General features: G+C 70.4%; 36 protein-coding genes. 19 read left to right on the forward strand and 17 right to left on the reverse strand.

All coding sequences use genetic code 11. The features are described from left to right. The 5 genes from VJ693_RS16730 to VJ693_RS16750 form a co-directional block, all read right to left on the reverse strand. A partial coding sequence (locus VJ693_RS16730) for a methyl-accepting chemotaxis protein (RefSeq protein WP_324155952.1) occupies window positions 1-1,539 on the reverse strand: 1,539 nt, incomplete at its 3' end. A gap of 31 nt (window positions 1,540-1,570) precedes the next feature. After that, complete coding sequence (locus VJ693_RS16735) at window positions 1,571-2,893, reverse strand: methyl-accepting chemotaxis protein (RefSeq protein WP_414652305.1); 1,323 nt, start codon at window positions 2,891-2,893, stop codon at window positions 1,571-1,573. A gap of 23 nt (window positions 2,894-2,916) precedes the next feature. Continuing rightward, on the reverse strand, window positions 2,917-5,049 hold the full coding sequence (locus VJ693_RS16740) for a chemotaxis protein CheA (RefSeq protein WP_324155954.1): 2,133 nt from the start codon (window positions 5,047-5,049) through the stop codon (window positions 2,917-2,919). Between the two features lie 79 nt (window positions 5,050-5,128). Continuing rightward, entirely contained in the window at window positions 5,129-5,491 is a 363-nt protein-coding gene (locus tag VJ693_RS16745) for a response regulator (protein ID WP_324155956.1), read from the reverse strand. Window positions 5,492-5,557: 66 nt separating this feature from the next. Beyond that, the gene (locus VJ693_RS16750; protein WP_324155957.1) at window positions 5,558-6,022 is read right to left on the reverse strand and encodes a hypothetical protein; all 465 of its coding nucleotides are present in this window, start codon (window positions 6,020-6,022) and stop codon (window positions 5,558-5,560) included. A gap of 177 nt (window positions 6,023-6,199) precedes the next feature. Between VJ693_RS16750 and VJ693_RS16755 the strand changes: the two genes are divergently transcribed. Together VJ693_RS16755 and VJ693_RS16760 are read left to right on the forward strand one after the other, a co-directional pair. Beyond that, the gene (locus tag VJ693_RS16755; RefSeq protein WP_324155959.1) at window positions 6,200-7,360 is read left to right on the forward strand and encodes a hybrid sensor histidine kinase/response regulator; all 1,161 of its coding nucleotides are present in this window, start codon (window positions 6,200-6,202) and stop codon (window positions 7,358-7,360) included. Beyond that, window positions 7,357-7,992 (forward strand): response regulator transcription factor, encoded by a 636-nt coding sequence (locus VJ693_RS16760; RefSeq protein ID WP_324155961.1) that lies wholly within the window; start codon window positions 7,357-7,359, stop codon window positions 7,990-7,992. Before VJ693_RS16755 ends, VJ693_RS16760 begins: the two co-directional genes overlap by 4 nt. A gap of 33 nt (window positions 7,993-8,025) precedes the next feature. Here the strand turns inward: VJ693_RS16760 and VJ693_RS16765 are convergent, their stop codons facing one another. After that, entirely contained in the window at window positions 8,026-8,817 is a 792-nt protein-coding gene (locus VJ693_RS16765) for a pentapeptide repeat-containing protein (protein WP_324155963.1), read from the reverse strand. A gap of 160 nt (window positions 8,818-8,977) precedes the next feature. Here VJ693_RS16765 and VJ693_RS16770 point away from each other — a divergent pair, with 160 nt between their 5' ends. Beyond that, the gene (locus VJ693_RS16770) at window positions 8,978-11,938 is read left to right on the forward strand and encodes a hybrid sensor histidine kinase/response regulator (protein ID WP_324155964.1); all 2,961 of its coding nucleotides are present in this window, start codon (window positions 8,978-8,980) and stop codon (window positions 11,936-11,938) included. Here VJ693_RS16770 and VJ693_RS16775 read toward each other — a convergent pair. Continuing rightward, on the reverse strand, window positions 11,895-12,707 hold the full coding sequence (locus VJ693_RS16775) for a class I SAM-dependent methyltransferase (protein WP_324155966.1): 813 nt from the start codon (window positions 12,705-12,707) through the stop codon (window positions 11,895-11,897). The two genes, VJ693_RS16770 and VJ693_RS16775, sit on opposite strands and share 44 nt — an antisense overlap. Before the next feature lie 173 nt (window positions 12,708-12,880). Here VJ693_RS16775 and VJ693_RS16780 point away from each other — a divergent pair, with 173 nt between their 5' ends. Beyond that, the gene (locus tag VJ693_RS16780; RefSeq protein ID WP_324155967.1) at window positions 12,881-15,178 is read left to right on the forward strand and encodes a TonB-dependent receptor; all 2,298 of its coding nucleotides are present in this window, start codon (window positions 12,881-12,883) and stop codon (window positions 15,176-15,178) included. Here VJ693_RS16780 and VJ693_RS16785 read toward each other — a convergent pair. After that, window positions 15,175-16,212: an adenosine deaminase family protein gene (locus VJ693_RS16785; protein WP_324155969.1), complete on the reverse strand. Its 1,038-nt coding sequence runs from the start codon at window positions 16,210-16,212 to the stop codon at window positions 15,175-15,177. The genes VJ693_RS16780 and VJ693_RS16785 overlap by 4 nt on opposite strands. Before the next feature lie 68 nt (window positions 16,213-16,280). On the opposite strand from VJ693_RS16785, the gene VJ693_RS16790 reads away from it, so the two are divergent. The 11 genes from VJ693_RS16790 to VJ693_RS16840 all read left to right on the forward strand — a co-directional run bounded on the left by VJ693_RS16790 (window position 16,281) and on the right by VJ693_RS16840 (window position 27,838). Then, on the forward strand, window positions 16,281-17,249 hold the full coding sequence (locus VJ693_RS16790; protein ID WP_324155970.1) for a BMP family ABC transporter substrate-binding protein: 969 nt from the start codon (window positions 16,281-16,283) through the stop codon (window positions 17,247-17,249). Then, on the forward strand, window positions 17,249-18,796 hold the full coding sequence (locus tag VJ693_RS16795; RefSeq protein WP_324155972.1) for an ABC transporter ATP-binding protein: 1,548 nt from the start codon (window positions 17,249-17,251) through the stop codon (window positions 18,794-18,796). Before VJ693_RS16790 ends, VJ693_RS16795 begins: the two co-directional genes overlap by 1 nt. After that, the gene (locus tag VJ693_RS16800; RefSeq protein WP_324155974.1) at window positions 18,793-19,893 is read left to right on the forward strand and encodes an ABC transporter permease; all 1,101 of its coding nucleotides are present in this window, start codon (window positions 18,793-18,795) and stop codon (window positions 19,891-19,893) included. The genes VJ693_RS16795 and VJ693_RS16800 overlap by 4 nt, the downstream gene beginning before the upstream one ends. Then, the gene (locus VJ693_RS16805) at window positions 19,886-20,827 is read left to right on the forward strand and encodes an ABC transporter permease (RefSeq protein ID WP_324155976.1); all 942 of its coding nucleotides are present in this window, start codon (window positions 19,886-19,888) and stop codon (window positions 20,825-20,827) included. The genes VJ693_RS16800 and VJ693_RS16805 overlap by 8 nt, the downstream gene beginning before the upstream one ends. Before the next feature lies 1 nt (window position 20,828). Next, window positions 20,829-21,263, forward strand: a complete 435-nt coding sequence (locus VJ693_RS16810) for a cytidine deaminase (RefSeq protein ID WP_324155978.1) — start codon at window positions 20,829-20,831, stop codon at window positions 21,261-21,263. Further along, on the forward strand, window positions 21,253-22,074 hold the full coding sequence (locus VJ693_RS16815) for a purine-nucleoside phosphorylase (RefSeq protein WP_324155980.1): 822 nt from the start codon (window positions 21,253-21,255) through the stop codon (window positions 22,072-22,074). Before VJ693_RS16810 ends, VJ693_RS16815 begins: the two co-directional genes overlap by 11 nt. Before the next feature lie 144 nt (window positions 22,075-22,218). Continuing rightward, window positions 22,219-23,460, forward strand: a complete 1,242-nt coding sequence (locus VJ693_RS16820) for a GGDEF domain-containing protein (RefSeq protein ID WP_324155982.1) — start codon at window positions 22,219-22,221, stop codon at window positions 23,458-23,460. Window positions 23,461-23,492: 32 nt separating this feature from the next. Further along, window positions 23,493-24,266: a deoxyribose-phosphate aldolase gene (gene deoC, locus VJ693_RS16825; protein WP_324155984.1), complete on the forward strand. Its 774-nt coding sequence runs from the start codon at window positions 23,493-23,495 to the stop codon at window positions 24,264-24,266. Between the two features lie 2 nt (window positions 24,267-24,268). Then, window positions 24,269-25,969 carry a bifunctional metallophosphatase/5'-nucleotidase gene (locus VJ693_RS16830; RefSeq protein WP_324155986.1) on the forward strand — a complete coding sequence of 567 codons (1,701 nt, stop codon included), beginning with the start codon at window positions 24,269-24,271 and terminating at the stop codon, window positions 25,967-25,969. A gap of 10 nt (window positions 25,970-25,979) precedes the next feature. Further along, complete coding sequence (deoA, locus tag VJ693_RS16835; RefSeq protein WP_414652306.1) at window positions 25,980-27,329, forward strand: thymidine phosphorylase; 1,350 nt, start codon at window positions 25,980-25,982, stop codon at window positions 27,327-27,329. A 32-nt stretch (window positions 27,330-27,361) separates the two neighbouring features. Next, window positions 27,362-27,838 (forward strand): YciI family protein, encoded by a 477-nt coding sequence (locus VJ693_RS16840; RefSeq protein ID WP_324155990.1) that lies wholly within the window; start codon window positions 27,362-27,364, stop codon window positions 27,836-27,838. Between the two features lie 66 nt (window positions 27,839-27,904). Here the strand turns inward: VJ693_RS16840 and VJ693_RS16845 are convergent, their stop codons facing one another. From VJ693_RS16845 to flhD, 6 genes are all read right to left on the reverse strand, one after another. Beyond that, window positions 27,905-28,537, reverse strand: coding sequence for a protein phosphatase CheZ (locus VJ693_RS16845; protein ID WP_324155992.1), 633 nt, complete (start codon window positions 28,535-28,537; stop codon window positions 27,905-27,907). Window positions 28,538-28,555: 18 nt separating this feature from the next. Further along, a complete protein-coding gene (gene cheY / locus VJ693_RS16850) occupies window positions 28,556-28,951 on the reverse strand; it encodes a chemotaxis response regulator CheY (RefSeq protein ID WP_324155994.1) in 396 nt (131 codons plus the stop codon). A 57-nt stretch (window positions 28,952-29,008) separates the two neighbouring features. After that, window positions 29,009-29,932, reverse strand: a complete 924-nt coding sequence (motB, locus tag VJ693_RS16855; RefSeq protein ID WP_324155996.1) for a flagellar motor protein MotB — start codon at window positions 29,930-29,932, stop codon at window positions 29,009-29,011. 11 nt (window positions 29,933-29,943) lie between these two features. Next, a complete protein-coding gene (gene motA, locus VJ693_RS16860) occupies window positions 29,944-30,801 on the reverse strand; it encodes a flagellar motor stator protein MotA (protein ID WP_324155997.1) in 858 nt (285 codons plus the stop codon). Between the two features lie 296 nt (window positions 30,802-31,097). Beyond that, entirely contained in the window at window positions 31,098-31,676 is a 579-nt protein-coding gene (gene flhC / locus VJ693_RS16865; protein ID WP_324155999.1) for a flagellar transcriptional regulator FlhC, read from the reverse strand. Between the two features lie 40 nt (window positions 31,677-31,716). Then, window positions 31,717-32,040, reverse strand: coding sequence for a flagellar transcriptional regulator FlhD (flhD, locus tag VJ693_RS16870; protein ID WP_324156001.1), 324 nt, complete (start codon window positions 32,038-32,040; stop codon window positions 31,717-31,719). Window positions 32,041-32,327: 287 nt separating this feature from the next. Here flhD and VJ693_RS16875 point away from each other — a divergent pair, with 287 nt between their 5' ends. Next, window positions 32,328-33,083, forward strand: coding sequence for a glycosyltransferase family 2 protein (locus VJ693_RS16875; RefSeq protein WP_324156002.1), 756 nt, complete (start codon window positions 32,328-32,330; stop codon window positions 33,081-33,083). Window positions 33,084-33,197: 114 nt separating this feature from the next. Here the strand turns inward: VJ693_RS16875 and VJ693_RS16880 are convergent, their stop codons facing one another. Together VJ693_RS16880 and VJ693_RS16885 are read right to left on the reverse strand one after the other, a co-directional pair. After that, window positions 33,198-33,869 (reverse strand): class I SAM-dependent methyltransferase, encoded by a 672-nt coding sequence (locus tag VJ693_RS16880; protein WP_324156003.1) that lies wholly within the window; start codon window positions 33,867-33,869, stop codon window positions 33,198-33,200. Between the two features lie 19 nt (window positions 33,870-33,888). After that, window positions 33,889-36,324: a glycosyltransferase family 2 protein gene (locus VJ693_RS16885; RefSeq protein WP_324156004.1), complete on the reverse strand. Its 2,436-nt coding sequence runs from the start codon at window positions 36,322-36,324 to the stop codon at window positions 33,889-33,891. A gap of 151 nt (window positions 36,325-36,475) precedes the next feature. On the opposite strand from VJ693_RS16885, the gene VJ693_RS16890 reads away from it, so the two are divergent. Next, window positions 36,476-37,489, forward strand: a complete 1,014-nt coding sequence (locus VJ693_RS16890) for a helix-turn-helix transcriptional regulator (RefSeq protein WP_324156005.1) — start codon at window positions 36,476-36,478, stop codon at window positions 37,487-37,489. 112 nt (window positions 37,490-37,601) lie between these two features. Further along, entirely contained in the window at window positions 37,602-39,563 is a 1,962-nt protein-coding gene (locus tag VJ693_RS16895; RefSeq protein ID WP_324156006.1) for an amidohydrolase, read from the forward strand. On the opposite strand, the gene VJ693_RS16900 is transcribed toward VJ693_RS16895, so the two are convergent. Then, window positions 39,560-41,107 carry a methyltransferase domain-containing protein gene (locus tag VJ693_RS16900; RefSeq protein WP_324156007.1) on the reverse strand — a complete coding sequence of 516 codons (1,548 nt, stop codon included), beginning with the start codon at window positions 41,105-41,107 and terminating at the stop codon, window positions 39,560-39,562. The genes VJ693_RS16895 and VJ693_RS16900 overlap by 4 nt on opposite strands. Window positions 41,108-41,390: 283 nt before the next feature. On the opposite strand from VJ693_RS16900, the gene VJ693_RS16905 reads away from it, so the two are divergent. Beyond that, a partial coding sequence (locus VJ693_RS16905; protein ID WP_324156008.1) for a hypothetical protein occupies window positions 41,391-41,682 on the forward strand: 292 nt, incomplete at its 3' end.

Consider the following 41,682-nt stretch of genomic DNA (forward strand, 5'->3'; position numbering starts at 1 on the left):
CACGCTGACGGCCTGCGTCAGCTTGCCGGATTGTTCCCGCAGTAATTCCGCAGTCGCCGCGGCTTCTTCCACCAGCGCCGCGTTTTGCTGCGTGACCTGATCCATCTGCCCGATCGCCAGGTTGATTTGCTCGATGCCGGACGTCTGCTCCAGGCTGGCCGCCGAAATCTCGCTCATGATGTCGGCCACGCGCTGCACGCTGGTGACTACTTCGTGCATGGTCGCGCCGGCCTGGTCGACCAGCTTGCTGCCGGTGTCGACCTTGCCGGCCGAATCGTCGATCAATGCCTTGATTTCCTTGGCTGCTGCCGCCGAGCGCTGCGCCAGCGTACGCACTTCGGTCGCCACGACCGCGAAGCCGCGGCCCTGCTCACCCGCGCGCGCGGCTTCCACCGCAGCGTTCAGCGCGAGGATGTTGGTCTGGAAGGCGATGCCGTCGATCACGCCGATGATGTCGCCGATCTTGCGCGACGCGTGGTTGATCTCCTCCATCGTCGTGACGACCTGCGACACCGCCTCGCCGCCGCGCTGTGCCACCGCCGAGGCCGTGCCGGCCAGCTGGCTGGCCTGGGTGGCCGAGTCGGCGCTCTGGCGCACCGTGCTGGTCAGTTGCTCCATCGAGCTGGCGGTCTGCTGCAGGCTGCTCGCGGCCTGCTCGGTGCGGCCGGACAGGTCGGTGTTGCCCGAGGCGACCTCGTTCGATGCGGTGTGGATGTTCTCCGAGGCCTGCCGCACCTGGCCGACCAGCCCCGACAGCGATTGCTGCATGTGCGCCAGCGCGCGCAGCAGGTCGGCCGTCTCGTCCTTGCCGCTGACGTCGATGCGCCGCGTCAGGTCGCCGTGCGCGATCGCCATCGCGACCTCGCGCGCATGGTCGACCGGCCTGGTGATCGCCACCGAGTTCAGCAGCGTCAGCGGGATCACGACCACGACCACCAGGCCAAGCACGCCGATGAAGGCGATGAAGGTCGTGCGCATTGAATGGGCGAACTCGGCCTGCGCGGCGCGCGCCTCGTTGTCGACGATGCGGTCGATCGCGTTGACGTTCTCCTCGACCTTGCCGACATGCTCCTTGGCCTTGGCCAGCATCTTGTCGGCGGTGCGTGCGTTGTCGTAGGCGCCGTCCTGGATCTGTTCGAGCACCCGGCCGGTGGCGGTGGCGTAGGCGTCCATCTCCTGGATCGCGGCACGGGCCAGCGCGTTGTCGTGGTCGTCCTCGCCGGCGAGCAGCGCGCCGAGCGACTTCTTGGTCTGGTCGATCGCCTTGGCCCACAGCTCGCGGTGCTTGAGCACGGCCACGCCGTCCTCGTAGTCGATGACCATGTCCTTCTCGTGCCGCCGGACCTCGCCGAGCGCGTTGCGGATGTCGCCGACGCTGCGCACCTCGTTCACCGACGCGCTCATGAAAGTGTCGTTCAGCGTCGCCATGTGGCGCCCGCCCAGCAGGCCGGTCACCCCGACCAGCGCGAACAGCGCCAGCACCATGCCTATCGCACCGCGCATACGAAGGCGGATCGTGAAGGCTCTCATCCAGTTCATGCTCAAACTCCGGGTAACGACAAGATCCGGGTCAGAAGGTTTCCCAGTCGCCGTGGTCGGCCGGTGCAGCCACCGGGGTCACCGGTGCAGGGGCCGGCGCGGCGGGCCTGGGAGCCTTGGCTGGCGCGCGCGGGGCGGTCGGCGCGGCGGCCGCGGGCCGCGGCGTGGCGGCAGCCTTGGCCAGCGTGGCGGCCGGCTTGGGCGCGGCGCGCGAAGGGGTGGGGTGCGGCGCCACGGCACGCGGCGCCTGGCGCGCCTCGGCACCATCGCCGAGGCGGAAGCCCGCGACCACGCCGGCCAGGCGCTTGGCCTGTTCCTTCAGGCTTTCGGCGGCGGCGGCGGATTGCTCCACCAGCGCGGCGTTCTGCTGCGTCATCTGGTCGAGCTGCACCACCGCGCCGTTGACCTGGCCGATGCCGGTGCTCTGCTCGCTGGCCGCGGCGCTGATCTCGCCGATGATGTCGGACACGCGCTGAACGCTGGAGACGATCTCGTTCATCGTCTGCCCGGCGTCCTGCACCAGCCGGGTGCCGGATTCGACGCGGTCGACGCTGGCGCCGATCAGGGTCTTGATCTCGCGCGCGGCCTCGGCCGAACGGCCGGCCAGCGAGCGCACCTCGCCGGCCACGACCGCGAAGCCGCGGCCCTGCTCGCCGGCGCGCGCCGCCTCGACGGCCGCGTTCAGCGCGAGGATGTTGGTCTGGAAGGCGATGCCGTCGATCACGCCGATGATGTCGGCGATCTTCTTCGAGCTGGTGTTGATCTCGTCCATCGTCGTGACGACCTGCGACACGACCTCGCCGCCGCGGCGCGCCACCTGGGTGGCCGAGCTGGCGAGCTGGTTGGCCTGGGCCGCGGCATCGGCGCTCTGGCGCACGGTGCCGTTGAGCTGGCTCATCGAGCTGGCGGCCTGCTGCAGGTTGCTGGCGGTCTGCTCGGTGCGCTGCGACAGGTCCTGGTTGCCGGTGGCGATCTCGGCGGCGGCGGTGGTCACGCCGTCGGCGCCGCTGCGGATGGCGCCGATCGAGCGGCGCAGTTCGGCCTGCAGGGCCTGCAGCGAACGCAGCGAGGCGGCCGCATCGGGGTTGCCGCCGCCGCTGGTGTCGATCTCGGCCGAGAGGTCGCCCGCGGCCAGGCGCTGGGCATGCGCGGACAGGTCCGCCATGAAGCTGCGCAGCACGCCGAGGCTGCCGAGGAAGGCCGCCGCGGCCACCGCACCGAAGCCGGCGCTGGCGCCGATGAGGGCGCCGGTGGACCAGCCGGCCGACAGGCCGATGGCCACGCAGGCCGGGCCGGCGGCGATCAACATCAGCATGATCGCCGCGCGTTGCTTGATGGAAAGAGAGGACAGCATGGTGCGTTCCGTGTTCGAGTTGTTCAATGTCTGCTGTGGCGCACGAGGGCGCCGACGTCGAGGATCAGCGCGACGCGGCCGTCGCCCATGATCGTGGCGCCGGACACGTCCTGCACCTTGCGGTAGTTGGCCTCGAGGTTCTTCACGACGACCTGTTGCTGGCCGAGCAGTTCGTCGACCAGCAGGGCCACGCGGCCGCCTTCGGCCTCGACCACGACCATGATGTTCGAGACGTTCTCGAAGTCGAAGCGCGGCACGTCGAAGACCTTCTCGAGGTCGATCACCGGCATGAACTCGTCGCGCACCTCGACCACGCGGCCCGTGCCGCCGATCGTCTTGATCATGGTCTTGTCGACCTGGAACGATTCGACCACCGACGACAACGGCAGGATGTAGCACTCGTCGCCGACGCCGATGCTCATACCGTCCATGATGGCCAGCGTCAGCGGCAGGCGAACCCGCACGCTCATGCCGTAGCCCTCGGCCGAGTCGATCTCGACGGTGCCGCCCAGCGAGGTGATGTTCTTCTTCACCACGTCCATGCCGACGCCGCGGCCGGACACGTCGGTCACCACGTCGGCGGTCGAGAAGCCGGGCGCGAAGATCAGGCCGTAGACCTCCTGGTCGGTCATCGTGTCGGGGGCATCGAGGCCGCGCTCGCGGGCCTTGGCCAGCAGCTTGGCGCGGTTCAGGCCGCGCCCGTCGTCGCGCACCTCGATGACGATCGAGCCGCCCTGGTGCGAGGCGACCAGCGTGACGGTGCCGTGCTCGGGCTTGCCCTTGGCGGCGCGTTCGGCCGGCAGCTCGATGCCGTGGTCGCACGAGTTGCGCACGAGGTGGGTCAGCGGGTCGGTGATCTTCTCGACCAGACCCTTGTCGAGTTCGGTGGCCTCGCCTTGCGTGACCAGCTCGACCTTCTTGCCGAGCTTGGCGGCCAGGTCGCGCAGCATGCGCGGGAAGCGGTTGAAGACCATCGACATCGGAATCATCCGGATCGACATCACCGCTTCCTGCAGGTCGCGGGTGTTGCGCTCCAGGTCGGTCAGGCCCGACAGCAGCTGCTGGTTCAGCGCCGCGTCGACGCTCTTGCTGTTCTGCGCCAGCATGGCCTGGGTGATCACGAGCTCGCCGACCAGGTTGATCAGCTGGTCGACCTTCTCGATCGACACGCGCAGGGTGGTGGAGTCGGGGCCGGCCGATGCGGCACGCGCTTCGGCGCGGCCGGCCGGTTTGGCCGCCGGGGCCGGGGTGGCCGGAGTCGCGGCACCGGCTGGCACCGCCGTGTCATTGGCGGTCGCGGTGGGTGCCTGCGCGTGCGTTCCCGGGGCGCCGGGCGCATCGTCGAAGAAGCCGTAGCCCAGGTCGGGCGGCGAGGGCTCGGGCGGCGCGCCCGGGGCCTCGGGGAAGAAGCCGTAGCCGGCGTCCAGCGGCGCGAGCTGCATGTGCTCGCGGGCGATGTGGAAGGTGAACAGGTCCAGCAGGTCGCCGTCGGTCGACGTCGTCACGATCTTGAAGCGGCGCAGGCCCTCGGCGCTGCCGTTGGCCAGCGGCTCGATCGTGCCGAGGTTGGTGACTTCCTTGAACAGCTCGAACAGGCCCTCGGTGGCCGAGTGGTCCTCCAGCGGGCCGACGGTCAGGCACAGCGCGCGGGCCACGACGCCGCCCTTCGGCAGGGCCGGGGCAGCGGGCGCTGCCGCGGGTGCAGACGCAGCCGCCGCGGGCGCCGGCACCTGGCCGCCTTCGGCCAGTGCGCGGATGTGCGCGACCAGCTCGCGCGTGTCGACGGCGTCGCCGCCCGTGCCCTGGTGGCGCGCGAGCAGGGCCTTGAGCGCATCGCCCGCGGCGAGCAGCACGTCGACCATCTGGGAATTCGGTTGCAGCTCATGGCGGCGCAGCTTGTCCAGCAGCGTCTCCATGTGGTGCGTCAGCTCCGCCACGTCGGAGAAGCCGAAGGTCGCCGCGCCACCCTTGACCGAGTGCGCGCAGCGGAAGATCGCGTTCATCTCCTCGTCGTCGGCGGCGTCGACGTCCAGCTCGAGCAGCTTCTGCTCCATGTTCTCGAGGTTCTCGCCGGCCTCCTCGAAGAAGACCTGGTAGAACTGGCTCAGGTCGATGCCGTCACCAATGCTGTTGTTGTCGCTCGTCGTTTCGGCCATGTCTGGCTCCTGAAGTCGTTCGTGTCCTGTTGCCCGCCGTGCCCGCTCGCCGGGCCGCCCGCCGTTGACCCGCCGGGGATCAGCGAATGACCTTGCCGATCACCTCGATCAGCTTGGCCGGGTCGAAGGGTTTGACGAGCCAGCCCGTCGCACCGGCGGCGCGCCCGGCCTGCTTCATCTGGTCGCTCGACTCGGTGGTCAGGATCAGGATCGGCGTGGTCTTGAACTTCGGGTTCTCGCGCAGCTTCTTGGTCAGGCTGATGCCGTCCATGCGCGGCATGTTCTGGTCGGTCAGCACCAGGTCGAAATCGCGCGAGCCGGTCTTTTCCCAGGCGTCCTGGCCGTCCACGGCCTCGACGACGTTGAAGCCGGCGTTCTTCAGCGTGAAGGTCACCATCTGGCGCATCGAGGGCGAATCGTCCACGGCAAGAATCGAGTGCATCGCTTTTTCTCCGAAATGATCTGGGGGCTACGGGCGGGGCTGGAAGGGGGCAGGCTGATTAGGGGTTCAGAACAGCTCGATGGACCCTGCGTCCATCTCGTCCTGGGTGACCGGGTTGGGTCGGCCAGGGCCGTCCTCGACGACGGCGGGGCCGTCCTCGTCGTCTTCGCCCATCGCATCCCGGGCGATTCGGTCGGCGCAGGCGCGCAAGCGCTTCTGCGTGTGGGCGATCAGCTGGATCGCCATGTCGTGGAACTGCAGCGCGGTGATCGCACCGGCCAGGTCCTGCATCGCGCCGTGCACGGCGCCGTGGTCGGTGTCGGGCAGCGACGCGGCCGCGCGGAGGTAGTCGTTGATCTGGCTCGAGGCCCCGTAAAAATGGCCGGACAGCGTCTGGCTGGCGTCGTCCAGCAGGCGCTGCAGGCGCTCCAGGTCGTTGCTGGCCACCATCAGGTCGTCCTGCAGGTCGGCCGCCGCCAACAGCGGGAAGCCGGGGCTGGGTTCCGGTACGGGGCTCTCGGGATTCAGCATCGTTGCTCCGCGGTGCTTGTTCGTGCTTCGCGGCCACCCGGGCGGGTATCCGTGAAGTTGTCATGGATTTTCGGCAGCGCCGGGGCCTGCGTTGACCCGATCACGGGCTGAAACAGGCCTCTATTCCGCCTCAAGGACCGAGCGCGCCCACCCCAGCGGCTGCGCGATACTCGGACCATGAATGGGGATATCGGCACCAACGCGCCAAGCCGTAGCCTGCGGGTGCTGCACATCGAGGATTCGGAACTCGATCACGAGTTGGCCATGGCCCACCTGCGCCGCGGCGGGGCCGTGGTGACCGCGCGGCGGGTCGACACCGAGGCCGGGTTCCGCGCCGCCTTGCGCGAGCCGTGGGACGTGATCCTGTCGGATTTCAACGTGCCCGGCTTTTCCGGCCTGCACGCGCTAGACATCCTGCGCGACAGCGGCCTGCAGGTGCCGTTCATCCTGGTGTCCGGCGAGATCGGCGAGGACGTGGCGGTGGCGGCCATGCGCAACGGCGCCGCCGACTATCTGTTGAAGGCCAACCTGGCCCGCCTGGGCCCGGCCACCGAGCACGCGATCGACGCCTACGAGACGCTGCGCGAACGCGACAAGGCCCACCGGGCGCTGGGCGCCTCGCGCCAGCGCCTGTCCGAGCTGGCCCAGCACTTGCAGACCAGCGTCGAGATGGAGCGCGCGGCCATCGCCCGCGAGATCCACGACGATGTCGGCGGCTCGCTGTCGGCGCTGAAGTTCGATCTGGCCTGGATGGCCCGCCACGCCAACACGCCGGAGCTCAAGGCCCGGGTCGACAGCGCGATGGAAACGGTGACCCACGCCCTCGAGGCCAGCCAGCGCATCATGCACAACCTGCGGCCGGCCATCCTCGAGCAGGGGTTGGTGGCGGCGCTGCAATGGCTGGCCAACCGCTTCGAGCGCCGTACCGGCGTGGTCTGCAGCTTCCGCACCAGCCACGACAATCCCCAGTTGCCGCCCGGCGTGCCGCTGGTGGCCTACCGCGCGGCGCAGGAGGCACTCACCAATATCAGCAAGCACGCCCAGGCGACGCGTGTCGGCATCGACCTGTCGCTGGCCCAGGGCATCCTGTCGCTCGAAGTCAGCGACAACGGCCGCGGGCTGTCCGAGGCCGACCTGGCCAAGGCACGCAGCTTCGGCATCCGCGGCCTGCACGAGCGCGCGTCCACGGTGGGCGGCTGGGTCGACCTGTCCAGCAGCCCGGCCGGCACGACGCTGATACTGTCGATACCGCTCGATCAGGGCGGGATCGGCGAGGAGGAGCTCGAGGAGCGGGCCGACGCCGATGCGCACGATCCGTCGGTTTGGGGAGAGTTATGACCAGAGTCATCGTCTGCGACGACCATGCGCTGATCCGCCGGGGCATCCGCGACACCCTGTCCGATGCGCCCGACATCGAGGTGATCGGCGAGGCCGGCGACTACGGTGAATTGCGCGCGCTGATGCGCAAGGACAGCTGCGACGTGCTGGTGCTGGACATCAACATGCCCGGCCGCAGCGGGCTGGACGTGCTGCACGTGCTCAAGGACGAGGGCTCGACCGTCAAGGTGCTGGTCGTCAGCATGTACCCCGAGGACCAGTACGCGATCCGCGCCCTGCGCGCCGGCGCCTTCGGCTATGTCAACAAGGGTGGCGACCCGCACCTGCTGGTGCAGGCCGTGCGCACCGTGGCCCAGGGCCGCAAGTACGTGACGCCCGAGATCGCCCAGATGCTGGTCGAGAGCCTGACCACGCCCGAGGTCGTCAACGCGCACGAGAAACTGTCCGACCGCGAACTGCAGACGCTCGTGATGATCGCCTCCGGCAAGCGCCTGGCCGACATCGCGCAGGAGCTGAACCTGTCGCCCAAGACGGTCAGCGTCTACCGCGCGCGGGTGCTCGAGAAGCTCGGCTTGACGAACAACTCCGAGATGACCGTCTACGCGATCCGCAACGGGCTGGTCGGCGGGTAGCCGCGCCCAGGCGCCGCCCGCGGGGCACGGCGCTCAACGGATGATCTTGTCGGCGTTCTCGGCGCGGTCCAGGCCCTTGGCCTCGTCGAAACCCTTCACGCCCCGGAAGATCGTTCCGCTCAGGTCGGCCTCGGTGAAGTCCGCGCCGGCAATGTCGGCGCCGCTCAGGTCGGCGCCGCCGAGCTTGACGTGATAGAAGTTGGCACCGCGCAGGTTGCTGCCCCGGAGGTTGCTGAAGGCCATCAGGGAGCGGTTGAAGTCGGCGCCCGCCAGCGTCGCGCCCGCCAGGTTCGCGCCGGTCAGGTCGGTGCGCATCTGCCCCATCCCCTGGTTCTTGATGTTGACGCCCGCCATGGCGCCGCTGAAATCGGCCCCGGAAAGGTCGGCACCGGGCAGGTCGGCGATCATCTTGACGCCCGCCATCCGGGCGCCCTTGAAGATGGGCATCTTCTTGACCTCGCCGCCCAGGACCACGACCGACAGCAGGCTCGCGCGCGCCAGGTTGGCGCCGGTGAAATCGGTGCCCATCAACCAGGCACCGTTCAGGTTGGCGCCTTCCAGGGTCGCGTCGCGGAAGTCGGACTGAACCAGCTTGCTGCCGAACAGGCTGGCACCTCGCAGGTTGGCGCGGCGAAAGTCGAGCCCCGAGAGGTCGAGGTCGGACAGATCCTTGCCGGCGAAGTCGGCCGGGGCCGACGGCGACGCATTCTTCAGTGCCGCACGAACCTGCTCGGCGGACAGGTCCGCCGCGGTGGATGTGGCGCCGATCGCTGCAAGCAGCACCGGCACCGTGAGGGCCGCCAGACGTACGCCGAGCTTCATCATGGGGATTCTGCGCCTCGGCGGACGAAGGTGGGGGCGCGCTGTCCACCGGCGCAGGCATCGCCGTACACTTTCATCGCCCAATGCCATCGCTGAGCCCGGGGCCGCGCCAGGGTGAGCCGAGCAGTTTGGGCCCGGAAACGGCACCGCGAGCACTCGTGCGATGGCATCGATGTGGTACCCGGATTGGCTCTGGATCGGCTTGCTGGTCTGCTGCGCCCTGCTCGCCGGCGCCACGGTGGCGCTGCTGCGCCTGCGCGGCGCCCACCGTCGGCTCACCGCGCGTCACGCCGAGCTGCAGGGCCAGTCCCGCATCCAGCGCGCCATCCTCGACAGCATGGGCGATGGGGTGGTCGTGGCCGACGCGCAGGGCAAGTTCCTGCTCGTCAACCCGGCGGCCGAGCGCCTCGTCGGCATCGGCGTCACCTCCGTCTATGCGAGCGAATGGAGCCGGCAGTATGGGATCTACCTGCCCGACCGGACCACGCCCTATCCGGTCGCGGAGCTGCCGTTGGCCAGGGCGATCCGCGGTGAATCCTGCGACGGCGTGGAGCTCTACGTGGCCAACCCGATGCTGAAGGAGGGACGGTGGGTGAGCGTGACGGCGCGCCCGCTGACCGATGACGCGGGGGTGGCGCGCGGCGGCGTGGCCGTCCTGTCGGATGTCTCGGCCCGCCGCCGCGCCGAAGAGGAGGTCCGCACGCTCAACCTCAACCTCGAGGAGCGCGTGCTGGCCCGCACGACCGAGCTCGAGCGCAGCCGCAACGCGCTGCAGGCCATCATCGAGAACGTGCCGGCCGCCGTCTACGTGAAGGATCTCGACGGCCGGTACCTGCGCCACAACGCGCGCCTGGCCGCGGTCCTCGGCCATGCCGGAGAGTCGCTGGTCGGCAAGAGCGACAGCGACCTGATCGACCCCTCGATCGCCGCGCGCGTGGCCGCCGAGGACAGGCGGGTCTCCGCCGAGGGCCAGATCCTGCGCGCCGAGCACGAGATCCCCGGCGCGGGCGGTGAGGTGCACACCTTCCAGACCCACGTCTTCCCGCTGCAGGATGCCAACGGCAAGAGCTACGCCATCGGCGGCATCTCGATGGACATCACCGAGCTGAAGCGGGCGCAGCACGCGGCCGAGGCGGCCACCCGGGCCAAGAGCGAGTTCCTGGCCAACATGAGCCATGAGATCCGCACGCCGATGAACGCCATTCTCGGCATGTCCTACCTGGCCCTGCAAAGCGGGCTCAACCCGCAGCAGAACAACTACATCCAGAAGGTGCACGCCTCGGCCGAGTCGCTGCTGGGCATCATCAACGACATCCTCGACTTCTCCAAGATCGAGGCCGGCAAGCTGGACCTGGAGGTCATCCCGTTCAACCTCGAGGACGTGATGGAGAACCTGGGCAGCCTGCTCGGCATGAAGGCCCACAAGAAGGGGCTCGAGCTGCTGCTCGTCGAGCCGCCGCAGTGGCCGACCACCCTGCTCGGCGACCCTTCTCGCCTGCTCCAGGTGCTTCTCAACCTGGGAGACAACGCGCTCAAGTTCACCGACCAGGGTGAGGTGGTGATCACCATCGAGGTGACCGGCCATGACGGCGAATCGGTGCGGCTGCGCTTCGAGGTGCGCGACACCGGCATCGGCATGAATGCCGAGCAGCAGCGCAGCCTCTTCCGGCCGTTCTCCCAGGCCGACGCCTCGACCAGCCGCCGCTACGGCGGCACCGGCCTCGGGCTGGCGATCAGCCAGCACCTCGTGCGCATGATGGGCGGCGAGCTCGAGGTCGACAGCGTGCCGGGCCGCGGCAGCCGCTTCCATTTCAGCCTGCGCCTGGGCCTGCCGGCCGGGACGTCGGTGCAGCCGGACACCTTGCGCCACGATGGCCTGCGCGATACCCGCGTGCTGGTCGTGGACGACAACGCCTGCGCCCGCGAAGTGCTCTGCAGCATGGCCGGCGCGCTGGGCCTGAGGGCGGACACCGCCGTCGACGGCCAGGACGCGTTGCACCGCATCGAGATCGCCGACGAGGCGGGCGACCCTTATGCCCTGGTGTTGCTCGACTGGCAGATGCCCGTGATGGACGGCCAGGAATGCGTGCGGCAGCTGGCCCGGCGCGCCGAGTCGCGCAGGCCGACACCCGCCGTGCTGATGCTCACGGCCTTCAGCCGCGATGAGGTGCTGCGGCGCCTGGACCAGCAGCAACTGGCCGTGGCTGCGCTGCTGGCCAAGCCGGTCACGCCGTCGGCCCTGTTCGACGCCTGCATCGCGGCGCTCGGCCTGGATTCGTTCCGCCCCACGCGCACGGCACGGCGCGTGCAGGCCCAGGACCGGCACCGGGCCGAGCTCGGCGGCGCGCGCATCCTGCTGGTGGAAGATAACGCCATCAACCGCGAACTCGCATTCGACCTGCTGAGCGAGGCCGGTGTCGCCGTCAGTGTGGCGCAGGATGGCCAGGAAGCGCTCGACGTGCTCGCACAGCAAAGCTTCGACGGCGTGCTGATGGACTGCCAGATGCCGGTCATGGACGGCTACACCGCGACCCGCCTGCTGCGTCAGCAGCCGCAGTGGAAGAACCTGCCGGTCATCGCGATGACCGCCAACGCCATGGTCGGGGATCGCGACAAGGTGCTTGCGGCGGGCATGAACGACCACATCGCCAAACCGATCAGGGTCGACGAGTTCTTTGCCACGATCGCCCGCTGGGTGCGCCCTGCCGTGCGCCACGTGGCCGAGTCGCCCGCCGCCGCGAGCGCCCAGCCGCCAGCGGATTCGCTCGCCGGCCTGCCCGGCGTCGACTTCCAGGCCGGCCTCGACGGCCTGCAGGGCAACCGCACGTTGTACGGCCGCCTGCTGCGCATGTTCCGCGACAGCGAGGGCGACTTCCCGGCTCGCTTCAGCGCCGCACTCGCGGCGGGCGATGGGGCCGGCGCGCAGCGCCTGGCGCACGACCTCAAGGGCCTGGCCGGGGCGCTCGGCATGAGCGAGATCCAGCAGGCGGCCACCGCGCTCGAAGCCGCCTGCCGGGACGCCGGCGCCGGGGCGGACATCGAGGCGCAAGCGCGCCAGGTCGGCCGCCTGCTGGCCCCGGTCATCGCGGGCCTGCAGTCGCTCGGGGCCGACCAGGCGGCGTGACCGGCGGTGGCGTGCGGCCCACCGGCCTGAACGGCGCCCGGTACAGCCACACCGGCTTGCCGGCCACGCTCTCCAGCCGCGCGTCGGCGCGCCAGCCGACCGCCTCGAACTCCAGGCTCGCCAGCCAGGCGCCGGGCTTCAGCTCGCGGCCGGCCTTGTCGATCGCGCGGGGCATGGTCTCCGGCCGCTGGAACAGGTAGACGAGGCCGTAGCCCGACCAGTCGGCGGCCCAGATGTCGCCGCGCCGGACGTGGGCGTTCATCCCGCCGAGGCGGCATCGCAATCGGCAGGCCAGCGCGAGCGGCCAGCTCCATTCGAGCCCGTCCAGATGCGCCTCGGGGTACTCGGCGCGCAGCGCGCGCAGGCCGGCGCCCAGGCCGCAGCCGGCGTCGAGCGCACGTGCGCCGGGTGCCAGCGGCGCCGCGCGGCCCAGGCCTGCCAGCGCCCGTGCCGGCGTCGGGAACACCGGCGCGTCGCGCCAGGCTTGCATCGGGTAGACGGCCAGCAGCAGCGCCAGCGGCAGCAGCCAGGCCCAGGCCGGCAACGCCCCGGCCAGGCCGCCGGCCATGACCACCGACAGCGGAAAGCCCGCCACCAGGATCAGCTTGCGCCAGGCCGGTGCGTCCAGCCGCCAGGCGACGGCGGCCACCAGCACCAAGCCGGCGCCGAACGCCAGCAGTGCGCTCTGGCCCAGCCGCGGCAGCCCGGCGAACAACGCCCAGGCGGCGGCCCAGCTCAGCAGCGCGGGCAGGGGCCAGACGAGTCTCATCGGCGGCGATCGTAGTCGCGAAGCGGACTGCGTGATCCGCGCAACAGCCGGGTTCGTGCGCGGTAGATGCGAAGGCGGCGCGTGGCTAGCATCGCCGGGCGGCACGCGCGACCCGCGCCGTGCATGCAGCTTGCTTGGTTCCTTTGCACATCCACGACTGTCGAGGAGAGCCCATGCACCACCACTTCGCCGTGCGTCCCCTGGCTGCGGCCATCGCCCTGGCCGGGCTCACCCCTGCGGCCAGTTGGGCCCAGACCTCGCCGCCGGCCGAATCCGACGCCGGCAAGCTGCAGACGATCACCGTGACGGCCGAGCGCCGCAACGAGAACATCCTCGACGTGCCGAGCTCGATCAGCACGATCAGCCCCGAGATGCTCGACGTGCTGGCCACCAGCGGGCAGGACATCCGGGTGCTGTCGGGCCGGGCGCCGAGCCTGAACATCGAATCGTCGTACGGGCGCGCCTTCCCGCGCTTCTACATCCGCGGCTACGGCAACACCGATTTCCGGCTCAACGCCTCGCAGCCGGTGTCGCTGGTCTACGACGACGTCGTGCAGGAGAACCCGATCCTCAAGGGCTTCCCGGTCTTCGACCTCGACCGCGTCGAGGTGCTGCGCGGCCCGCAGGGCACGCTGTTCGGCCGCAACACGCCCGCGGGCGTGGTCAAGTTCGAGTCGGCGCGGCCGACCCGCAAGTTCGAGGGCTACGGCAGCATCTCGGCCGGCAGCTTCTCGACCGTCAATGCCGAAGGGGCGGTCAACGTGCCGACCAGCGAGGATTCGGCGCTGCGCATCTCGCTGCTGAGCCAGAACCGCGGCGACTGGGTCGAGAACACCTACGACGCCGGCCCGACGCAGAAGCTCGAGGGCTACAGCGACAACGCCGTGCGCCTGCAGTGGCTGCTGCAGCCCGGCAAGGATTTCAGCGCGCTGTTCAACCTGCATGGGCGCGATTTCGACGGCTCGGCCCGGCTCTTCCGCGCCAACATCATCAAGCCGGGCACCAACGACCTCGTCGACGGCTTCGACCCGAAGAAGATCGCCAACGACGGCGTCAACCACTCCGAGCTGCAGAACTACGGCGCCAGCGCGCGCCTGCGCTGGGACCTGCCAGGCGTGGCGCTGCACTCGATCACCGGCTTCGAGCAGGTGCATGCCTTCAGCCGAGGGGACATCGACGGCGGCGCGCCGCCCTATGTCTTCGGCGGCGGTCCGGGCTCCATCCCCTTCCTGTCGGAGACGGCCGACGGCATGCCCGAGCACCGGCAGGTGACGCAGGAGTTCCGCATCGAATCCACCGGCGCCGGGCCGCTGGGCTGGCAGGCCGGCGTCTACCTTTTCCACGAGGACTACAGAATAGAAAGCTTCGGCTACGACTCGACGGCCGCCGGCAACCCGGAAGACCAGTACGAGCGCGTGCACCAGAAGAACAACGCCTATGCCGCATTCGGTGCGCTGAACTACGCCGTCACGCCCGAGCTGAAGCTGCGCGGGGGCCTGCGCTACACGCGTGACCGCAAGACTTTCGCCGTCGAGGACTACTACAGCAACGAGTTCGTGCCGGCCGTGCTCAACGGCAAGCCCGACATGGCCGGCCTGGCGGCGCACGGGCCACTCAGCGCGGCCACCTCGGACAACAAGCTCAACGGCGACCTCAGCGGCACCTACACGCTGACCCCCAGCGTCAACCTGTATGCGCGCGCCGCCACGGGCTTCCGGGCCAGCAGCGTGCAGGGCGCCGGGCCGTTCAACGACCAGTCGATCGCCAAGCCGGAGAGCAACACCTCGTACGAGGCGGGCGTCAAGGCCGAGCTGTTCGACCGCCGCGCGCGCCTGAGTTTCGGCGTCTTCAGCTACACCGTGAAGGACCTGCAGCTCACCGCGGTGGGCGGCGCCAGCGGCAATGCCAATGTGCTGCTCAATGCGAAGAAGGCCACCGGCCGCGGCTTCGAGCTCGACCTGCAGGCCTACCTGACCGAGCGCCTGATGACGAGCCTGGGCGTCGGCTACAACGACACCGAGATCAAGGACCCGAACCTCGCCGTCTCGGTCTGCGGCAACTCGCAGAACCTCACGACGCCCAATTGCACCGTGACCGACCCGGTGAACGCCAACGGCCAGGCCCTGATCAACGGCAACCCGCTGCCGCAGGCGCCGAAGACGACGGTGAACTTCACGCTGAAATACACCCAGCCCGTCGGCAGCGGCGATTTCTACGTGCTGACCGACTGGACCTACCGCAGCAGGATCAACTTCTTCCTCTACGAGAGCGTCGAATTCACCGGCAAGTCGCTGACCGAAGGCGGCCTGCGCCTGGGCTACGTCTGGGGCGACGGCAAGTACGAGGCGGCGCTGTTCGGCCGCAACATCACGAACCAGATCCGCGTCGTCGGCGGCATCGACTTCGACAACCTGACCGGCTTCATCAACGAGCCGCGCACCTGGGGTGCGAGCTTCCGGGCGACTTTCTAACCGCTGACGTGAGCAGTCGCTTCCCGCAGGCGCGCCAGCGCCTGTGCACGCACGGCGGCGGGCAGGAAGGAATGCTCGGCCGCCTGCACCGCCATCGCCAGCAGGTCGGCCCGCGCCAGGCCCTGCTGCGCGAGCAGGATCGCCGCCTCGGCCGACATCGTCGTGCACGACATCAGCGGGTTGTCGGTGTGGTACGACAGGCTCAGGCCCGCCCGCCACAGCGCGCCGATCGGGTGCTCGGCCAGCGAGGCCACCGCGCCCGTGTGCAGGTTGCTGCTCGGGCACATCTCCAGGTGCAGGCCGCGTGCGCGCACCTCGGCCAGGCGCTCGCGCCCCCCGGGCATGCGCAGCCAGTCGGACAGGTGTACGCCGTGGCCGATGCGGCGCGCGCCCAGCGCCGCGGCCTCGAGCACCCGCTCGGCCGCGTCGGCCTCGCCGGCGTGCAGCGTGATCGGCAGGCCGTGCTCGCGCGCCAGCGCCAACGCGTCGCCATGTTCGCCCGGCGGGTGGCCGAGCTCGGCGCCGGCGAGGTCGAAGCCGATCACGCCGTCGTCGCGGTAGCGCAGCGCGAGCTGCACGACGCGCTCGCTGCGTGCGGCCGGCTCCTCGCGCATCGCGCACAGGATCAGGCCGCAGGGCAGGGCGCTGCGCTCCAGGCCGGCCAGCAGTGCTTCGACAGCGGCTTCGGCCGGCACGGCGTCGCTTTCCAGCAGCAGCGGCGCCATGCGGAACTCGGCCAGCACGCAGCCCTGGTGGCGTGCCTGCTCGGCGGCCTCGAAGGCGACCTGCTCCATCGCCGCGGGCTCGGCCATCGCGGCCACGGTGAGGCCGAAACCCTTCAGGTACTCGACCAGGCTGCCCGCGTGCGCGCGGGCCTCGAACCAGGCCGCCAGGCCCGCCTCGTCGGCCGCCGGCACGGGCAGGCCGCGCGCGTGCAGCAGGCGCCACAAGGTGGCGGGCGAGAGGCCGCCATCGAGGTGCTCGTGCAGCAGCACCTTGGGCAGGCGGCGCAGCGATTCGGCGTCGTCGAGCATGCACGATGCTAGCCGGATCGAGGCCCACAATTGATATCCTCCCCGCACCCCGTGACCCCAGGATCTCCATGCTCCGCCGCTTGACCATTGCCTTGGCGCTCGCTGCGCCGATCACCGGGGTGCTCGCCCAGCCCGCCATCGTCTACGACATGGGCGGCAAGTTCGACAAGTCCTTCAACGAAGCGGCCTGGCGTGGCGCCGAGCGCTGGAAGAAGGACAACGGCAAGGCCTACCTCGATTTCGAGATCGCCAACGAGGCCCAGCGCGAGCAGGCGATGCGGCGCATGGCCGAGCGCGGCGCCAACCCGGTGATGGGCATCGGCTTCTCGCAGGCCTCGAGCATCGAGAAGGTGGCCAGGGCCTTTCCGAAGCAGCAGTTCGTGATCGTCGATTCGGTCGTCAAGCTGCCCAATGTCGAGTCGATCGTCTTCAAGGAGCACGAGGGCAGCTTCCTGGCCGGCATCATGGCCGCGATGGCCAGCAAGACGGGCAAGATCGGCTTCGTCGGCGGCATGGACATCCCACTGATCCGCAAGTTCCAGTGCGGCTACGAGCAGGGCGCGCGTTATGCCAACCCGAAGATCGAGATCAGCGCGGCGATGACCGGCACCACGCCCGCCGCCTGGAGCGACCCTTCGCGCGCCGGCGAACTGGCCAAGGCCCAGATTGCCCGGGGGGCCGATGTGATCTTCGGCGCCGCCGGCGGCTCCAGCGTCGGCGTGTTCCAGGCCGCCAAGGATGCCGGCAAGCTGGCGATCGGCGTCGACAGCAACCAGAACCACCTGCATCCCGGCACGATGCTGACCTCGATGGTCAAGAAGGTCGATGTCGCCGTCTACAAGGCCGCCAGCCAGGCCACGCCGGGGCTGACCGTGCTGGGGCTCAAGGAAGGCGGCGTCGACGTGGCAATCGACGAATACAACGCCAAGCTGGTCACGCCGGCGATCAAAGCCAAGGTCGACGCGGCGCGCGCCGACATCATCGCCGGCAAGATCCAGGTCGTCGACTACATGGCCGCCAACCGCTGCGCGCCTTGATGGCTGCCGCGCCTGCTGCCGCCGAGCTCGCGGTGCGGATGCACGGCATCTGCAAGCGCTTCGGCACGCTGCGGGCCAACGACGCGGTCGATCTTGTGGTGCGGCGCGGCACGGTGCACGGCATCGTCGGCGAGAACGGCGCCGGCAAGAGCACGCTGATGTCGATCCTGTACGGCTTCTACCAGGCCGACAGCGGCGAGATCGAGGTCGAGGGCCGGCCGGCGCGCATCCGCCACTCGCGCGATGCGATCGCGCTGGGCATCGGCATGGTGCACCAGCATTTCATGCTGGTCGAGACCTTCACCGCACTGGACAACGTGCTGCTCGGCGCCGAGCCGGGCTGGCGCCTCGGCCCGGCACGAGCGCGCGTGCGCCGCGAGCTCGATGACTTGATGCGCGACACCGGGCTGCAGGTGCGGCTGGATGCGGTGGTCGAGACGCTGCCGGTGGGCGAGCGGCAGCGGCTGGAGATCCTGAAGGCGCTGGTCCGCGGTGCGCGCATCCTGATCCTCGACGAGCCGACCGCCGTGCTGACGCCGGCCGAGACCGATACGCTGTTCGCCACGCTGCGCGCGCTGCGCGAGCGCGGCACGACCATCCTGCTGATCACGCACAAGCTGAAGGAGGTCGCCGCGCTGTGCGACCGCGTCACGGTGATGCGCGCCGGCCGCGTCGTGCTCGACACGCCCACCGCCGACACGACCCTCGACGGCCTGGCCGAGGCGATGGTCGGCCGCCGCGTGCAGCTCGGCCGCGACGGGCACGCGCCGGCCGATTTCGACGAGGCGGAGCCGCCGCTGCTGGCCGCGCACGGCCTGCACTGGCACGACGCGCAAGGCCTGCCGCGGCTGGCCGATGTGTCGCTGGCGCTGCGCCCGGGCGAGATCGTCGGCGTGGCCGGTGTCTCCGGCAACGGCCAGAGCGAGCTGCTGGACCTGCTCGCGGGCCTGGCCACGCCGGCAGCCGGGCGCATGGAGCTGGCCGGCGAGCGCTTCGAGCCGGGCCGCTGGCTGACGCCGCGGCGCGCGCGCCAGCTCGGGCTGGCCCATGTGCCGGAGGACCGGCACCGCCGCGGCCTGGTGCTGCCGTTCGCCGCCTGGGAATCGGCCGTGCTCGGCTACCACCGCCTGCCACGTTATGCCCTGCGGGGCTTCGCGCGCCAGCGCACGATGCGCGCCGACACCGAACGCATGATGGCCGACTACGACGTGCGGCCGCGCGCGCCGGCGTTGAAGAGCGCGAAGTTCTCCGGCGGCAACCAGCAGAAGCTCGTGCTCGCGCGTGAGGCGCTGCACCGGCCGACGGTGCTGCTGGTCGGCCAGCCGACACGCGGCGTCGACATCGGCGCGATCGAGTTCATCCACGCCCGGCTGCGGGCGATGCGCGACGCCGGCGGCGCGGTGCTGGTGGTCTCGTCGGAGCTCGACGAGATCCTCGCGCTGGCCGACCGCGTGCTGGTGATGGCCGGCGGCCGCATCGCCGGCGAGCTGCCGATCGCGGCCTGCGATGAAGCGACGCTGGGCAGGCTGATGGCGGGCGTGCAATGAACAACGAGCTGCCGCGCTGGATGGATCTCGGCCTGCTGCCGCTGGTGAACCTGGCGATGGCGTTTGCGGTCAGCGCGCTCGTCGTGGTGCTCGCCGGGCAGGACCCGGCGCAGGCCCTGTCGCTGCTGCTGCGCGGCGCCTTCGGCAGCCTGCTCGGCTTCAGCTACACGCTGTACTACGCCACGACCTTCGTCTTCACCGGCCTCGCGGTCGCGGTGGCCTACCACGCGGGGCTGTTCAACATCGGCGGCGAGGGCCAGGCGATGCTGGGCGGCATCGGCACCGCGCTGGTCGCGCTGTGGCTGGGCGAGGCTTACCCGGCCTGGCTGGTTCTGCCGCTGATGGTGCTCGCGGCGATGGCCTTCGGCATGGTCTGGGCCGCGATTCCCGGCGCGCTGCAGGCCTGGCGCGGCAGCCATGTCGTCATCACGACCATCATGTTCAACTTCCTCGCGTCGGCGCTGCTGTCGTGGCTGCTGGTCGAGGTGTTGAAGGAGCCCGGCAACATGACGGTCGAGAGCCGCGCGTTCGGCCCCGGCGCGCAGGTGCCGGGCGTGCACGTGGCGCTGGCGGCGCTGGGCATCGAGTGGCCCAGCTCGCCGCTGAACCTGTCGGTGCTGCTCGCGGTGGCGGCGGTGGTCGTCGTCTGGCTGTGGCTGTGGCGCGGCACCTCCGGGTATGCGGTGCGTGCGGTCGGTTTTGCGCCGGCGGCGGCCGAGTACGCCGGCATCCGCCCGGGGCGGCAGGTGGTGGTCGCGATGGCCGCCTCGGGCGCGCTGGCCGGGCTGGTCGGCATCAACGAGGTGGCCGGCGTGCACGGCCGGCTGCTGCTGGACTACGTGGTCGGCGCGGGCTTCGCCGGCATCGCGGTGTCGCTGATCGGGCGCAACCACCCGGTGGGCGTGGTGCTGGCCTCGCTGCTGTTCGGCGCGCTGTACCAGGGCGGGGCGGAGCTGTCGTTCGAGATGCCGAGCGTCAGCCGCGACATGGTGTTCACGCTGCAGGGGCTGATCGTGCTGTTCTGCGGCGCGCTCGGCCAGGCGGCGGTGCCCGCGCTGGCGCGGCTGGCACGCCGGAAGGTGGCCGCCCATGGATGAGATCGCGCTCGCCTCGCTGATCGCGACCACGCTGCGCGTCGCGACGCCGCTGATCCTGTGCGCGCTGGCGGCCACGCTGTCCGAGCGGGCCGGCGTGATCGACCTCGGGCTCGAGGGCAAGATGCTCGCGACCGCCTTCGCGGCCGGTGCGATGGCCTCGGCCAGCGGCTCGCTGCCGGCAGCCTTCGTGGTGGCGATGGTGGTCGGCGTTGCGCTGTCGATGGTGCATGGCCTGGCCTGCGTCACCTTCCGGGGCGACCAGGTCGTGGCCGGCATGGCGATCACGATGACCTGCGCCGGCCTGACCGTGGTGCTCGGCATCGCCTGGTTCCACCAGGGCGGCCAGACACCGGCCCTGCCGGACGAACTGCGTCTGGCCCGCTGGTTCGCCGGCCCCGGCGGCGGCACGCCGATGCTGGGCCTGCTGGGGCACAACGGGCTCATCTATGCGACGCTCGCGCTGGTCGGCGTCGTCGCCTGGCTGCTGGGCCACACCCGCTTCGGCCTGCGCCTGCAGGCCACCGGCGAGAACCCGGCGATGGTCGACGCGGCAGGCCTTTCCGTCGGCGCGCTGCGCTACCTGGCGCTGGCGCTCAACGGCCTGCTGTGCGCGCTGGCCGGCGCCTACCTCGTGCTCGCACAGAGCCCGCAGTTCGTGCCCAACATGACGGCTGGCCGCGGCTACATGGCGATGGCGGCGATGATCTTCGGCCATTGGCGCCCGCTCGGTGCCCTCGGCGCCTGCCTGCTGTTCGGTTTCCTCGATGCGGTGGCGATCCGGCTGCAGGGCGCCCCGATCCTCGGGCTGGGTGCCGTGCCGGTGCAGGTGATCCAGGCCCTGCCATACGCCTTGACAGTGATCCTGTTGGCGGGCTTCATTGGCAGGGCGCGGGCACCGCGTGCGCTCGGACAACCTTACTTGAAGGAGCGATGAGATGACACCGTCGGAAGACGACTGGGCGTCGCTGCTCGCCGCGGCGCAGGGGGCACGCGAGCAGGCTTATGCGCCGTATTCGCGCTACCGCGTGGGTGCCGCGGTGCTGGACGAAGCGGGCCGCGTTCACGCCGGCTGCAACGTCGAGAACGCGGCTTATCCGGAGGGCCTGTGCGCCGAGGCCGGGGCCATCGCACAGTTGGTGATGGCCGGCGGCCGGCGCATCGTGGCCGCGGTCGTGGTCGGCGAGGGCGCCGAGCCGATCACGCCCTGCGGCGGCTGCCGGCAGAAGCTGCGCGAGTTCGCCGATGGCGGCCTGCCGGTGCGTTCGGCCGATGTGCTGGGTTGGCGCGGCGAGCACACGCTGGGCGAGCTGCTGCCGGCGAGCTTCGGGCCGGCGCACCTGACGCCGCGAGGTGACGACTATGCAGATTGACGATGTGGCGGTCCAGGCCTCGGTCGCGAAGCTGAAGGAGCGGGCGGGCGGCGGGTTGCCGGCAATCGCCGTGCTGCTGGGTTCGGGCTGGGGCGGCCTGGCGCAGCGCGTCGAAGGCGCGGCCGTGGTCGACTATGCCGAGCTGCCGGCCTTCCCGCTGCTCGGCGTCGGCGGCCATGCGGGCCGCCTGCTGGTCGGCCGCGTCGGCGCCACGCCGGTGATCGTGCTCGCCGGCCGCAAGCATGCCTACGAGACCGGCGACGCCGCGGCGATGAAGGGCGCAATCCGCACGCTGGCCGCAGCCGGCGTGAGAACGCTGGTGCAGACCAACGCCGCGGGCAGCCTGCACGCATCGCTCGGGCCGGGCGACGTGATGCTGCTGGCCGACCACCTGAATCTCGCGCAGCGCTCGCCGCTGGTCGGCGACACCGGGAATTCGCGTTTCGTCGACCTGGCCGACGCCTACGACCCGCTGCTGCGCCAGCGCGCGCTGGCCACCGCCGAGGCCCTGGGCCGCCCCCTGCGCGAGGGCATCTACGCCTGGGTGCTGGGCCCGCAGTTCGAGACGCCGGCCGAAGTGCGCATGCTGCAGCGCCTGGGCGCCGACGCGGTGGGCATGAGCACGGTGCCCGAGACCATCCTCGCGCGCCACGCCGGGCTGCACGTGCTCGCACTGTCCTTGATCACGAACATGGCGTGCGGGCTCGCCGACGGCCGCCTGGGCCACGAGCAGACACTGAGCGTGGCGGCGCAGGCGGGCGGCCGCGCGGTCGATCTGCTGGCAGCGATCCTGGCCGAGCTGCCCGCCTGATGTCGCCAACGGGACAGCCGTTACTTGTCGACGCTTGTTGATGCGTGGCCCGGTGCGCACAATGGCACCTAACGTCTAAGTCCTCGGGAGACACGGATTGTCGGCCCCTGCCCGCGACGGGGCGGGCCCGCCGATCCGAACGCGATGATTCGCCTTCGGCAAACGGCCAGGCAGCAGATGCCGTGGCGCCTGCTCTGGATGCTGTTGGGCGCCACCTTCATCCTCGAATTCGGGGTGATGGCCATCCTGAGCATGCTTCCGGCGAGCCTGGCGGTCCGCGGCTGGGCCGAAGCGGCGGTCGACTCGATCGCCCTGGGCCTGCTGCTGTTTCCGATCCTGTTCCGCTTCCTGTTTCGCCCGCTCGTTCACCACATCGACGAACTCGAGCGCACCGAGACCGAGTTGCGCGGCCTGCAGGAGCAGCTGGAGCTCCGCGTCCAGCAGCGAACCGCCGAACTCGAGCGCCGCAATCGCGAGATGCGGCTGCTGGCGGACATGAGCCACAGCCTGCAGAGCTGCGCGACGCAGGACCAGGCGTATGCCGTCGTCGCACGCGCGGCGCATGACTTGTTCCCGGGCTCGGCGGGTGTGCTGTTCATCCACAGCCCGTCCTCCGAGGACCTGGAAGCGCTGGCAAGCTGGGGCGAGCCGGGCCGGGGCCGCGCCGAATCGCTCGGGCCCGGCGGGTGCTTCCGCGTGCCGATGATCGCCCAGGGCCAGGTGGTGGGCGCCGTCCAGATCCGCCACGGCGGGGCCGCGGCGTCGAGTGCCGACGGGGATGCGGTGTTCGACGAGCGATTGGCGCGGACCCTGGCCGAGTACGCCGCGCTGGCGTTGAGCAACCTGGAGCTGCGGCAGACGCTGCACGACCAGTCGGTTCACGACCCCCTGACCGGGCTGTTCAACCGCCGCCACATGGAAGAGGTGCTCGAGCGTGAGATCCGGCGTGCCGAGCGAAGCGGCGGCCCGCTGGGCATCGTCATGCTCGACGTCGATCACTTCAAGCGGTTCAACGACAGCAACGGCCACGGGGCCGGCGATCGGCTCCTGGGGGATCTCGGGGCCCTGCTCTGTGCACAGGTTCGCGGGGCCGACATCGCGTGCCGCTACGGCGGCGAGGAGTTCCTGCTGATCCTCCCGGGGATGCCGGGGGATGTGGTCCGGCAGCGTGTCGACACCTTGCGCCTGGGCATCGGGCGACTGCATGAGCGCCAGGGCATCGCCTCGCTGGCGCCGGTGACGGTCTCGGCGGGCATCGCGATGTTCCCCGTGCACGGAACCGAGGCCCAGGCCCTGCTGCGCGCCGCCGACCGCGCGCTCTACCGTGCGAAGGCCGAGGGGCGCGACCGGGTCGTGATCGTCGACAGCACCGAGCCCCGTTCGTAGCGGGACGCTGCGAGATACTCGCGGCACCGACCATGAACACGACCCCCGACGACCCGATCGCCACCGCCCGCCGGGCCCTGGCCTGCCTGGACCTGACGCGGCTGAACGGCGACGACACCGAGGCCGACATCGAGCGGCTGTGCCAGCGCGCGGGCTCGCGCTTCGGCCCGGTGGCCGCGGTGTGCGTCTGGCCGCGCCTGGCGGGCTTCGCCAGGCGGCAGTTGCCGGCCTCGATCCGCGTTGCCGCGGTGGCGAACTTCCCCGAGGGCGATGCCGACCCCGAGCGTGCGCTGCGTGACATCGCCGCCATCGCCGAGGCCGGCGCGCAGGAGGTCGACGTGGTGCTGCCCTGGCGCGCGCTGCTTGCGGGAGACACGGCCGCCTGCGCGCGCGTGCTCGCGGCGGCGCGGCGCGCGAGCACCGGGCTCACGCTGAAGGTGATCCTCGAAAGCGGCGAGTTGCGCGCGCCCGAGCGCATCGCCGAGGCCAGCCGCCTCGCGCTGGCCGAAGGCGCCGACTTCCTGAAGACCAGCACCGGCAAGACGCCCACCGGCGCGACGCCCGAAGCCGCCCGCGTGATGCTCGAGGCCATCGCTGCCGATCGCGCGAGCCGCGCGGGCTTCAAGGCCTCCGGTGGCGTGCGCACCGTGGCCGATGCGGCAAGCTACCTCGCGCTGGTGGCCGAGACGCTCGGCGAGGCCGCCTGCACGCCGGCGCGGTTTCGCATCGGCGCGAGCGGGCTGCTGGACGACATCGAGGCGGTGCTGGGCGGCAGCGCCACACTGTCCGCCGGCGCCGGTTACTGAGCATGCAGCCCTTGCCCTGGATGCGGGCCACCACGTTGGCCGCGGCCGCGCTGCTGGCCGGCTGTGCAGCCGGCCCGGTGGTCGCGCCGCCCGCCGCACCCGCGGTGCCCGCCCCACGATCGGCCAGCGTCGAGTTGAAGATCCTCGCGGTCAACGATTTCCACGGCAACCTCAAGCCACCGACCGGCGGCTTCCGCCAGCCCGACCCGGCCCACCCGGGCAAGACGATCAGCCTGCCCGCCGGCGGCGCCGAATACCTGGCCAGTGCCGTGAAATCGGCGGCCGGTGGCGCGCCGCACCATGTCTTCGTCGCGGCCGGTGACCTGGTCGGCGCGAGCCCGCTGCTGTCGGCGCTGTTCCACGACGAGCCGACGATCGAATCGCTCGGCCTGATGGGGCTGGAGCTGGCCGCCGTCGGCAACCACGAGTTCGACGAGGGCGCGGCGGAGCTGTTGCGCCTGCAGCGCGGGGGCTGCCACCCGGTCGATGGCTGCCGCGGCCCGGCGTCGTTCGCCGGCGCGCGCTTCCAGTACCTGGCCGCCAACACCGTCGAGCGGGCCAGCGGCCGCACGCTGCTGCCGCCGTATGCGATCAAGCGCTACGACGGCGTGCCGGTCGCCTTCATCGGGCTGACCTTGAAGGACACGCCGCAGATCGTGGTGCCCAGCGGCGTCGCGGGGCTTGAGTTTCGCGGCGAGGCCGAGACCGTCAATGCGCTGGTGCCCGAGCTGCGGCGCCAGGGTGTCGAGGCCATCGTGCTGCTGATTCACGAGGGCGGCCAGCCGACCGGCGGATACGACGAGTGCCCCGGCATCTCGGGCCCGATCGTCGAGATCGTCCAGCAGCTCGACCCGGCGGTGGATCTGGTGATCAGCGGCCACACCCACCAAGCCTACAACTGCCGCATCGCCGGCCGGCTGGTGACCAGCGCCCACCGCTACGGCACGCTGCTGACCGAGATCGACGTGACGCTCGATCGCGCCAGCGGCGACGTGATGGCGGCCCGCGCACGCAACCTGGTCGTGCGACACGACGGTTACGCGAAGGACGCGGCGCAGACTCGCCTGATCGCTGGCTACGAGGCGCTCGCCGCACCGCTGGCCAAGCGCGTGGTCGGCCAGCTACCGCAGGCCTACACCGCCGCAACGAACGACGCCGGCGAATCGACCCTGGGCCGCCTCGTGGCCGATGCGCAACTGGCCGCCACGGCCGCACCCGAGCGCGGCGGCGCGCAGATCGCCTTCACCAACCGCGGCGGCCTGCGCGCGCCGCTGGTGCCGCGCGCCCGCGGCCAGGTGCTGTACGAAGACGTGTTCGCTTGCCAGCCTTTCTCGAACGACCTGGTGACGATGACGCTGACCGGTGCGCAGGTGCTGGCTGTGCTCGAGCAGCAGTTCAACGACCCCGACGAGCCCGATGTGCTGCCTGTCTCGCGCGGCCTGCGCTACACCTGGGACGCCAGCCGCCCACGCGGCCACCGCGTGCTGCCCGGCAGCCTGAAGCTGAACGGCCGGCGCATCGCGCCGGGCGATCGGCTGCGCGTCACGGTGAACAGCTTCCTCGCCAGCGGCGGTGATGCCGTCCACACCTTCGCCCGCGGCGGCGAGCGCGTGGTCGGCGAGCTGGATGCCGACGCGCTGGCCCGCTACATCACGGCCGGCGCGGCACCGGTCGACGACGAGCGCGTCACGCGCATCCGTTGAGATGGCGGCCATGCTGGCGCAGGAGATCATCCGCCGCAAGCGCGACGGCCAGGCCCTTGCGCCCGAGGCGATCCAGGCCTTCGTCGACGGCTTGACCTCGGGCCAGTGGAGCGATGCGCAGTGCGCCGCGATGGCGATGGCCGTGCTGCTGCGCGGCATGGACGAGGCCGAGACGGTCGCGCTGACCACTGCGATGGCCGACAGCGGCCAGCGGCTGAATTGGGCCGCGGCAAAGCTGCCCGGCCCGGTGCTCGACAAGCACTCCACTGGCGGCGTCGGTGACAAGGTGAGCCTGCTGCTGGCGCCCATCGTCGCCGCCTGCGGCGGCTTCGTGCCGATGATCTCGGGCCGCGGCCTGGCCCACACCGGCGGCACGCTGGACAAGCTCGCGAGCTGGCCCGGCTACCAGCTCACACCTGACGCGGTCGCGCTCGAGCGCGTGTTGCGCAGCGCCGGCTGCGCGATCGTCGGCGCCAGTGCGGCGCTGGCCCCGGCCGACAAGCGCCTGTACGCGATCCGCGACGTGACCGCGACGGTCGAATCGCTGCCGCTGATCGTGGCCAGCATCCTGTCGAAGAAGCTCGCTGCCGGGCTGCAGGCGCTGGTGATGGACGTGAAGGTCGGCAACGGTGCCTTCTGCCCCAGCCTGGCCGAGGCGATGCCGCTCGCGCAGGCGCTGGTGCGCGTGGCGCGCGGCGCCGGCCTGCCGACGCGGGCGCTCGTGACCGACATGAACCAGGTGCTGGGCCGCCATGCCGGCAATGCGCTCGAAGTGCACGAGGCGATCGACTTCCTCACCGCCCGCTCGCGCGAGCCGCGCCTGCTGGCGGTGACGCTCGCGCTGTCGGCCGAGCTGCTGCACCTGGGCGGGCTGGCCGCGAGCGTGGCCGAGGCCGAGCACCGGGCGCGCGAGGCGCTCGCCAGCGGCCGCGCGGCCGAGGCCTTCGCCCGCATGGTGGCCGGCCTCGGCGGGCCGAAGGCCGTGCTCGAACCCGGCCATGACGAGCTGCCGGCGGCGCCCGTGCGCCGCCCGCTGCTGGCGACCATCGACGGCCACGTCGGCGCGCTCGACACCCGCGCGCTTGGCCTCGTGGTGCTCGAGCTCGGCGGCGGCCGGCGCCGAGCCGAGGACCCGATCGACCCGCGCGTCGGCCTGGCCGACGTGGCCTCGCCCGGCCAGGCGGTGCACCGCGGCCAGCCGCTCGCGTGGGTGCATGCAGCGAGCGAGGCCGACGCCGACGCGGCGCTGGCGCGGCTTGCCGGGGTGATCGTGGTCGAATCGGTGCAGGCGTCGCAGCCCATCGAGCCCGGGCCCGTCGTCTACAGCGTCATCGGCGGCGAGAGCCGCCCCAGCCCCTGAACCCGCCACCACACCATCGAGAGGTGACCGCCATGCTCCGACACCTGCTGCTCGCGACCGGCCTCGCGCCGTTGCTCTTGCTCGGCACGGCCGGCGCCGAGCCGGTGGCCGAGAGCGCGAAGCCGGCGTTCGACGCCGAGCTGGCCACCTCGGTCGGCGCCGACGAGCACGGCATGCGCAACTATGTGCTGGTCGTGCTGAAGACGGGGCCCAACCGAATGCCCGCCGGCCCCGAGCGCGATGCGATGTTCAAGGGCCACTTTGCCAACATCAACCGCCTGGCCGCCGAACGCAAGCTCGCACTGGCCGGCCCCTTCGACGGCGTGGACGGCTGGCGCGGCATGTTCGTCTTCGCCGTGAAAGACATCGAAGAAGCCAAGGCCCTGGTCGCGACCGACCCGGTCATCATCAACGGCGAGATGGTCGCCGAGTACCACAAGTACTACGGCTCGGCGGCGCTGATGCTGGTGAACGAGGCGCACCAACGGGTGACGAAGACGGCGTTTTGAGGGCCCCAGAAACGACGACGCGCCCGGAGGGCGCGTTGCGTGAATCGAATCCGAGGGCAGCGGCCTTCAGAACCCCAGACTTGCCAGCAGATCGTCGACCTCGCTCTGGTCCGCCACCACGTCGGTGCGGCCTTCGGGGTTGACCACCGGGCCTTGCAGCACCGACGGGTCGACCTTCTCGCGCTGCTCGGGCGGGACCACCTGCACCAGCAGCTTCACGAGGCTGTCTTCCAGGTCGTTGGCCAGGGTCACGACCTTGGCCACCACCTGGCCGGTCAGGTCGTGGAAGTCCTGGGCCATCATGATGTCGGTCAGGTGGTTGTCGATGCGGGCGGTGCGCTGCTCGACGTCCTGCACGAAGTTCATCACGGCGCCGCTGGCCACGGTGCGCACCGGGTCGGCCACGATGGACTGGGCCAGCGTGCGCGTCGCCGCGTTGATGTGGGCGTGCTCGGCCTTGGCGAGGTCGACCGAGTTGAGCACCTTGTTGGCTGCGTCGGCGGTCTTGTTGGCGATGTAGGTCAGGCGGCTGCGAGCGTCGGGCAGGCCGTCGGCGGCGGTCTGCAGCTTGGGCATCACGCCGAGCTGCTGCATGGTGTCGTGCAGCAGGCGGGTGATGCTGCCGAGCTGCTGGAACACCTCGGGCGAGACCATCATCGGCTCGGCCGGTGCGAACTGGGACAGATCTTCCATCTTCATGGTCGTGCTCCCTTGGCCTCAGGCCGTGGCGGCGATCTTCTGCATGATCTTCTGGACTTTTTCTTCCAGCGTCGCCTTCGTGAACGGCTTGACGATGTAGCCGGCCGCGCCGCTTTGTGCCGCCAGCACGATGTCTTCCTTGCGCGCCTCGGCCGTCACCATCAGAACCGGCAGGTGCTTGAGCGTGTCGTCGGCCTTGATCGCCTTGAGCAGGTCGAAGCCGTTCATGTTGGGCATGTTGATGTCGCTGACCACGAAATCGAACTTCGAGGCCCTGAGCATGCCGAGCGCCACCTGGCCGTCTTCGGCTTCTTCGCAGTTGTTGCAGCCCATCTCCTTGAGCAGGCCCCGCACGATGCGGCGCATCGTGGAGAAGTCGTCGACGACAAGGAATTTGAGGTCACTCTGGTTCATGGCGGTCTTTCGGGCTGTGCTTTTCGGGGAAGCGGTCGCGGTATGAGGCGTTATCGGTCAGGGGGTGGCAGGACTTGAGGCCGTCGGCGGGCCGGGATCCTCCGGTTCGATCGTGGTGCGGAACACGCGGTCTTCCGCCTCGCGGTTCATCACGATGATGCTGATGCGGCGGTTGGCCGCGCTGCTCGGGTCGTTGCGATCGAAGGGCTGGCTGAAGGCCAGGCCCTGCACGCGCAGCACGCGGTTCTCGGCCAAGCCGCCGGCCACCAGCTCGCGGCGCGAGGCGTTGGCGCGGTCGGCCGAGAGTTCCCAGTTGCTGTAGCCGCGCTCGCCGCCCTGGAAGGGGTTCGCATCGGTGTGGCCCTCGAGCGTCAGCAGGTTGGGCACCTCGGTGAGGATCGCGCCGATGGCCTGCAGCAGCTCGCGCATGTAGGGCTTCACGATCGCGCTGCCGGAGTCGAACATCGGCCGGTTCTGCTCGTCGACGATCTGGATGCGCAGGCCGTCGCGCGTCATGTCCAGCCTCAGCTGCGAGGACATCGCCTTGAGCCGCTCGCTGGCCTGGATCTTCTCCTCGATCGTGTTCTTGACTTCCTGCAGCCGCGAGATCTCGGCGCGCCGCTGCTCGGCCTTCAGCGCGGCCAGGTTGATCGACTTCTTCTGCGCATCGACGTCGCCGCGCTTGACCTGGCCGCCGGAGCGGGTGAGGTCTTCGCCACCGCCCTTGACCACGTGCGAGGCATCGCCCGAGCCGGCGCCGCCGGCCAGCGCCACCTTCATCGGCGACGAGAAGTAGTCGGCGATGCCCTTCTTGTCGCCCTCGGTGGTCGAGCCGAGCAGCCACATCAGCAGGAAGAAGGCCATCATCGCCGTCACGAAGTCGGCGTAGGCGATCTTCCACGCGCCGCCGTGGGCAGCATGGCCGCCCTTCCTGACGCGCTTGACGATGATCGGTTGGAGTTTCTTTGCGTCGCCGGCCACGGGTCAGCTCCTTACTTCTTCTTCACGTGGCTTTCGAGCTCCAGGAAGCTCGGGCGCTCGGTCGAATACAGCACCTTGCGGCCGAACTCGATGGCCACCTGCGGCGCGTAGCCCTGCATCGAGGCCAGCAGCGTGGTCTTGATGCACTGCAGTTCCTTGCCGTCCTCGTCGATCTTCTGCTCCAGCAGGCCGGCCAGCGGCTCGGCGAAGGCGTAAGCCAGCAAGATGCCGAGAAAGGTGCCGACGAGCGCTGAGCCGATCATGGCGCCGAGCACGGCCGGCGGCTGGCCGACCGAGCCCATGGTGTTCACGACCCCCAGCACCGCGGCCACGATGCCGAAGGCCGGCAGCCCGCCGGCCACGCGGGTCAGTGCGGCGGCGGCGGCATGCGCCTCGGCGTGGTGGGTCTCGACCTCGCTGTCCATCAGCGATTCGATCTCGTGGGCGTTCAGGTTGCCCGAGACCATCATGCGCAGGTAGTCGGTGATGAACTCGGTCACGTGGTGGTCGTGGCCGACGACCGGGAACTTCTGGAACAGCGGCGAGTTGTGCGGGTCCTCGACGTCCTTCTCGATCGACATCAGGCCTTCCTTGCGCGCCTTCTGCAGGATCTCGTAGAGCAGGGCGAGCAACTCCATCGCCCGCGCCTTCGAATACTTCGAGCCCTTGAAGCACGCGCCCAGGCCCTTGGCCGTGGCCTTGAGCACCTTGGGCTGGTTGTTGGCCACGAAGGCGCCGAAGGCGCCGCCGAAGATCGTGATCAGCTCGAACGGCAGCGCATGCAGCACGACGCCGATGTTGCCTCCGTGCGCGATGAACACGCCGAAGATGCAACTGATGGCGACCAGCCAACCGACGATGACAAACATGGTGAGGGGATTCCCGTCTCGTTCACGGCAGGCCGCGTCAGCGCAGCCCTTGGCGGGGATATCGGCCGGGTTCGCCCTCAGCTTGAGGCTGCGATGGCCGGGCGGCCCCACAAGAAAAAAGCGGACTCACTCGATGAAGAGGAGTCCGCTTGAAAGCACAGGGGTTGTGCTAGGAGGAGACAAGCATGAACAAATTCAAGCTGACAAGGTGAGTGATCGGCCGGCCCGCCAGGGTTTCAAGTGGCCCGCCACTGCACCGGGGCCGAAATACGTAAGCGTTCGAAACAGCCCGCCACTCAGGCCGCGGCGTGGTTGGCCAGCTGGCGGCTGGCGGCGCTGGGCATCTGCAGCGCCCCGGCCTGGCGGCCCTTGCCCGCACGCGCCGGCGGGTTGCACAGGCCGCAGACGAAGTGCTTGGCAATCTCGTGCGGGTGGGTGACGTAGTGGCCGCCGCACTTGGTGCACTTGGTCATCGTCAGCATGCCGTTGTCGACGAACTTCACCAGGCGCCAGGCGCGCGTCACCGACAGCATCGGCTCCAGGCCCTGGGCGGCCGTCTGCTCCATGTAGAGCTGGTAGGCCTTGATGACGGTGTCGATCTCCTCGAGCTCCGAAGTCTTGTTCAGGTACTCGTGGATGTTCAGGAACAGGCTGGCGTGGATGTTCGGCTGCCAGGTCATGAACCAGTCGGTCGAGAAGGGCAGCTGGCCCTTCGAAGGCGACTTGCCCGAGACTTCCTTGTACAGGCGCAGCAGGCGCTCGTAGGACAGGTCGGTCTCCGACTCCAGCACCTGCAGGCGGGCGCCGAGGTTGATCAGCGTGACGGCGCGCTCGATCTGGCGGGCTTCGGTCAGGATGCTCTTGCTGCGGGCCATGTTGTCCTCCGGGTGCTGTTTCGAGTTGGCTGTGACGGGATCAGGCGGCCTCTTGATGGCGGCCGGCCATCAGGATGGAAGCGTGCAGGCGGCTGACGCTGTCGTTGGCGGCCGACTTGCCGTGGCTGGTCAGCAGGCCCCAGACCAGGTCGTCGTCCATGCGGAAGCGGCACAGCAGCGTGTTGCCGGTGGCGATCTTCATCATCTGCGCCGGCGTCAGCGTGGCGATCAGGTTGGCGGTTTCTTCCGAGACGCCCAGGCGGAACAGGGCTTGTTCACGGTCGGCGCGGATCAGGCTCTGCGCCAGCATCAGGTACGACAGGTTGGCTTCGCGGATCTCGGCGAGGATCTGGTTCGTGTCCATGGGTCTGTTCCTTAGCTGGTTCGGTGGCTGATCGGTGTAGAGACTTGTGTCTCGGCCTGGAATGAACTGTAAGGACGGAAACAAGACGGAAACATCAGTTCACTTCCGCGGCTGAAGTCCGGCTTTTTCTGCGGGGCCTGTAAGGCAAATTCCTACAAAGTCTGCTGCCGCACGATTTGAACCGTCGAAGTGTGGCTGATGCGGGAATCGGCCTTCTGCCAGGCGGGCTATCGTGGTCGGCATGGTCGGGGCGCTGCGCCTCGGCACCCGCCCGGAAAGCCCTTGCCATGCGTGTTGCCATCGTCACCCCGTACTACAAGGAGCCGCGCTCCTGGATCCAGCGCTGCATCGACAGCGTGCGCGCCCAGACGGCACCCTGCGATCACCTGCTGGTGGCCGACGGCCATCCGCAGGATTGGGTCGATTCGGCGGGCGTGCGCCACCTGAAGCTCGACCGTTCGCATGGCGACTTCGGCAACACGCCGCGCGCCATCGGTGGCCAGCTCGCGATCGCCGAGCAGTACGACGCGATCGCCTTCCTCGATGCCGACAACTGGTTCGAGCCGAGGCACGTGCAATCGTGCATCGAGGTCGCGCTGCGCACCGGGGCCGACGTGGTCACCGCCCAGCGCCGCTTCGTGCGCGAGGACGGCTCGGTGATGCCGGTCCGCTACGGCGAGGATGTGCGCGGCGACCACGTCGACAGCAACTGCTACTTCCTGCTGTTCGGCGCCTTCCACACCGTGCCGCGCTGGCTGCTGATGCCGCGCCCGATGGCGATGTGGGGCGACCGCTTCTACCTGTCGTCGCTGCGCGAGGAGGGCCTGAAGGAGGCCCGCACCGAAGGGGTGACGGTCAACTACCTGTGCACCTGGGCGGATGTGTACCGCGCCGTCGGCGAGGCGCCGCCGGCTTTTGCCAAGCAGGGCCTGCCCACGCAGCGCCTGCTCGACTGGGTGCGCCGCCTGCAGCCGGGCGACATGGCCCACGTGCAGCGCCTGAGCGGATGCAGCCTCCCGGCCTACTTCCGCGCGCATCCTTGACCCCCACGCCCCCTTCCGGGGGCTGCCCCCGGAGGGGGCTCGCGCAGCGGCCCGGCGAAGCCGGATCCGCGCACGCCACTTGAAGGGGGCGGCGCTTCGCGCGCCCGTCGGGTTTCAGCGGGCCATGGCGCGGTTCAGCGACACGTCGGCGTACTCGCCGACGGTGTCGAAGAAGCGGAAGCCGCCCTGGCGGGAGTTCTGGATCGCGTACTGTCCGCCGGGCAGCGAGATGATCGGCAGGCCGTGGGCCTCGGCGAAGTAGATCGCGAAAGGGCACACCAGCGTCGGCTCGAAGCGCGGGTCGTGCTGCCACGGCGTGTTGGTGAAATCGTCGCCGCCGATGATCGCGCCCTCGCGCATCTTGGGCAGCAGGCGGATCAGGTCGATCGTGATGCCGCGCAGCGTGTGGTCGCCGTCGACGTAGGCGAAGTCGAGCGAGCCGTCGGGGATCGCATCGATGACCTCGCTGGTGCGGCCGCGCAGCACGTTGAGCTTGTCGGCCGCGAAGGCGGTCTTGGCCATCGCTTCGGCGTACACCTCGTCGAAGGCCTCGGGGCTGACGTTGAAGGGCTTGTTCCAGTCCGGCAACCTGGCCCACGGGTCGATCATGTGGTACTGGCGGATGCTGGGGCAGGCGGCGAGCATGTCGCGCGCGAAGTCACCCTTCCAGACGCCGATCTCGGCCATCGCCGCGGGCGCGAGCTGGCGCAGGATGCGCGTCCACAGGTCGGTGCGGTCGCGCGAGCCGACGAGCGGGCGCAGGAATTCGAGGCTGTCGATCTTCATGGTGTGGGGCCGGGCGGCGTCAGGCGGTGGCGGTTTCGGTCATGTCTTGCATGGCGGTGGCGGCCGTGCCGCCACGCACCGGCCAAGCGGCGAGGAATTGCTCGATCAGGCGCACATTGCCGGCGCGGTCGCCGTCGAACGTGCGCTCGGCGAGCCGCTCCAGCAGCTCGTGCAGCGCCTGGCACTCGGCCGGGGGCGTCAGCGAGGCCTGGGTGCGGTTCAGGCTGCCTTCGGCGAACTGCCGGCGCAGGGGAGTGTGCAGCGCGGCCTCCAGGCGGCCCAGGCGCTCGGCATCGAACAGGTCCTGGTAGCGCAGGAAGATCACGTCGGCGCCGTCACGGTACAGCTCGATCACCCGGCGGTACATCTGGCGCCAGACGGCGAAGGCGTCGGACACGCTGATGCGGAAGTCGCGCAGGTAGGGCGAGCTTCGGCATTCCTTCAGCACGCTCTCGGCCGTGATGGCCGGCGCGCGGTGGATGCACAGCACGGCCGCTTCCGGCACCTGCTCGAGCCAGGCCGGTGCGGTCAGCGAGAAGCGCGGGTCCTTCAGGCAGAACGGGCTCTTGGCCAGGGCGCCGGCGATGCCGCCGCGGTGGCCGTCGTTCCAGCGAGCGGGCATCGCATCCGGGAAGCGGGCCAGCCAGAGCTGGCCGGGCGTGAAGCCCTGCAGCAGCGCGCGGGTGCCGTCGGTGCCGAGGTGGCTGACGGCCGAGTGCATCAGGATGGCCTCGTTCAGGTCGTTGATCTGCCGGTTCTCGAAGAAGCCCTTGGGGTTGGACGGCGAGGGCGCGTACAGATCCGTCGCATGGCGGTGGGTGTCGGGGCCGAACATGCCGGCCAGGCAGCTCGTGCCGCTGCGGCCCGAGCCGCAGATGAGCACCGAGCGGGGCTTGGGCGGTGCCGGCCGGGCGGCGACGGGTGCGGCCGTGGCCGTGCCCGTGGCGGGGGATGGTGCCGGGGCCTCGCCCAGCGCCAGCGGCTGTAGCGGGTGCACGATGGCCATCGCCGGCGGGTCCGTCCAATCGGTGGGCGCGGTGTCGAGCGCACACAGCACGCCGCGCACGGCGGCCGCGCGGGTCTCGCGCGCCGGGTCGACCGGGCCGAGCACCAGCGCGCCGCGCCGCGCGTCGCCGTAGGACGACAGCGCGCGGAAGCTCATCGTGCGCATCATGTCCGGCTCCCAGCCGCACTGGTACCAGCGCAACAGCTCGCCTTCGAGCTCGCCGGCGCCACGCGGGCGCGCCGGCCAGAAGGCGATGCGGCCGATGGCCTGCGGGCTGGCGGCGGCGGAGACTTCCTCGATGAGCCCGGCCGGCAGGCCGGGCGCGAACAGCAGGTCGACCGGCATGTCGGGCTCGTCGGCCACCGGCACGTGCTGGACCAGCGACGGCCGCACGGTGGCCAGGGCATCCGCCCAGCCGGGGCCGGCCATGACGATCGCGGTCTTGGCGCCGAGGTTGGTGCACAGGTCCAGCGCCGGCGCCAGGTCCAGGGCCTGGCCGGGTGCCGCCTTCAGGGCGGGCTGCGGCTCGGTCATCGCGCTCAGCCCCAGGGCGACCTTGGCCAGCGCGCTGTGGCGGCCGAGCGCCAGGTGGCGCAGCGGGCCGTAGCCGGCCGCGACCGGGTCGCGCACGAGATCGGTATCGGGGTGGCGGCCGGGGCGCGGCTGCTGGGCGTAGTTCAGCGCCGTCTCGACCAGGTTGGCGGCGCTCAGGTCCTCGCCGCCGACGATGCGGTCGTGCAGCTGCTGCCACTGGTAGGCCTCGCCCGGCACGTTGCGCGTGCGGTTGCGCACCCGGCAGGCCTGCCAGCCGTTGATCACCTTGGCCGAGAGCTGGGCCACGCTGCGCACCGGCAGGTGGGCCACGGCGGCGCCGTCGATGCGAACCTGCGGCACGGCCACGCCATCGGCGCGGCGCACCGCATGGTTGCCCTGCTCGACCACAAGGCGCTGGTCGTCGGCCGGGTCGCGCCGGACGACGGCCTTGTAGTAGACGGGCTCTTCGCGGCGCCGGCGCTCGGTCACCGCGCCCAGCGGGTCGGCCAGGAGCTGCGCCGGGTCGACCTCGGCGCGCGGCACGTAGGTCATCCAGGGCAGCAGGGCGCTGCCGCCAGGCGGCAGCGCGCCGAGCACGCCCTCGAGCGCGGCGCGGCTGGGTGCGCGCAGGAACTCGTCCGCATCGAGCAGGTAGACGATGTCAGGGTTGAAGACCGGCGCCACCATCCGGTAGGCGCGGGTGATCTTCTCGGATTGGAAGTGGCCGAACACCGGGTCGTCGATGATCAGCAGCGGCAGCCCTTCCTGGCGCAGCGCCTCGAGGATCTGGCGCGTGCCGTCGCTCGAATCGTTGTCGATCACGACCATCAGGTCGACGAAGCCGAGGTTGTGTCGGATCGAGGCCTCGATGATGTCGGCCTCGTTCTTGACCATCGCGATGGCGAGCGCGTTCATGCGTTGCATTCCTTGTCGAGCGGCAGGGGCGATGCACCCGCCCAGCGCCGGTGACTGACACTCTAGTGAGTGGCGCCGCGCTCGAAGCGGCGAAAAGGGCCGGAAGTCACGGCCATCCGCGCGCCCGGGGGAGGCGCCAGAATGCCGCCTCATGAGCGCACCCCCGCCTGCCCCGGTCGCCGACGCGCCAGCCGTCGCGGCGCTGTCCGGCCTGAGCCGCTGCCTGCTCGCGCTGCACGCATCGGCCGACCAGCCGCTGAGCATGCAGTGGGTGGCCCATGCGCTGGAGGCGCTTCGGCCCGCCGTGCCGTTCGAGCGCGCCTGGTGGGGTGAATGCTCCACGGGCGATGAGCGCGAGCCGCCGTTGAACTGGCAGCACGGCAGCATCGGGCTGGCGCCCAGCTTCGCCGAGGAGTGGAACGCCATCGGCTCGGCCGACGAGTTCGCCCGCGCGTCGATGGGCCGGCTGGGCGAGGCCTGCTGCTCGAGCGGGCACGATTCCGCCGGCCCGGCCATCGAGGGCTTCTCGCGCCGCCACGACCTCTACCACGCGATGGCCGTGACGCTCGAGCTGCCCGACAGCGGCCTGATGTTCTTCGTCTCGCTGTACCGCGGGGAAGGCGAGCCGGCCTTCGATGCGCTGGAGGCGGCCGCCTTCCAGGCGTTCTGTGTCCACCTGCGGCAGATCTGGCACCGCCGCCTGCAGCAACTGCTGAGGCGCCCGGGTCGGGTGGGCGGCGAGGGCGGCGAGGGCTTTGCGCTGGCCGAGGCCTCGGGGCGGGTGGTCTACCTCGACAGCGCCTTTGCCCAGGCCCTGAGCGGCGAGTTCGAAGGCTGGCAGGGGCAATGGCTGCCGCCGGCGCTGGTGCGCCCGGCCCGCGAGCTGCCCGCCACGCTGCGCCTGGGCGGGCGGGCGCTCGGCCTGGCGGCCTGCGGCGATCTGCTCGCCCTGTCCTGGGGCGGCCGGCCGAGCGGGCCTGGGCCTGCCCTGGCGCCGCGCGAGCGCGCGGTGGCCGCGCTGTATGCCGAGGGCCAGTCCTACAAGGCGATCGCCGCCCGGCTCGGCCTCAGCCCCGCGACGGTGCGCACCTACCTGCGGGATGCCTACCTGCAGCTGGGCGTGCGCAACAAGGTGGAGCTCGGGGCCCGGCTGACCCAGGAATGAATGGTTGGCCCCTACGCAGGCCTGAACCCACCCCCTCCGCATTTGCGGAGGACCGTTTCTCGCGCCGCCTCGATAGGCTCGCGGCCAGTCCATCTTTCTCAAAGGGGTTGGCATGCGAGGGGCGAAAGGGGCGCTGCGGCGCGCAGGGTGGGGCGGCGTGGCGCTGATGTCGGCGGTGTTGGGTGCCGTGCTGGTGGCCGTGGGTTGCGGCGGGTCCGAGCCGGATGCGGACACCGTGCTGCGCAACGGCTATGTCTATACGGTGGATGAGAACGACGCGGTGCAACAGGCGGTCGCGGTGCGCGACGGGCGCATCGTCTATGTCGGCAGCGATCAGGGCGCGAACCGTTTCGTCGGCTCGCGCACCCAGGTCATCGATCTGGGCGGGCGCATGCTGATGCCCGGCTTCGTCGACGGCCACCTGCACCCGCTGGCCGGCGGCCGTGCGCTGCTGCTATGCAACCTGAACTACGCACCGCTGAGCCGTACGCAGATGCAGGCGGCCATCCAGGCCTGCCTGGACGACAGCAGCGACAAGGAGCCCGACACCTGGCTCGAGGTGGTCAACTGGGTGCGCCAGGCCACGCAGGCCATCGATGCCGACCCGGACAAATCCACGCTCGATGCGCTGACGACCTCGCGGCCCATCCTCGTGCGCTCGTCGGATTTCCACACCGTGCTCACCAACACCCGCGGCCTCGCGCTGGCGGGGGTGACGAAGGACACGCCCGACCCTGCCGGCGGCAGCTTCGCCCGCGATGCGCAGGGCAACCCCACCGGCATCTGCGAGGACGCGGCGGGTTGGATGGTCTCGGCCATGATCCCGCCCGACACCGATGAGGACCGCCTCGCGCAAGGCCGCGCGGCGCTGGCCGCGATGCGGCTGCAGGGCGTGACCAGCTTCATGGACGCGGCCTCGGGCGAAGACCAGGCCAAGACCTTCACGGCGCTGCAGCAGGCCGGCGAGCTGACGGCGCGTGCCTTCCTCGCGCCCACGATTTCGGTCGAGGAGGCCGCCGCCAGCCCGGCCGACGCCGTGGCCGCGGTGAAGGCGCTGGCCGCGCGCTACGACCAGGGCACCTTCCAGCCCGCGCCGGGCGTGAGCCTGCGCCATGTGAAGATGTTCGGCGACGGTGTCGTCAACGCGCCTGCCGACACCGGCGGCCTGCTGGCGCCCTACAACACCAATGCCGGCACCGACACCGCGCCGAACTGGGTGCCGGGCACCAACCTGGGCAGCGTCTACTTCGCGCCCGAGGTCTGGAAGCCGCTGATGGCCGAGATCGCCAAGTCGGGCCTGGACCCGCACGTGCACGCCACCGGCGAGCGCACCGTACGCCAGGCGCTCGATGCCTACGAATACGCCCGCCAGCAGGTGCCCGGGACCAGCTTCCGCCCGGTGATCGCCCACAACGAGACCGTGGCGACAGCCGACTACGCGCGCTACCAGGCGCTGGGCGTGATGGCCAGCTTCTCGTTCCAGTGGGCCCAGCAGGCGCCGTACTCGGTGGGCGAGACCGAAGCCCACCTCGGCCCCGACCGCTTCGCCCGCATGGAGCCCTTCGGCAGCCTGCACAACGCCGGCGCCCGCGTGGGCTATGGCAGCGACTGGCCGATCGACCCCTTCGACGAGATGCTGGCGCTCAAGATCGGCGTGACCCGCTCGGGCGACCCGGAAAGCCCGAACAGCTTTGGCCCCGATTTCGCGGGCAAGATCAATGCGGACCCCGCGCTCTCCCGCGCCGACGCGCTGCGCGCGATCACGATCAACTCGGCCTGGCAGCTGCGCCTGGAGCAGCACGTCGGCTCGATCGAGCGCGGCAAGTTCGCCGACCTGATCGTGCTGGACAAGAACTTCATGCAACAGCCCGACGAAGAGCTGGCGCGCAACCAGGTGCTGCTGACCATGGTCGGCGGCCAGGTGGTGATGGCGAAGGCGCCATTCGGCCAGACGGCAGGCGCCGCCGTGACGACCGCCTCAGGTCGCCAGCGCGCGCTGAACCTGCGCGCAGCCAACGGCCACGCGGTGGTGCCGGGCGCCGGCCACCCGCACGGCGACGGGCACAACCACTAATTGGTCGCGGCGGCGGGGCTGCCGGCGATGCTGCCCGTCCCGGCGGTGGCGCCGTCGTCCGGCACCTGCCAGACATCGTCGGCCTCGATCCCGCCGAAATCGGCGCGCATCGTGCGGGCGGTGGTGCGCTCGCGCAGCGAGGTGGCGATCTTGCGCAGGTTGACCTTCATGAACGCGGCCTGCTCCTTGGCGCAGGGCTTGAGTTGAAGGTCCAGCCACTTGAACTCGGCGATCTCGAAGCGGTGGTCGAACCAGCCCAGGTACCAGAACCAGTCGGTGTAGTACAGCCACGAGTTCTCGTTCAGCGCGCGCAGGTGGGTCGGGTCCTGCCAGGCGGTGGGGGCGTGCTCGTAGGGTACCTCGATCATGAACTGGCCACCTTCCTTCAGCAGCGCCAGCACGTTGCCCATCAGCATGGGCAGGTCGGGCACGTGCTCGAGCACGTTGTTGGCGTAAACCAGCTCGAGCTGGCCCGCCTCCAGTTGCACGTGGCCGCCGCGGCAGGTGGGGGCCGCCAGCGGCAGGCTGACCGGCTGGCCCAGGTCCAGCACCAGGTCGGGCTCGGCGCGTTCGAGAATGTCGATGTTGAGCCAGCCGGGCTTGTAGTCCTTGCCCGAGCCAAGGTTGATGCGGGCCGGGCGCCAGGGCTCGCTGCCGCGGGTCTGGCCGTGGGCCTGGTGGAAGCCCGCGGCGAAGGCCAGCAGGTCGGCGTAGGCCTCGATCGGGTCGTGCCGGGTGAAGGCGTCGAGCTTGGCGCGCGCCGCGTCGAAGAAGGCCGGCTGGTTGAACTGCTCGCGGAAGAACGCGGCCGGGTCGGCGCCGTCGAGCCAGAACACGGCGTCTTCGAAGGCCGCACCGGGCCGGGTGCGCGGCGTGCGCTCCGAGATGACCGGCGTGCCCAGCGACAGGCACTGGAAGGCCCGCGCCTGCTCGAAGCGGCTGCTCTCGTAGAAGTGGCAGTTCAGCACGGCCTTGGCCTGGCGGATGAAGTCGTCGCGCTCGGGGCCGTAGACGGGGGTGTCGAAGCTCGCCACGCTGAAGCCGGCCTGCTCGATCTTGTCGAGGAAGGCGCGGCGGCGCGGGTTCATGCTGCCGAAGAACAGCAGGTCGATCGGCCGCTCTTCCAGCGCCGGCGAGGCATCGCCGCGCAGGTAGGGCGCGTGCGCGAAGGGAAACAGCGGGATGTCGGCCGGGTCGGCGGCGGGGTCGAGGTAGGCCGCGAGGTTGTCGGCGTCGTAGTCGCACACTGCATTGCGGCGCAACAGGTTCAGGTAGTCGGCGTTGACCTGGGCGCCACCCTGGCCGAGCTGCTCGAGGTTGACGAAGATGCAGGCGTGGCGCCGCGTCCACTCGGCCGGGAAGCCCAGGTGCGCGCCGAACACGAAGTTCACCGCGTCTTCGCGCAGCCGGTTCTTCGAGATCGTGACCTCGGCGCCCATGCGGCGGAACTGGTAGCGGAAGTAGCGCGCCTGGTCCAGGAAGCCCAGCGAGTGCACATAGCCGGCGGGCTGCATGATGGCGAGGTGGACGAGCGGCAGGTTCATGGCGGCGTGGGCGAAGCACCGGCTTGAGCGCCGGTACGTGCCACTCTAGACAGCCCGTGCGCGGGTGAAGCCAGGAAAAGATCGGTACTTCCGGCCTTTCCAGCGGCAGCGATGGGTCACTGCAAAGCCCGGCAGCGAACTGGTGCGACAGGCGCCGCTGAATCACGCACGTGGTGCAGGAACGCCTCGAAATCAGGAGTTAGACAAGGGTTTTCCCTGGCATAGGGTTTGCACTGGGTCGACTGTCCGCCACGAGCGGGCGTCAACCCAAAAGGAACTCCACATGTCCTCCTCGACCCCTGGCTCGACCCTGAAGTTTGCCGCTCTGACCCTGTCTCTTATCGCATCGGTGCTCGGCTCCAGCGCGGCCCATGCGTCGAACCCGCGGTTGCTGGCCCGCGAGGTGACGGGTGTCTACGACATGCAGAACGGCAGCACCGTCCGCATCGACGTTCTCGACCGACGCGTGGTACTGGTGGAGAGCTCGGCCCTGGAGCAATGGACGGCCGCAAACTCCAATCTTCTGGTGAGCCCGGACGGCATGCGCAAGATCAGGCTGTTCCGCGACTTCGACG

This window comes from Ideonella sp., assembly GCF_035254525.1.
Lineage (GTDB): Bacteria > Pseudomonadota > Gammaproteobacteria > Burkholderiales > Burkholderiaceae_C > Ideonella.

Bases quoted from the DNA above. Each gene is read 5' to 3' on its own strand.
- VJ693_RS16780 (WP_324155967.1), top strand. From the start codon at position 12,881: ATGCACCACCACTTCGCCGTGCGTCCCCTGGCTGCGGCCATCGCCCTG.
- VJ693_RS16790 (WP_324155970.1), top strand. From the start codon at position 16,281: ATGCTCCGCCGCTTGACCATTGCCTTGGCGCTCGCTGCGCCGATCACC.
- VJ693_RS16875 (WP_324156002.1), top strand. From the start codon at position 32,328: ATGCGTGTTGCCATCGTCACCCCGTACTACAAGGAGCCGCGCTCCTGG.
- VJ693_RS16845 (WP_324155992.1), bottom strand. From the start codon at position 28,537: ATGAAGATGGAAGATCTGTCCCAGTTCGCACCGGCCGAGCCGATGATG.
- motA (WP_324155997.1), bottom strand. From the start codon at position 30,801: ATGTTTGTCATCGTCGGTTGGCTGGTCGCCATCAGTTGCATCTTCGGC.
- deoA (WP_414652306.1), top strand. From the start codon at position 25,980: ATGCTGGCGCAGGAGATCATCCGCCGCAAGCGCGACGGCCAGGCCCTT.
- VJ693_RS16760 (WP_324155961.1), top strand. From the start codon at position 7,357: ATGACCAGAGTCATCGTCTGCGACGACCATGCGCTGATCCGCCGGGGC.
- VJ693_RS16805 (WP_324155976.1), top strand. From the start codon at position 19,886: ATGGATGAGATCGCGCTCGCCTCGCTGATCGCGACCACGCTGCGCGTC.
- VJ693_RS16735 (WP_414652305.1), bottom strand. From the start codon at position 2,893: ATGCTGTCCTCTCTTTCCATCAAGCAACGCGCGGCGATCATGCTGATG.
- deoC (WP_324155984.1), top strand. From the start codon at position 23,493: ATGAACACGACCCCCGACGACCCGATCGCCACCGCCCGCCGGGCCCTG.
- VJ693_RS16750 (WP_324155957.1), bottom strand. From the start codon at position 6,022: ATGCTGAATCCCGAGAGCCCCGTACCGGAACCCAGCCCCGGCTTCCCG.
- VJ693_RS16795 (WP_324155972.1), top strand. From the start codon at position 17,249: ATGGCTGCCGCGCCTGCTGCCGCCGAGCTCGCGGTGCGGATGCACGGC.
- VJ693_RS16775 (WP_324155966.1), bottom strand. From the start codon at position 12,707: ATGAGACTCGTCTGGCCCCTGCCCGCGCTGCTGAGCTGGGCCGCCGCC.
- VJ693_RS16770 (WP_324155964.1), top strand. From the start codon at position 8,978: ATGGCATCGATGTGGTACCCGGATTGGCTCTGGATCGGCTTGCTGGTC.
- VJ693_RS16895 (WP_324156006.1), top strand. From the start codon at position 37,602: ATGCGAGGGGCGAAAGGGGCGCTGCGGCGCGCAGGGTGGGGCGGCGTG.
- VJ693_RS16885 (WP_324156004.1), bottom strand. From the start codon at position 36,324: ATGAACGCGCTCGCCATCGCGATGGTCAAGAACGAGGCCGACATCATC.
- VJ693_RS16800 (WP_324155974.1), top strand. From the start codon at position 18,793: ATGAACAACGAGCTGCCGCGCTGGATGGATCTCGGCCTGCTGCCGCTG.
- VJ693_RS16830 (WP_324155986.1), top strand. From the start codon at position 24,269: ATGCAGCCCTTGCCCTGGATGCGGGCCACCACGTTGGCCGCGGCCGCG.
- VJ693_RS16810 (WP_324155978.1), top strand. From the start codon at position 20,829: ATGACACCGTCGGAAGACGACTGGGCGTCGCTGCTCGCCGCGGCGCAG.
- VJ693_RS16880 (WP_324156003.1), bottom strand. From the start codon at position 33,869: ATGAAGATCGACAGCCTCGAATTCCTGCGCCCGCTCGTCGGCTCGCGC.
- VJ693_RS16900 (WP_324156007.1), bottom strand. From the start codon at position 41,107: ATGAACCTGCCGCTCGTCCACCTCGCCATCATGCAGCCCGCCGGCTAT.
- VJ693_RS16765 (WP_324155963.1), bottom strand. From the start codon at position 8,817: ATGATGAAGCTCGGCGTACGTCTGGCGGCCCTCACGGTGCCGGTGCTG.
- flhD (WP_324156001.1), bottom strand. From the start codon at position 32,040: ATGGACACGAACCAGATCCTCGCCGAGATCCGCGAAGCCAACCTGTCG.
- VJ693_RS16820 (WP_324155982.1), top strand. From the start codon at position 22,219: ATGATTCGCCTTCGGCAAACGGCCAGGCAGCAGATGCCGTGGCGCCTG.
- VJ693_RS16740 (WP_324155954.1), bottom strand. From the start codon at position 5,049: ATGGCCGAAACGACGAGCGACAACAACAGCATTGGTGACGGCATCGAC.
- VJ693_RS16890 (WP_324156005.1), top strand. From the start codon at position 36,476: ATGAGCGCACCCCCGCCTGCCCCGGTCGCCGACGCGCCAGCCGTCGCG.
- flhC (WP_324155999.1), bottom strand. From the start codon at position 31,676: ATGGCCCGCAGCAAGAGCATCCTGACCGAAGCCCGCCAGATCGAGCGC.
- VJ693_RS16785 (WP_324155969.1), bottom strand. From the start codon at position 16,212: ATGCTCGACGACGCCGAATCGCTGCGCCGCCTGCCCAAGGTGCTGCTG.
- VJ693_RS16840 (WP_324155990.1), top strand. From the start codon at position 27,362: ATGCTCCGACACCTGCTGCTCGCGACCGGCCTCGCGCCGTTGCTCTTG.
- VJ693_RS16815 (WP_324155980.1), top strand. From the start codon at position 21,253: ATGCAGATTGACGATGTGGCGGTCCAGGCCTCGGTCGCGAAGCTGAAG.
- cheY (WP_324155994.1), bottom strand. From the start codon at position 28,951: ATGAACCAGAGTGACCTCAAATTCCTTGTCGTCGACGACTTCTCCACG.
- VJ693_RS16755 (WP_324155959.1), top strand. From the start codon at position 6,200: ATGAATGGGGATATCGGCACCAACGCGCCAAGCCGTAGCCTGCGGGTG.
- VJ693_RS16745 (WP_324155956.1), bottom strand. From the start codon at position 5,491: ATGCACTCGATTCTTGCCGTGGACGATTCGCCCTCGATGCGCCAGATG.